Source organism: Achromobacter sp. ES-001, from assembly GCF_019448355.1.
GTDB lineage: Bacteria > Pseudomonadota > Gammaproteobacteria > Burkholderiales > Burkholderiaceae_B > Achromobacter > Achromobacter spanius_B.
On record NZ_CP079940.1, the window covers coordinates 4,348,735 to 4,404,654 of the forward strand.

Genomic DNA, 55,920 nt, shown 5'->3' on the forward strand with positions numbered 1-55,920 from the left:
CTGGATGTCTTCCAGCACCTGCGCTGGGGTGCGGGGCACCAGCGCGCCGGTTCCCGCGCCCGTCACGTACGAACCTGCCGCCACGGTTGCCATACCCGTGCCGCCGCGCGCCACGGGCAAGGTGCCGGCTGATGCCTTCGAGACGTCCAGCGCCGTCACGTTCAGCGCCACGTTGCCCGACCCGTCAAAGCTGACGCCGGCCGCCGTTGCGCCACCCGTGACCGAGAACGTGCGGGCCGAGGCAAGCTTGGTTGCGGTGGCCGCGTTGCCGATGGCGACTTCGCCGGCGGCGGACACGCGGCCCTTGGCGTCCACCGTGAACGTCGGCACCGCATTCGCGTTGCCGTAGCTGCCGGCCGTGACGCCGCTGGGGCTGAGCGTCAGACCCAGGGAAAGGTTGGCGGACCCGTCGAACGAACCGGCACCCGTGGCGTCGCCGGTGGCGGCGATGGTGCGCGCCGTCGCCAGCTTTGTCGCCGCACCCGCCGTCAACGACGTGGCCGTGCCGGACAGACGCGCCACCGGCACCGTGCCGGTCTTCAGGTTCGCGGCGTTCAGGTTCTGTTGCGCGTAGCTCAACGCATCGAAACTCGTGGCCGCCAGCGGTCTGCCGGTGACCTCGGCCAGGCCGTCCAACTGCTTGTACAGCCAGGCCAGCCGTTCGTCGGTGGTCTGCTGCACCTTGTTGAATTGCTCGACCGAAGGCGGCACGGATCCGATGAACGACCAACCGGTCTTGTACTGCTGGTCGGTGATGTCTTCCGTCAGGCCGTTTTGCGCCCAGGTCGATTTGAAAAGGTCAAAAAAAGTGGGGTCTGCCATCAGTAAATCCCTCGCGCCAGCACGCCGACGCCAAAGCCAAAGAAACCTTGCTCGCGAAAGCCGAAGGGCTTGTCGGTCGAGCCGGTGATGAGTTGCACGCCGATGCCGGCGGCTTGGGGCACCCACTTGTAGGGGTTAGCCATCAGTGGGTCGTTGGGGCCGGGAATGCGGCTGACCCAGATACGGATCTTTGCGTTGCCGGCGTTTTGCACCACGACCCGGGTCACATCGAAGATCGGCTTGAGCGAACGGGCGATCTCCGGCGTGGTGCCATGCCCGTTGTTCAAGGCGATCTTCCAATACAGCAGCTTGCGATACTCCGCGTCCAGCAGCGCGGTAGAGCCGGCCACGGGCCGTTCATTGGCGCGGCGCAAGCGCGCCTGGCCGAAACCGCCTACGCTAGGCTGCCCTTCAAACCCGAAAAATTGCAGGTAGATCGCTTCATCAATCACGCGCGGCAAGCCGACGATCTCGCCAATGCCGTCCAACTGCCTGCCCACCGCGGTGTCCAGCCAGCGGTCTTCGTACAGCGCCCGCAGCGCGCCTTGCAGCCCGTCCGCGGGTTTGAGCAGCGCCTTGACCAGCGCCTCCAACCGCCGCTTGGTTTGAAACTGGCCCAGCCAATGGCCCCAGGCAACCTGCCCGTGGTTCTGATGCAGATCCATCACGTCACCTCAATGCGCGACAGGTCGAACGCGGCCACCTGGAAGTCCTGGATCGCCACGTTGGCGGCGCGAAAGTCCGAGGGCGCGGGCGTGAAGGCCGGGTTGGTCGAGAACGCCAGCGCCAGGTCCACGGACGCCAGCCCAGGCGTGCGAAAGATGACGCCGTAAAGCCGTTGCAAGACGACGTCCTCGCCGATGGTGAAGCCCTCGCCCACCGCCGCCAGGCTCTGGGCGATGCGCTGAAAGCCGTCGGGCGGAAATGCTTGCTCGGACGGCGGCAGCAGTGTCGTGGCGCAACGCACCCAAAGGTAGACGCGTTCAGGCCGGTCGAAACGGATCAGATGGTTGGCGCCCTCTTCATCCTTGACCACCACCTGACGCTGGCCGTGGGTGTCGATGCCCGCCGCCACCACGCGAAAGATGGCATCGGCCACCTCGTCATCCAGCCCGCCGTCGGCCACCACGTGCACGCTGTGCGGCGGGCGGCCCTGTGCGTCCGGCACGTCGGTGCTGTTCATGAAGACTTTCACGACGCGCACGCCGGCCACGCGGTCGCGCACGTTGGGCGCAATACTGGGCAGCGTTGCCGCGCCCAGACGAAACAGGCCGGTGGTGTAGCGGGCCCGCAGCTGGGCGGCGTTTTCCGCCAGGCGTCCCGCCACACCCGCTTGCAGATTGTTGACGGCGTCCCACCCGTCCACCTGCGTCACGATGCCATTCAGGTCGCCTACGTCGGCCCCTTCGTCGGACGCGTCCACCGTTGTCATCAGGCCGGGCGATCCCAGACGAACCAATGACAACGCGGGGGACCACGCGAACGACGCGGCCTGCCGCCCGTCCGTATGCAGCCGCACGGAGACGCCGTCGCTGGACACCGCCAGCCCGCTGCCATTCAGCGCGGCCACCAAGCCCGCCAGCACCTGCGGCAAATTCGTCGTGACGCCGCTGGTGTAGGCATAGTCCACGCCGTCGATCGACACGGTGTAGGCGGTTTGGGCAGCGACGGCGGGTTGCAGCGTCACATCCGCTGCCGCGCCCGACAGGATTTGCACGGCACTGTCCAGCGCCCATAAGTTCTGGCTGACGCGATGCCGCGCTTGCGCACCGGCCGGCACCGTTGTGCCCGCCGTGCCATACAGCACCACATAGGCACGCGAGGGCTCGTCGCGATAGCGCGACACGCCGGTGAACGACACGGCGCGGTCCAGCGAGACGCCCGTCGCCGAGCCCGGATACATCGCGTAGTAGACGCCTTCAGCCTGCTCCCACAACGTGGCTTCGCGTTCCGCGAAGGTGTCGATCAGCAGGCCGGTAATACTGTCCGGGCGGGTTTCCACCGCCCCATTGAACCCGGCCGATTGCATGCGAGCACGCAAGTCGGCCACGATTTCCTGGCGGATTTCGGGCAGGCGTGGTCGGACGAACCCGTCCGGTGTGACACCGTAGGCCATAGTTACCTCGACAAAAATAAGGGGGTTAAGACGCTTGCAGCAAGACCACGCGTTCCAGTCGTCCGAAGGTGGTGTCGGCCTGGTAGGTCACGCGTAGCACGCGCAATTGGCGTTCCAGTTGCAGCTGCATCGCGCTGACCTGCGTCACGCCCGGCACCTCGCGGATGCGCGCACGGAAGATGGCTTCAATGCCGGACCGATCGGGCGACTTCACCAGGACGTCTTCGAAGTACGGAACGCCAAAGGTCGTGTCCAGAAACCACTCGCCCATGAAGGCGAGCAAGGTGGTGTTGATCTGCTGCGCGATACGGTCGGCGCCATCCACGAAAGACGCGCGGCCTAGCAGGTCCAGGTCCAGATCGCGGTCGGGGGATAAAGCAAGGTCCAGTGCCATCAGAGCGGCCCCTGGGTCGTGCCACCCGCGTAGGCGTGACGGTGCGCGTCGCCGATGTTCGTGCCGTTATGGGTGATCGCGCCGCCTTCATAGGCCACGCCGCCCCGAATGCGCATCGACGCGCCGCCCTGGCCGCCCTCGCCCGCCATGCCCTGGGTATAGGTCAGCGGCCCGTTGATCGTGACCGGCGTGTTGAAGGTGGCCTGTTCCGCCTGCACCGTCCAGGTCTTGACATGAAACGTCAGGTCGCCGGCCGGCGACAGCTTCAACGTGCCCGGCCCGTACTGGATGCTGACGTTCTGTGTGTCCGCCGCCATCGTGCCCGGCCGCAGCAGCGGCGAGGCGAAGGCGTCAGACAAATCGAACTGGCGCGGATCGTCCGGCGGACCGTTATCACCCCCCAGCCAGTTTTCCAATGCACGGGCGGAAAAAGACAGCTTGATCGCATCGCCCGGCGCAAGCGGCACCGAGATCAACGCCTGCGCGCCGTGCACATCGCCCACCGGCCAACACACCGGCACGCGCACCACCTGGGGCGGCAACAGCACGTCGCCATTGGCCAGCCGCTTGGCCAGCGTGGGGCGCGCCGTGACGAACGTGCCGTCATACGCGACCACTTCGCCGGGCAGCGTCGTATAGATATCCGCCAATTCCGTGGCGATAAGACGGCGGATAAGGGTTACCGCATTGCTCATGTCTGTTCCTTTTTGGATGGCGCGGCCTGGGTGTCCACCAGGGTCAACTCCGTTTGCCAGTCACCGGCTTCGCTATCGCCGGTATGACGCACGGTTTCAACGCGTTGAAACGCCTGGACGGACCGGCTTTCCAGCTTGACCAGGTCGCCGGGGCTGATGGTGGGCAGCAACAGCGACTTGACCTTCCAGCCGTCGCGCTGTTGCTGGGCGCTGGCGGGCTTGGCCGCCACGGCGCCGGCCGCAGGCGCGCGTGCCCCCGCCTGTGCCGACGCCTTTCCTTTCGACTTCGCCTTTTCAGTGGCCGCTTCACGCGTGCGTTCGGGTTGGCCCAACAGGCCTCTGTCCACGGCCAGCACAACGGCTTGGCGCCGCGTGGTGCCCAGCCGCTGCACCACCTGCAATTGCTGGTTCTGAACCGACCATTCCAGGCCGGTCCCTTGCGTCACCTTGTGCAGCGCGGTGCGCGCCGCGCCGTAGAAAGAAAACCCGTGCTCCCAACGACGGTCGGGCACATCGTCGGCCATGACCAGCGGCAAGCCCATCTGCCGCGCAATGTCGCGGATGATGTCGCGAGCGCGCGCCCCCGGGCCCAGGCCGATCGACACCGCCGTATCACGCACTTCGATATAGCCGTCCTTGACCGTCAGTTCGGTCACGACATCCGGCGGCCCATAGCGCGTATAGGCAAAGACGATGCTGCCCGATGCCATCAACAGGGGGCCGCCCTCTTCGGCATAGCCCGCGTACAGCACGCATTGCAAGCCGGGCTCTTCCAATGAACGCCGGGTTTGCTCGGCCAGGTTGTACACGCTGATCTTGGCGTCGTTGGGCTCTTCGGCCGCCGTCTTGGCGATATCGAACGTGATGCGCAACGGGGGCATGATTTCCAGGCCTCGCGCGCCACTTTTGCCAACCAGCAGACGGTAGACGCGATCAAACCTTGCCATCAACCACCTCCGCCGCGTTGACGTACAGCAACGCCACTTCGCCCGACGGCAGCGCCGACCGGCTGATGGTGTCGCGACGGTCCGGCGCCAAGGCCACCAGCTCGCCCGGGGGCACGGGCAGATGGCGGTAGTCCGCCAGCAAGCGCGTGTCCGGCACCACGGCGATGCCGGCAACGACCAGCTCGTTGTAGGCGTTCTCGATGGACAGCACCCATTGCTGGGCCTCGCTGTTCCAGGACAGCCGCAAGAACACCGTCATGCCGTCCAGCTCCAATTCGATAAGGCTGTCGTTGGCGTCCGGTACGAGTATCTGGATCATGGGTTCAAACCCTTTGCCGAGTTGTAAGTGTCGCGTTGCTTCGGGCTGGCGGGCACGCCGCTTTGCTTGCCCGCGTTGGCCTTGGTCGACCCGGCCTTGCCCGTCGCGCTGCCCGAGGTTTTTTCCGGAGGAATGTCAGCCTGCCGCAACGTCACCTTGCGGATGCGCTTGAACGTGGCGGACAGTTCGTAACGGTCGCCCGCGGTGTTGGTGCGGCCGATGGAGCAGCTTTCCATCACGAAGTCCACGTAGACGTCCATCCCCGTCGTGATGGTGATGGGCAGACGATCCGCATGGATCTTGCGCAGCGCGTCCTTGGCGCCGATCAGCTTTGACCGGCCGGTGCCCAAGGCCGCGCTGCGAAAGCCGCCCAGCAAGCTGATGTCGGCGGCAGTCACCCACCCTGTCAGCGTCAGTTGCTCGGGATCCTGGCCCACGTGGTCGGTGACCGGCGGGCCGTCTTCCACGGCGAATGACGTTGTTCGGCTGTTGAGCTGGGTGGTTTCGTTGACCAGCGCATCCAGGGGCAAGGTGCCGATGCTGCTGCCGCCATTCCATCCAAAGATCATGGAAACAAAGTTCATTAGGGCTCCTATCCGGGGCTTTCGACGCCAGGCGTCAGGTCGTACCAGTGCGGCAGGCTTTGAAGACCGCGTTGCTGCCCCTGGCTCACGGCATCGGCAACCGCTTTTTTCACCACTAGAGGATCGCCGGACGCCACGTTGACGACGAAGTTGTTGCTGCTTTGGAAGCTGAATGGGGCGCCGACGCGCATCGGCACAGGACCGATCACGGACGCAGGCGGCACGACCAGCCCCGCTGCGCTGCTTGCCGTCGTCAACCAATTCGGCGCCGCGTCCGGCGACCAGCCGTCCATCACCGACGCCTGGTCGCCGGCGTCGGGGCCTGACTGGCCAGGCAGCAAGCTCTTGAGCCAGTCCTTTGCCGCGCGCGCCTTGTCGATCACCCAGGTCTGGATGGCGCGGCCGATCTCCTTGACGGTGGCGACCATGCGGCCGCCCATGTCCGAGAAAAACGTCCACAAGCCGTTGAAGGCGCCCGCCCAATGCGCGATAGCCCCGTCCCAGTCACCGGTAAACGCCGCGATCACGCCACTGACCAGACCGCTCCAGAATTTCCAGATGGCGCCGATGTACTCGATGACCGGTCCCAGAAACGAGTCCATGGCCATCGCCATCAGCGCATCCCAGGATGCCGAGATGTACGCCTTGATGGCGTCCCAGTTTTCCCAGATTTGCCACAGCGCGACGGCCAGCATGCCGATCAGCGAAATGATCCGGCCGATCGGTGTCATGGCAAACGCGTTCCACAACATGGGGACCACGACCCTTGCCAGGTTCAGCAGGAATCCGCCGACGGGCGACAGGATCTGCCACAGGCCGTAGACCATCACGGCAATCGATCCGAAGCGCTGGATCCACGGCCCCAGCGCCTCGCCCGCACCGCCCAGCAGGTCCTTCACAAACGTCAGCACGGACGACACGGCATCAAGCTCGTCCTGCCATTCCTCCACGCCGCCGATCCAGCCGCCCAAGACGGACTCGCCCCCGGCCATCCAGTTGGCGATGTCTTCGCCGATCAGATAGATCGTGGTCAACACCGCCGCCATGCGCAGCATGGGCGCTATCGACCGGGTCCACACAGAAAGCATCTGCATGGCGCCCGCCGGGCCACTGCGCATCGCCATCGCGGCATCCAACCCCAGGGCGGCGCGCGTGGCAGCGGTCAGCGATTGAAACAGGCCGCCCGCCACCGCCCTGGCCCGCCGCAGCCCGTTGCCCAACGAGACCAGCCCGATGCTGGCCCCGGTCAAGGCAAGCAGCTTGACGACCGCGTCGATGTGGTCGGCCAGAAACAGGATCGACGTGGCTACGCCGTTCAACACGCCGTGGCCCGCCGGCAGCGCCTGGCCCAGGTAGCGCTGCATGGCGTCGTTAAACACCGTCATTGCTGCCGTGATGGACGCGGGCGCAGCCTCGGCTTCGGTGCGCATGGCCGGCAATTGCGATTGCAATGCCGGCAACGCTCGGTCCGTCGTGACCTGGCCGCCCTGCACTTGATCACGCAATTGGCCACGGCTTAGATTCAGCCCCGTGGCCAACGCGTCCTGCATGCGCTGGGGCAAGGTGTTGAATTGCCCCAGGTCCAACCGGCCTTGCTCGACCATATTCGTCAGTGCCGTGACGATGCCGTCGCGGTTCTGGGCCGGCGTTTGCGACAGGCGCATGCTCAAGGCCACGGCTTCCGTGATGCCGGTGGCTTCCTGCCGCGTGCGTCCATGGTCTTGCAAGGTCTGCGCCGAGCGTGCGTACGTGTCGACGTTGTCGGCATACGGCGTGCCACTGGTGCGTGACACGCGGGCAAGGTCACGGTCGGCTTGCCCTGCATTCCCCTCAGACCCCGCTGCCTGTAGCAAACGCGCCTGGATCTGCACCCACGCGTCGATGTCGCCAAGGACGCGCTTGAACGGCGACGCGCCCAGCGTCAGCTGGATGACACCGCGCAGGCCGCCCAACGCCCCCGCGTGCTGGCGGGCTGCCGGAGTGCTTTGAGGCCGGGGGCCGACCGAGGCGCTTGCGGTTTGGCCATTAGCAGTTTGACCATTTGCGGTTTGACCATTTGCGGTCCGCTGGCTTGCCATCTGGCCAACCGTCATCCGCCCAACCGTCATCTGCGCAACGGCCATCTGCGCAATCGTCATTAACGCGCCGGGCATCCGCGCGCTTGCCGATGGCCCTGCCTTCGCTTGCGGCGTGTTCGCCACGCCGGGCAGCACATCCGCCAGCGCCTGGCGCATCGCGGCGCCCGCCCTGACGCTGGCGCCCGCCATGGCCTGCAACGTCGACTCGAACGCCTGCCGATAGGCCAGCAACCCGGATTGATCCACCTGGTAGCGCAGCAGCGTCACCACCTCTCGTACAACGATCATCGTTACCTCGCCTTGTTATCTGCCGCGCCCTGCGCAGCCTGCTGGGCATCCATCAGCGCGTTGAGCTTCAGGATGTCCAGCAGATCGACGTCGCCGCGCTTGACGGCGTCCAGGCTGACATGGCGGGCCAGGATGGGCCGCCAGATGATCAGCTCTCGTTCGAAGCCTGCGTCGAACCGCCCGACAGGCTCGCCCACGTCGCGCGGGCCGGACCAAAGCGGCCGGCCCAACGCGCCAAAGGGCCGGCGAAGTTGTGCTCAAGGATGTGGAACAGCAACTCCAGGATCTCGGCATAGTCCGCAAACGCCAGCCCCCGGTGCGCCGACGTCAGCTTCTGCGGCTCGCGGCCGGCCAGTTCGAAGCTGACCAGCTCCGGGTCGACCAAGCGCTCGGCCCAGCCGGCCAGCGCATCGCCGCCCAGCTTGGCCGACAGTTCCCGGAACGCATTGAGCATCGCGTTTTCGTCGCGGCCTTCGCCGGCGCCGTCCGCGCTGAACACCGAAGTCAGCATCGAGCCGGCGGCCGGCAGCACTTCTTTTTGCAGGTCGCCCAACAGCTTGAGCTGGCGAAACGGATCAAACCGAGAAATACGAAAGACGGTCGATCCGATGCTCACTTCCTTGATGGCGCTCATCAGGTATTGCCCCCGATCACGTGAATGGCCGGGCCGGTCTCGATCGTCCATTCACGGCTGCCCACCTTGGCGCCGTAACCCGCGTCGGGCATCTTGACGATCCACGCGGAATCCGAGGCATGCAGCGACGTGCCGCGCAGGTCGGTCACGGAAATCGGTACCGCGCCGTTGCCCTCGGTGGCGCGGTCGGCCTGGTGCAGCGCGGTCAAGGCGGCGTTGCTGGCGCTGGTCTGCATCAGCGTCAACGTGATGCGCAGGCGCGAGTCTCGCGACATCGATCGCGCCACCTCGCCGTCGACGCCGACGACCGAGGCGATGCCTTCGCCGATCTCCGTCACGGTGACAAAGGTGTCTTCGGCCAGGCCCGAAATGGGCAGCGCGCCCATCACGATCTTGACCTGGTTGGGTGCGTAGGTTTTGACTGACATGGATATGCCCCGATTACAGTTGTTGGTAGGTGAGGTTGCCCTTGATCTCGGCAACATGGATGGCGCCGGCCAGGCGGGCGCTGAAGCTCAGGTCGCGCAGAATGCGGTTGGCCTTGTCGTTGGTCGACACGCTGGCCGCGCGCGGCACGTTGATGACAAAGCCGGGAATCTTGCGGCCCGCGTCATCGATTTCGTCGGGCGCGACCAAGCCACGGCTCTGCCCCAGCAGCAGCGCCTGGCGGATGCCGTTGACCAGGACCTGGATGCCGGCGTCGGTGTAGGGCACCTTGCCGTTGGCGTTGATCAGCTGCGATGCCACGTTGATCTTGACCTGCTCGGCCAGCCAGTCGCGGCCACGGATCACGTCGATCCATTCGCCGGCGGCGACCTTGCCGTTTTGCGTCACGGCAAAGTTGCGCATCTGCTCGAACGTGTTGGCGTTTTTCGCATGCGCGGCCAGCGCCTGGCCTTCGGTCAGGTTGTCGTAGGTCACGCCTGAAAGCCGCGTGTTGGCCCAGGTTTCACCCCCCGGATAAAAGGTAAAGCGGTTGGCGGCGACGGCGGCGTCCAGCGCTTCGCTATCGGCCTGGCCGTGGTACCACACATGCGTGCGGAAGTACTGCTTCTGCTGGCAGCGCGACGCAATGTCGTTGGACACGGCGGCGTCGATGATGCCCGCCTGCGCGCTGGATACGCCGAACAGGCGCTCGTTCGATTCCACCCATTCGGCGGCGTCCAACACATCCGCTTCCACACGACTGGCCAGCGACACGCCGTACCAGTCGCCGTTCTCGCGCAGGCAAGCGTTCAGTGCGGCCGACGGCGTTTCGGTGCTGACCGGCGCGGCCAATTCCAGGTTGCCCGTCACGGCGATGGCGACGGCCTGGCCGGTCACATCGGCGGTCACCGCAACGTCCGCGCCGGTTGCGGTGGCCGTCACCGGTGCGTCGGTCTCGGCAATGGCGGCGGCGAGGGCCGTCGCGAGCGTCTGCGGCGTGCTGTCAGCGGCGCCCGGCACGCTGGCAGCCACCTTTTGCACGGCGCCATTCGCGTCACGCCAGGACAGCGACACGGCGTAGTCCGACGCGGCGGCGTGCGTCACGGCAATGCGCGATGCATCCACCTGGCGGCGGCCGACAAAGACGCGAGCCACCGTCGGAATCTGTTTGAAGGCGTCGCGCACCGCGATGTACAGCGGGTCGTTCGGGGCGATGCCCATGTCCAGCAGCTCGCCTGCCTCGGTCACCGCCATGACGCGGTTGACGGCCAGCGCGTGTGCGCCAAGGATCAGGATGTCAGAGAAATTCTGCTCCTTGATCGCCGTGGTGTTCAGCGAGATCGCCACATTGACGATCCGGTCGATTTTTGCCATTTGCGGCTCCAAAAAAAAACCGCCCAAGGGCGGCGGGGGACAGCGTTAAGAAGACCTTGAACGTTAATTCGTCGCTTCGGTCTTCGCGGAAAATGAGGTTGTAAAGGAAGGCAGCAGCCCGCCCGTGGTCGTGATGTTGCCGGTCACCGTTTCGATGAGGCCGACAACATCCGTATAGGTCTGCGCGTAGCGAATGCCCAGGTCAAGCGCGCCCCGCGGCTCGCTCGTCGTGCCCGGGGTGGCGTCGTTGCCGTCGCGCGGCACGCGCTGCACGGGGCCGGCGTGAAACACCGCCAGGCCCAGCGCTTCCGCGCGATCCTCGTGAAGGGGATGGCGCAGTGCCAGCCCCAACTTGTCCAGGGCGCGATAGGCGGCAGCGCCCACGCTGCGCAGCTCGACGGTGGCATCGCGATGGTCACGCACCAGCTGATTGCCGTCGGCGTCGACCGGACCGGTTTCAGCGGGGCCGGCCTGCACCCAGCGTACGGCCAGCGCGATACAGGGCGGCGGCGGAACAGACGTTGCATCGTCGGAAAGAAACACCGGCACGCCGCCCGCGGCGGCCGTCACCAGCGTAAGGATTGCGTCTTCAGGCGTCATGTCGGTCACTGTTGGCTCCGGAAAAAAACAAAGCCCGCGAACCGGAGCGGTTGGCGGGCTGCATTTCGTGTGGGCGCAATGCCCCGCGGCTATTGTCTCAAATCCGGTCCCAAATGGGCATGGTTTTTATGAAGTGCATGTCCCAATTGCTGCCAGGAATACGTGGCGGATTTGGTGTTGCCGCCGCAGCGCTGCACATGCCCCGCGTCTAACAGATGGTCCAACACACGACGCGCGCCGCGACGCATTGCCTCTTGCGAGGCGGGCGTCAACGGCATGCCTCGGCTGACGTGCCGCAAGATCTCGGCCATTCTGAATTCGCGGCCGGGATACGCGGCCAGCAGGTCGATGACTTCGTGTGCGTATTTCATCGGAACGCCCTCCAGACTTCTTGCTTGAAGCTGCCCAGCGCCACTTTGTAGTACGGCAACGTGACGCCGATGACGCGACACGCCTTGTCCTGACGGCCATGCGCGGGCAGGTCCCCGTAGTCGGCGCGGCGCGTGTATTCCGCCTGGACCACGCGCTGCTCCAGAAGCGGCAACGCTTCATACAGGGCATGCACGAGGCGCGCGCGTTCATGATTCACGGGAATGCGCAGTGGCTCGTCGTCATCGTCGTGACCGGGCAGCGGCGGAAATTCGCACACGTCGGGCGTCTCGTGCAACATGCGCCGCGGGCCGGGCCAATCGCCTTCCCATTGCGACCTGGCCCAGTTATGAATTTCGTCTTCCACCCAACGCGGCATGCCGGCTTGTACTGACGGTGTATTTTTCATTTTCATTGTTTTGCGATCCTTACTTTGCGATCCTGGCTTTGCGATCCGTGCTTTGCGGTCCTTAGCTGGCGCGCCGTTCGCGCGCGTTGGCCCATCATTCATGCGCCGCATCGTCATGTGCCCTCCGGTTGGGCCGTGTGCCTGGCGTGCATCAACATGTCGGCGATGGCTTTGGTGGGATGCCCGCCGGACGCGATGCGCGCCTCCCAGCGTTCGATCCATTCGCGATGTGAGCGGCTGCGGGCTGCCAGCATTTTTCCCGCACCCATTTTTCTCAGCGCGGCCTCGGCTTCGGCGCGCGTGGCCAGCGTCTGTCCTGGCGCGGGCAACGCCGCGCGCGGTGCCGGGATGTCGGGCCATGCACCTTTTGCCAACTCTTCGGACAGCGTTCTTTCCCAACGGACTTTGATTGCGCCAAAGTTGCTGTTCAACAGGTCAACCGTGCTGACGCCCACCGCCGCCCAATACACCGCCGGATGCGACCAGTCCCCCACCTCGCCACGACGCCGCGCCGACACGCCGCGCACCGCTTCGTGATAGGCAAGTTCGGGGATCAACCACGGGCAGCAAAGCTTCAGGAATTCCGGCAGCGTCGGCGGCCATTCCCGTGTCAGGCAGGCGGTAAGCCCGCGCCGCACTTGCGCTTCGGTCAGGCCGGCCAGCTTCTGGTTCCAGGAGTCTTTCAATTCGCGCGGCGTCAGGCCTTCCCATTGCTGCGCGAACTTGGCGCCATACAGCAAGTGCATTTCGTTGACGACCAGCGCGCCCAGGCCGACCGTCGATTCAACGACTGGCATCGATCACCCCCATGTCGATTTCGCCCCGGACATGGCCCTCGGCCAGCACGCTGCGCAATTCCGACGACCATTGCGCGCGTTGCCGCGATGGGTGGGCTGCCGTGACGCGGGCCGCCGCCCGGGGTGGAAACAGGCCCAGGTAGCCGCTGGCGATACTGTGGGCAATGACGTCGCGCGCCGCGACGCCCTCGGCCCGATAGCCGGCAAGCTGTTGCAGCTGGCGCCGCGCCGCCTCTTGGGTGATCGGCTTCTTGCGCGCTTTGCGGTCCGCCACCCAGCAAGCCCAATCGGCGCGATCCAGCCAATCAGGCAACGCACACTCGGCCGCATCGAAGGCGGGCTTGCCGGAGCGCACGGGGGCCGCTTTCGGGATTGTCGATTCGGGTTGTGGTCGTTCTGGAGGTGGGTTTGGCTGTGGTTCTGGTTGTGGTTCTGGTTGTGGTTCCTGGTTGGTTGCACGGATGTTCAACGGCTGTTGATCCGCTGCTTGCCTTGCCGGCATGCCTGCCTGCCGAGCGCGTTTGGCCGCGCTGGCTTTACCGGCTGCCGATTTGGCTTCCTTGTTGCCGTGATAACGCGCGATCTCCGCGTCACAGCGAGCATGTCGCCAGCCCTGCTCGGATTCCACGAAGAACTCGTGCAGCACCTGGACCACGGCGTTCTGCTCGTCGTCGGACCGCGCGATCAACAAGCGGCAAAGCTTGTCGATGTCTTGCGATAGCGGCGCTTCGGTGTCGTAGTAGAGCTCGATCAAGTCCCGGTAGACGCTGCGCTCGATGCGCGTCAGATGCCGCGTTGCGCTATTGAAGTCGCCGATGTGGTGGGGGTAATAGTTCATTGCGCCGTGATCCTTTCGGCCAGCTCCGGCCAGATTTGAGTGCAATCGGAAGGGCGCAAGTCGCGCCGGGTGACGGCGCCGTCGGTGGCGAGTTCGATCAAGGCGCAGTGCTTGACCGGCACGGGCCTGCGGCCGGTGCGCCACTGATAGACCAGCGCGGGCGACACGCCCACGAGCCGGGCGAACATGGCAGCGGTCAGCGCCCCTTCCTGCTTGAAATAATCAGGTAGATTCATCACCAAAACTATAGCGACGCTACAGCTTATTAGCAAGCCATGCTATAGTTTTATTTGCATAGCATTGCTATATGAAAATGTGGACTATCGAAGAGGAAGCCGCCGCCCTGCGCGCACGCTTTGAAGGCGTGAACCGCGCGGCATTTGCTCGCGACCACCACGTGAAGGGCGGCCAGGCGATGATTTATCAACACATCACCGGCCGCCGTCCTATTGGGATCGAAGCGGCAATGGCCTACGCCGAAGGGTTTGGCTGCACTCTGGCGGCAATCAGCCCTCGTCTGGCAGCTGAAGCTAAAAAGGCCGCGTCGCTGTCGACCGCCGTCCCGCTTGCCGCCCCCACGGCCGACGCCCAATGGCCGTTTCCATCCGTGCCGGCATCGCTGATCCATGGGCTGGCGGATGACCAGGTCAAACGGCTGGAAGGCGCGCTGCTATTGGCGTTGGGCCAGATGGGCGTCAAGACCAAGGGTTCTGCGGGCCTGGGCAAGAACACAAGCCCTAAACGCGGTGCGCTCGTCAGCATCGACAGCGTGGCGGACGAGTTTCCCATGGCGCCGATCTCGGCGGCCCCCTGGGACCCAGAAGGCGTCACCACGCATCAGGCCGAACGCATGCAGGCGCTGCGCATCAGCACGGCGGCCAATGTCGGCCACGTCGCCAATGCCGGCTACTCCGCCAACGATCAGGAATTCATGCCCGTCCCCGAACTGGACGTGCGCCTGGCCGCCGGCCGGCTTGGCATCGAGAACTACCACGAGACGGAGATCGGCGAGATCCTGTTGCGCCGGTCATTCCTGGAGTCGTTCAAGCTGCCCATCAGCCGCATGAAGATCGTGTATGCGCAAGGCGACAGCATGGAACCCGCCATCCGAAACGGCGGGCCAATGCTGTTCTACGAAGACCCCGTCATCGACCCCCGCGAAATCGACCCGCGCACCGTCTACGCGATCAACCACGGCGGCAAGATGATCGTCAAATGCATCGCGCGCGGACGCGAGGGTGGCTGGCTGGCAAAATCGCTGAACCCTGCCTACGCGCCCTTTGCGCTTGAGAAAGAAGACGGCTGCGAAGTCCGCATCGTCGGACGCATCCTGTGGTCGCCGTACGACCTGCGAAATGGGGTGGACGAGCGCTTGCTGTAAGGCTGGTCCGCGAGTTAGCCACCCGTTTTACGCACCACCCACCGCCTTCACGACCTTGCCCGTGCCGCCGCATGTCTGGCACGGTCGGTCGTTCAGTTGACCACTGCCCGAGCAATCAGGGCAATCCACTTCTCCAGTCCCAGGCGTGCCCGGCGCGGCGTCATCGCCGGGGTTGATATCTTGTTGCGCGGATGGGGTGGTTTGCGGCGGTTGTTGCTGCTGTTGCTGCTGTTGCCGCTGTAGGGGCGGTCGCTGTTGCTGTGCTTGATGCTGGCTTGCCACCTGTTGCTGTCGTCCTGACGCCTGCTGCGGTGGCGCTGACCGTTGTGGCTGTGGCGCGGGGTTCGCCCGCTGTGGCTGATGCTTCTGAAGTGTCGGCTCGTCCATCATGTTCCCCCGTTTCGGTTGCCCGCACGCTGACGTCTTGCGCGCGGGATAAACGAACGGCACGCAGCAATCGCCATGCCGCACGGCGCACATCACGGATGCGCGCATCGGGCGCGAAGGTGCGCCATTGAATAGTCGGCCATGTGCCTATCCGCTTAACAGTCGCGACGTGCGCGCGCGGGTGCGATCCCCGCGCGGGTGCGATCCCTACACGTCGCTTGCAATATTGACCGACGGCGCCGCTCCGCAGGCCCGCTCCGCAGGCCCGCTTCTGAGGGCTGCTTGTAGGCGTCGCCCGACACCGCCTTTCCCTCTCGCCTGCACGGCACGCGGTTTGCGGTCCGACCCGCGCAGCGGCACCGTCCGTCCGCCGCGCGCCGAGACGGTTTGAGATCAGGAGGCCCCTCCATGAAAGTGCATCACCTGAACTGCATTTCAACTTGCCCCGCTGGGGGCCGGCTGATGGACGGCCGGTCATCGTGGCTGGCCACGCGCGGCCGGCTGTGCTGCCACTGCGTCTTGCTGGAACTGGATTCGGGCGGGTTGGCGCTCCTGGACACTGGCCCGGGCTTGCAGGACGTGGCGCATCCGCGCCCCCGGTTAAGCGCGTTCTTTCTGGCCCTGGTGAAGCCCGAATGGAAAGCCGCCATGACGGCCCGACGGCAGATCGAGGCGCTGGGATTTTCCGCAGCGGACGTGCGTCACATCATTCTGACGCATCTGGACTTCGATCACGCAGGCGGACTCGACGATTTCCCGCAGGCGACCGTGCACATGATGAGAGCCGAAGCCGACGTGGCGCAGCGGCAAGGCACGTGGATGGACCGCCAGCGTTTTCGGCCGCAACAATGGTCGTCCCGCGAACGTTGGCAGGTGTACGACGAAGCCGCCGGCGAGTCCTGGTACGGCTTCAAGCGGGCGCGTCCCTTGGCAGGCTTGCCCGCCGAGATTGCAATGATTCCGCTGCGAGGCCACACCGTGGGTCACGCGGGCATCGCCGTCAACCGAGGCGCCAGCTGGATGCTGCTGGCAGGCGACGCATACTTTCACGCAAACGAGATGGCGCTGGACCGGCCGAGTTGCCCGATCGGCCTGCGCATGTATCAGCACATGCTGGACCACGATCGCGCGGCGCGCCTGGGTAACCAGCATCGGCTGCGCGAACTGATCCGCACGAAAGGCGGCGAAGTGGACGTGTTTTCGGGGCACGACACCGAGGAATTCCAACGTCTGGCCGGACGGCCCGCGTAGCCGGCGATGTATTCGACTGTCCAACGGAATGCGGTGAAAGCCGTGCAAGGCTTGCTGGGTATGGCGCGCTCGGGCCGCGCCTCAGGCCGCAGTTCCCAAACCTTCGCCCGCGCCACGACCTGAGACGCTCCACGGCCTACAGCGCGGTTACGGCGGCACAGCTTCCAAGCCCATGCGTCAACGCCGCCCACGCGGCAGACAAAGCGCCAGCCCCGCCGCCACCACCGCCGCAAGCAGAACAGTGCGTTGGTGCATCGCCAGTTGCGTGTACACGCTGTGCCGACGCGGATGCAGCGGCGTCGAGGGATGCTCGCCGCCCCCTTCGTACAGCGAGTCCGACCCGCCGCCCGCCGGCATGTCTCCACGCTGGTGCCGGAACAGCCAGCTCGTCATACGGTCGGCCAGCGTCGGCATATTCTGACCCAAGGCCGAAATCGCGCGCGACGCGCTGCCCACGTGAAGATCCCGGGTCGGATACTGCGCCGCGTGCAAAATCGCTTCGGCAACGGTGTCGGCCGCATATACCGGCGGCGGCAGGTTAGGCTGTACATCCATGTAATTGCGCGCGTGCGCGGCAAACCCGGTTGCGACAGAAGCCGGCTTGATCAACGTGACAGATACCGGCGCCTGGCTTTCGCGCAGCTCCATCCGCAGCGCATCGGTAAAACCCTTGACCGCGTGCTTGGCGGCGCAATAGGCGCCTTGCAGCGGCACCGCGCGATCCGACACTTCGCTGCCCACATTGATCAAGGCCCCGCCCGATTGCTTTAAGTGCCGCACCGCCGCCATCGAGCCATACACCACGCCCCAATAGACGGTATCGAACAGCTTGCGCTGATCCTCGACCGGCACCTGTTCCAACGTACCAAAGATGGAAACGCCGGCGTTGTTGACCCAGGTGTCCACCCGCCCGTAGTGCTGCACGGCCTGTTCCAGGATACGGTCATGATCCTCGGCAACCCCCACATCGGCCACCACGGTAATAGCCGCCCCACCCGCCTGGACGATATCGTCCGCCACGCGGGTCAACGCCTCTTCCTGCCTGCCCGCCAAAACCACTTTCGCGCCCTGCTTCGCAGCCATCCTGGCCGTGGCCGCGCCAATACCACTGCCCGCGCCAGTGATGACGATCACCTGGTCACGCAGTGCTTTCAATTTCAATCTGGGTTGATACATGTGAGCCTCCCGGTCAGCGGCGCGCAACATGCGCGGCTGTGGGAGGGCAGCAAGGGACATGCCTGACGGGGGCTATGGCAGAAGGGTCGCGGCTTCAGGAGGAGCTGGGCGGGGCCATGCTTGCCCGCGCGCGCGACGGGCCGCCGAGACGGCGCGGTCGTTCAGTGTTTGCCCGGAAAATCGGCAGGCCACCGCATCTTGCGGGGCGGGTCTTCCGCGGATTTGTTCTGGCCGGTTTCCTGCGGAGTTTCCTGGGTGGGATCCTGGGTGGGATCCACCGGCTTTTCGCGACGGACAATATCCGTCTCCATTTCCTTTTGTTTTCCCTTGTCGGGCTGCTGGATATCGCTCATCGGCTCCTCACATGCAACGACACAATCGATGGAATCTTTCCACAAGCGCGGGATTTTTTAAAGACGCTGTTGGACTAAGCCGTCCGGCAAGACTCCGGGAAAATCAAAAACAAAAAAGGCGCTTAGGATGACCTAAGCGCCTTTCTTGACAAATTCTTTGGGGTGGCTGATGGGGCTCGAACCCACGACAACCGGAATCACAATCCGGGACTCTACCAACTGAGCTACAGCCACCTCTGGTGCTTCTTTGCCGTGCTTCAAAAGAAGCTCAACAACGAAGAGGCCGAACTATAGCATATTTTTTCTGCGTGTCAAAAGCCCCCTTTTGCCTTTCCATTGCCAATACCACGCACCTTGCTATTCTTCCGCATGGCTCACTTCCCAAGGCTGGTTTTCACGTCATTGCTATGGATCGCATACACGCAATTTTGATCGATTACTGGCCTCATCTGGTCTTTGCCATCAGCATCGTGGCGGGGACGGGCGCGGCGGTGCATGCCGCGATGACTAAGCAGGATGTGCGGGCGGCGATTGGGTGGGTGGGGGTGGCGCTGTTTTCCCCCTTGTTTGGCGCCCTCTTCTATTTTGTGGCCGGCATTAATCGCATCCGCAAGACGCGGGTGTCGCAGTTGCGCGACGAGACCATGGTGGTGGATGCCGAGCAGGTGGATACCCTGCCGGTGGATGTGGCGGCGGTATCCGGTCCGCAGTTTGCGTCGCTGAAAATACTGGGGGATCGCGTCAGCCGGTTTCGGCTGTTGGGTGGCAATGCGGTGCAGCCGCTGGACGGCGGGGACGAAGCCTATCCGGCCATGATGCAGGCCATACGCGAAGCGCGTAGCGCCATCGCGATGCAAAGCTATATCTTCGATAACGACGAGATCGGCCGCGAGATGGCCGAGGCGCTGATAGAAGCGCAAGGGCGCGGCGTGCAGGTGCGTGTGTTGATCGACGCCATCGGCTCCAAGTATTCGCGTCCGCCCATCGTGCGCATGTTGGCGCGCGGCGGCGTGCCCGTGGCGCGCTTCATGACGAATCCGCTGGGCGTGCTGCGCATGCCTTACGCCAATCTGCGCAGCCACCGCAAGGTGTTGGTCATCGATGGACGCGTGGGCTTTTCGGGCGGCATGAACGTGCGGGCGGCGTTTGTGACGGCGCTGGCGGGCAAGGCCGTCAATCACGACACGCATTTCCGCATGGAGGGGCCGATCGTGACGCAGCTGATGTCGGTGTTCGCGCACGATTGGAATTTCACCACGCACGAATCGCTGCCCGCGCGCCCGTGGTTCGACCCGCACGCGTTGCCGCCGACTGGCAACGTGCCGATGCGCTGCGTGCCGTCGGGCCCGGACCGTGCGCTGGGCAGCTCACACAATATGCTGCTGGGCGCGCTGGCGGTGGCGCAGCATCACGTGCGCATCCAGTCGCCCTATTTCCTGCCTGACCAGACGTTGATCGGCGCGCTGGCTACGGCGGCGCGGCGCGGCATCCGGGTAGACATCGTCATCCCCGACAAGAACAACCTGCGGCTGGTGGACTACGCCATGTCGGCGCAGTTGGACCAGGTGGTGCGCACGGGCTGCCATGTGTGGCGGGCGGTGGGCACGTTCGACCACTCCAAGCTGATGACGGTGGACGACGCCTGGGCCTACGTCGGTTCGTCGAACCTGGACCCGCGCAGCCTGCGCTTGAACTTCGAGCTGGACACCGAAATCTATGACCCCGGCGTGGCGCGCTGGATCGGCAAGCGCATCGATGCGCTGATCGATCATGCCAAACCGGAAACGCTGGACACCCTGGCCCAGGCGCCGTTTGCCAAACGGCTGCGCAACAAGGTCATCTGGCTGGCTACCCCGTATTTGTGACGCGTCGACAACACGCTTCGACAACACGCCTAGACAACACGCGCCAACCACACGCGCCAACCCCAACACCGCCGAACCTTTCTGCACGATGCGTTATGAACTGACCGACCTGCGCCTGTTCCTTGCCATCGCCGAGGCGCAAAGCCTTTCCGGCGGCGCCAATACGGTGCACCTTACCGCTTCGTCCGCCAGCTACCGCCTGAAGAATCTGGAAGCGGCGATGGGCGTGCCGCTGTTCAAGCGCGAAGCACGCGGGATGGAGTTGACGACGGAAGGCGCGTTTGTGCTCAAGCACGTGCGGTCGCTGCTGGCCGGCGTAGAACGCATGCATGGCGAAGTCAGCGGCTTTGCCAGTGGCCTGAAAGGCAGCGTCAAGCTGTTTGCCAACAGCAGTTCGCTGAACGGCTTCATCGTGCCCAGCCTTAGCCGGTTTCTGTCGGCCAATCCAAACGTGAACATCCTGCTGGAAGAGCGGTCCAGCACCACGATCGAGGCCGCTATCGCGGGACAGGAAGCGGATATCGGCATCTTTGCCGGTCATGCCGAATCGGCCGGCGTGCAGGCGGTGCGCTATGCCATCGACGAACTGATCATCGCGGCGCCGCCGAACCACCCGGTGGCGCAGCATTCGCCGGTACGCTTTCCGGCGGTGCTGGACCTGGATTTTGTCTGCATGAGCCGTGCCAGCAGCAACTACATCTTCCTGCGCGACATGGCCAAGCTGGCGGGCAAGACGCCCAAGGTGCGCATCCACGTGCACACCTTCGACGCCGTGCTGTCCATGGTGCAGGCCGGCGTGGGCGTATCGCTGGTGCCGCGCAGCGTTGCGGCCACCGCGCTGCGTGAACAGCGCATTGCGGCAGTGGCCATCAGCGAACCCTGGGCGCGCCGTGAATTGACGCTGGTGACGCAAGCCAACGTGCCGCTGTCACCCTTCGTGGAGCAGGTTGCCGAATATCTGCTGGACGATCCGATCGTTGCAGCGACGCGCGGCGGGTTGGACTGATCCCCCCCCCTGCTCAACCCACCTCAACCCAGCTCAGGCCGGCCCAGCGCAGTTCACCCCTGATCAACCCTTGCCGCGCCGCTTGCTGGCCAGAAACTCGTTCATGAACTTCTGCGGTTCGCCGGTATTGAACGCGGCGCCGAATTCCGCCACGCTGTCCTCGATGGCGTCGTCAACCGACATCGTTTCCCAGCGGCGCAACAGCTTCTTCTGCTGACGCAGAGCCTCCGGCCCCAGCGCGGCAAAGCTCTGCGCCAGCTTGTAGACGGTTTCGTCCAGTTGCGCCTGCGGCACGGCGGCATTGACCAGCCCCCAGTCCTGTGCGCGACGCGCGTCGATCAGTTCACCCGTCAACAGCATCCACGCGCTGTGGGCCGCCCCGATCAAGCGCGGCATCAGCGCCGCGTGGATCACCGAGGGGATGCCGACCTTGACCTCGGGCATGCCGAACTGCGCTTCGTCGGCGCAGATGCGCAAGTCGCAAGCCAGCGCGAACTCCAACCCGCCGCCCAGGCACCAGCCGGGTATGCGCGCGATGACGGGCACGGGAAAGTGGCGGACGGCGTTGCACAGGTCGCGCAGATTAGCGATGAAGCGCTGGGCGCTGGACGCATCCAGCGCGGCCATTTCCGCGATATCGGCGCCCGCCACGAAGGCGCGGTCGCCCGCGCCGCGCAGCACCAGCACGCGCACCGCCTTGTTGTGGCTCAACTGGGACAATGCGTGCCGCAGGCCATTGATGACGGGCGTACTCAAGATGTTCAGCACGCCGGCGTCCTGCATGGTCAGCGTGGCGATGCCGGCCGCGTCAATGCGGACGTCGGCGTGGGGAAGAGACAGATTCATGGTGTTCACAAGCGCTCCGGTCACTGCATTTTCTGAAATTTGATGTCTTCGACCACCGTTTTCCAATGCCCGTACGACTGCGCGATCAGCGCGCCGAATGCGTCGCGCGACATCGGGCTGGGCACGGCGCCCTGTCTTTCGATGGCGTCTACCGTTGCCGGGTCCGCCAGGGCCTGGCGTACGGCCGCATTCAATTTATCCAGCACCGGCGCGGGCGTGCCGGCGGGTGCGGCCAGGCCGAACCATGACGGGTTGTTCATGGCGGGCAACCCCGCTTCGGCATAGGTCGGCACGTCGGGCAACACCTTCAGCCGTTCGCGGGCCGCCACGGCCAAGGGGCGGATGCGCTGCGCCTGGATCAGCGGATACGACGACGGAATATTGTCGAACACGACCTGCACCTGCCCGGCCACCAGATCGTTCAACGCGGGCCCCAGACCCTTGTACGGCACATGCAGCATGCGCGTGCCCGTCGTCTTCATGAACAGTTCGCCATTCATGTGGCTTAAGCCGCCATTGCCGGATGAGCCGAACGCGTACTTGTTGGGATCGGCCTTGAGCAAGGCCAGGAACGCCGTCAGATTTTGCGCCGGCAACGCCGGGTTCACGACCAGCACGTTGGGTACGTCCGCCAGGTTGCTGATGGGCGCAAAGTCCTGGACCGGGTCGTAGAGGCTCTTGGCGTAGACGTTCGGGTTGACGGCATGCGAGCTTTCCACGGCCATCACCAGCGTGTAGCCGTCGGCCGGCTGCTTGGCGGCGTAGGCGGACCCGATGCTGCCCCCGGCGCCCGGTTTGTTTTCGATGATGACGGACTGGCCCAGCTGCGCGCCCAGCTTGTTGCCCACGACGCGCGCGATGATGTCGGTGGTGCCGCCCACGGCATACGGCACCACCAGGCGGATGGGCTTGTCGGGATACTCGGCGGCGGCCAGGCCGGGTACGGCAAGGCCCGCAAAAAACATGGCAAGCGGTATTTTTTTGATGATTGTCATTGTTGTCTCCTCGGGATGAATCAGGTCTTCAAAGCGTGGGCGGACGGCCTGGCGCGGCGTCGATGTGGCCGACCGGCATGGCGTGGGGCCGCGCGCCCAGCACCGCGTCGGTGTGTTCGCCCAGCAAAGGCGGCGCGGCGCCCAACGCGTTGGCCGGTGAGCCGGCCAGCAAGGGGTTGCGCACCAGCCGCATGTCGCCCAGCACCGGATGCACGGTGGCCTGGACCAGTTGGCGGTGGCGCACCTGCGGATGCACAAAGACCTCGTCCAGCGTGTGGATCGGCCCCCATGGCACGCCCGCGGCGTCGAACGCGTCGGTCCAATGCTTGCGCGGCGCGCCGGCCAGCACTTGCGCCACTTGCGCGCGCAAGCTGTCCAGGTGCAAGAGGCGCGCCCTGTTGGTGGCGTAGCGCGTATCCAGTGCCCAGTCGGGATGACCGACCACACCGCAGAAACGCGTAAATTGGGCGTCGTTGCCAATCGCCAGAATCAAATGGCCATCGGCGCAGGCGAACACTTCGTAGGGCGCGCAATTGGGATGCGCGTTGCCACTGCGCTGGGGCGCCACGCCGGACACCAGGTAGTTGGCGCCCTGGTTGGCGTTCATGGCCACGGCCACATCCAGCAAGCAGATGTCCAGCGGCATGCCCTGCCCCGTAAGGTCGCGCTGGCGCAAGGCGGCCAACACGGCGGTCGTGGCATACATGCCCGTCATCAGGTCCACCACGGCGACGCCGGTGCGCAAGGGGCCGGCGCCGGGCGTACCGTCAGGCTGACCGGTGTAGCTCATCAAGCCGCCCATGCCCTGGAACACGTAGTCATAGCCGGGCTTGTCCGCCATGGGGCCGGACTGGCCGTAGCCGGTAATGGACAGGTAGATCAGGCGCGGGTTGATGCGCGCCAGCGACGCGTAGTCCAAGCCGTATTTGCGCAGGCCGCCGGACTTGTAGTTCTCGACCAGGATGTCGGCGTCGGCGACAAGTTCGCGCACGCCGGCCGCGCCCGCCTCCGAGGCAAAGTCGATGGCGACCGACTGCTTGCCACGGTTGCACGCCATGAAATAGGCCGACATGGCCGCCTTGCCGTCGTCGGCGCGCAAGTCGGGCGGCCCCCAGCCGCGCGTGTCATCGCCGCGCGTCGGGTGTTCGATCTTGATGACCTGGGCGCCCAAGTCGGCCAGGTTCTGCGTGCACCAGGGGCCGGCAAGAATGCGCGACAGGTCCACGACCTTGATGCCGCAGAGGGCGTTGTGAAGCATAGTGTCTCCGTGATTCAACTGCTTTCGGAGAATTATGTTCGCGCCCTCGTCCCACGAGGAGTTGAATGTTTCGAACGCTGCGTTCGACAGCGTTCAACGCGCGGCCGGACGCTTAGCCGTCGGACACCGGCGAGGGCGCGGCGCGCACGGCGAACACGGCGTTTGCTTTGAGCATGACGCGGCCGTCGACCCGCAACAGGCAATGGGCGTAGATCAGCCGCTTGCCCTGCTTGTCGATCTGCACATGGGCTTCAAGCCAGTCGCCGGGCTGCACGGCGCTAAGGTATTCCACCGACATCTGCACGGTCACGATCGACACTTGCGCCTGTTCGGCAATGGTGAAGCCCAGCGCGCTATCCGCCAAGGTGGCGAGCAAGCCGCCGTGCGCCATGCCGTGCATGTTGGTGTGCGCGTGGTTGACGCGCAGCGCCAGCACGTTGTCCGTGTCGCGCCGGTACAGCGCGCCCAGGTCGGCCAGATGGGTCATGAACGGGCTGCTGGGGCGCCACGGCGCAAAACCTTCGGGGATGGATTCAGTCATGGCGGGAAAATCGATGGCAATCCGACATTGGATGGCTGAAAGTACCGCAAAGCCGGCCCCGGCGAACATGGCCGGCGGCAAGAGGTGTACGCGCAGCGAACGAAGCGGGGCGTATCGCGCGCCGGGCGCCGCCCCACCACCGACGGGCTTCGTTCCGGTGGAAATCTAAGAGTAAGATTTACGCCACAACATTCCTATACCTGGCAGGAGCAGTAAACGATGGCGAAAGTCGGCATGGTGGGTATCGGCCTTATGGGCCATGGCATTGCAAGCAATCTGGTCAAGCACGGGCATGCGTTGACGGTGCTTGAGCATCCGGGTAATCAGCCCCTGGACGCATTGAAAGCCGCGGGCGCGGCCGGCGTGACCAGCGGCGCGGCGTTGGCGGCGCAGTCGGATGTGATCATCCTGTGCGTAACGGGCAGCCCGCAGGTCGAAGCCGTGTTGCTGGCCGAAGGCGGCGTGCTGGAAGGCCTGCGCGCAGGCACCGTCATCATCGATTGCTCGACGGCGATTCCGTCGTCCACCATCAAGGTCGCGCAAGCCGTGACGGATTCGGGTGGCCGCTTTCTGGATGCGCCGATGACGCGCACGCCCAAGGAAGCCGCCGAAGGAAGGCTGAACCTGCTGGTGGGCGGCGACGCCGCGCTGTTTGAAGAATGCAAGCCGATCCTGGCCTGCTTTGCCGAAAACATCACGCATGCCGGCCCCATCGGCGCCGGGCACCGCATGAAGCTGCTGCACAACTACGTGTCGCTGGGGGTCGTCGCGCTGCTGTCGGAAGCAGCGGCGTGCGCGCTGCGTTCGGATATCGACCCGGCGGTGTTCGCGGAAGTCCTGAGCAAGGGCGGTGGCGGCGGCGTGGCGTTGGAACGCATCAAGCCGTACCTGCTGGAACAGGACCCGTCGTCGCTGCGCTTTTTCATGTCGAACGCGCAGAAGGACCTGTCCTACTACAACACCATGGCAGCCGAGGCCGGCGCCGTGCGCGAGATCGGCGCCGCCGTGCAGCACACGTTCGACCAGGCCGTCACGCAAGGCGGTGGCGAACGCTACGTGCCCGAACTGGTGACGTTGCTGAAAGACCGCTAGGTCAGCGTCCCACGGTTGCCGGGGCGGGCGCAAGGCCGCGTCCGGGCAACCGCAGCGAGATGGCCGCGGCCATCAACAGCAGCACGCCCGCCGAACCGAAGGCAACCCAGTGGGTGTGGAACGTGTCGAACGCCCAGCCCCCCAGCCACGAACTGATCATGCCGCCGACCTGGTGGCCCAGATACGTCAGGCCGTACAGCACGCCGACCAGCCGGATGCCGTAGACGTCCGCCAGAATGGCCGACGACAAGGCGATGCTGCCCGCCCACACAATGCCGCCGATGGTGGCCGCCGCATACAGTTCCCAATGTGCGCCCACCATGACCAGGGCGAAGAAACCCAGGCCGCGCACCAGGTAGATGGCGGCCAGGATGTTGCGCCGTTCAACCTGGTCGGACATGCGGCCCAGCACCAGCGTGCTGAAGATGGCAACCAGGCCGATCAGGCCGATGCCCAGCGAACTGGTGGTGGCGTCAAAGCCGTGGTCCATCAGCATGGGCATGCCGTGCGTACCCAGCAGGTTCATGCTGTAGCCACAGGCGAACAGGCCCAGCGCCACCTGCCAGAAGGGCAAGGTGCGCAACGCGTCGCGCACATTCGGCGCGGGGGCTTTGCCTGGCGTGGAGGAAGCGGCCGATACCTTTCGATCCGGAATCTGGTGCGGCAGCAGGTCGGTGTGTTCGGGCGCGTTGTCGCGCATGATGAACAGCGCGACGGGCACGGTCAGCAAGGCGAACAGCACGGCGAAGGCCAGCAGGGTTTCCTGCCAGCCCACGGCCGCGATCGCAAAGGTCAGCGTCGGCGTCATCAAGGCGATGCCCGCCATGGACCCGGTGGACAAAAAGAACAGTGCCATGCCGCGCTGGCGCGTGAACCAGCGGCTGATGACCGGCGTCAACGCAACGGGGCTGGTAAACGCCAGGCCCACGGACAAGGCCACGCCGAAGGACAGCAGGAACTCAATGGGGCCACGCGCGAACACCGTCCACAGCGAAGACGCCACGACGATGGCCGTGCCGGTCAGCAGCACGAAGCGCGTGCCGCGCACGCTGACCAGGTAACCCGCCAGCGGCATGGCCAGCCCGTAGCACAGCATGCCCACCGCCACGATGGCCGACAGCAGGCTGCGCGAAAATCCCAGCCCGTCCGCCATCGGCAGGAAAAAAGGCCCGATGCCCATGCGCAGGCCCACCGTCAACAGGGTAAGAACCGCGGCGGCGCCGACGATGTTCCAGCCGAAATACCAGCCGCCCGACTCTTGCTTGTTCACAACCGTCTCCTCGATGTCTTCTTGTAGCCGCAGGCGCGCCAGGGCTTACAGACACCGCAGGGAACGCGCGGACAAAATCCGCTATCGACACGGGTGAGAAGGACGCGGCACGAATCGGCGTGTTCTTGCCGGTGGCCAGGGGCCGGCCGGACGCAACATATTACTCCTGGCTATAAGCGGGGATCACGTTGCGGGGCCGAAAAATTCGTTCGGTAAGCGGGCATTCGCCCATTGCGTCGCCAAGGCAGGCAACGCCAGACGGTGTTACGCCTTCTTTTCCAGGAACGCCTGCAACGCGGGCACGGTGTTCAACACGTGTTGGCGCATGGCCGCTTCGCAACGGGCGGGGTCGCGCGTTTGCAGGGCGTCGATCAGTTCTTGATGCGATTCCCGCACACGCAGTACGCGGCCGGGCTGCGCCGCCCACAAGCGCATATAAGGTTCCACCACCGAATGCAGTTCCGAGATCTGACGCAGCAGTCGCGGTTTCTGGCAGAAGCTGCACAGGTATTCATGAAACTCCCGGTGCGCGGTCGTCCAGTCCAGATCGTCGCTTGCGTCCTGGTCCAGCTGCTCAAGCATATTGGTCAGGCGGCGGACGTGCTCGGCGCTCATGTGCAGCACGGCATTGCGCGCGGCCAGGCCTTCCAGCACGGACCGCATCTCGAACACTTCCAGCATTTCCTGCTGGTTCAGCCCACGCACGACGGCGCCCCGATTGGCCCGGATCTCGACCAGGCCTTCCGAGGCCAGCCGCCGCAGGGCGCCGCGCACGGGCATCCGGCTGGTGCCGATTTCGGTGGCGACCACATCCGGCACCAGGCGCTGGCCGGGCGCATAGTTGCCCAGGCGGATTTCGCGTTGCAGATGCAGATAAGCCTCGTCTTCGGCACTGATCGCTGTCTTCTGGAATTGCAGCATTGTCGTCCCCGGGCTTGGAAAGCCGCCATGATAGATAAACGCAAAAATAACACAAACTGGATCCAGTGATCCATGGATGCAAATACTAATGGTCGACCGGGGCACGGTCCCGTCTAATTGCTTGCGGACGGCGTCGCAAGGCCTGTCACGCGCCGGAACGGGCAACAGACCCGCCCGGCAAGCCCAAGCTTTCCATTACGCGATCAAGGGGAATCCAATGAAATTTCGTCTCATCCGGACGCTGGCCGGCCTGGCCGTAGCCGCTTTCGCCGCCCAGGCCGGCGCACAAACCGCCGCGCCCGCCACCGACTGGCCGCAGCACCCGGTGCGCATTGTTGTGCCGTTCCAGGCCGGCTCTGCCACGGATCTGATCTCGCGCCAGCTGGGCGCCGCGCTGGCCACCGAACTGGGCCAGCCCTTTGTCGTGGAAGCCCGCCCCGGCGCCGCGGCCGCCATCGGCAGCGCCTCGGTGGCGCGTTCCGCGCCGGATGGCTACACGTTGTTGATGGGCGGCCCGGCCGCTGTCGTCACCAACCGCTTCCTGCAGAAGCGTCTGGCTTATGACCCGGACGCCTTCGCGCTGGTGTCCCTGGTGGCCTACACCCCCAACATCCTGCTGGCCAATCCGCAGCAGCCCTTCAAGACGCTGCCCGAAATGGTGGCCTATGCGCGCGCCAATCCGGGCAAGCTGACCTACGCGTCGTTCGGCACCGGCACCACGTCGCACATGGCGGGCGAAATGCTCAAGTCCATTGCCGGCATCGACATCCTGCACGTGCCGTACAAGGGCGCGGGCGAAGCCATCCCCGCCCTGCTGTCCGGCCAGGTATCGATGTATTTCGACACCATCATGACGGGCCTGCCGCAGGTCAAGAGCGGTTCGCTGCTGGCGCTGGGCATGTCGAACTCGAAGCGTTCCTCGCTGGCGCCCGACATCCCCACCATCGCCGAACAAGGCTACGCGGGCTACGACATCGCCCCCTGGTATGGCCTGGTCGCGCCCGAAGGCACGCCCGAGCCGATTCTTGAAAAGCTGAACCGCGCCGTCAACAAGGTGCTGGCGGATCCGGCATTGCGCGGTAAGCTCGCCGAAGCGGGCGCCGAACCGCGTGGCGGCAGCCGCGCCGAATTCGCCGCCTTCATCAAGGCCGAAATTCCGCGCACCAAGCAGTTGATCGACCAAGCCGGCATCACCCCGCAGTAACCCTTACTCCACGAGTTTCCAGCATCCATGTCCCCCTCCTTCGATTGGTCTTTTCCGTACGCTTCCCGAAAAATGCCGGTCCTGGCCGCCAACGCGGTCGCGACCAGCCAGCCGCTGGCTGCGCAGGCGGGGCTACGCATGTTGCTGGCCGGTGGCAATGCCGTTGACAGCGCCATTGCCACCGCGATTGCGCTGACGGTGGTCGAACCCGTCATGAACGGCATCGGCGGCGATATGTTCGCGCTGGTCTGGCACGACGGCCAACTGCATGGCCTGAATTCCAGCGGTTGCGCGCCCGCCGCGTGGACGCCGGACTTCTTCAACGGCCGCGACGCCATGCCCGGCACCGGCTGGGGCACCGTCACCGTGCCCGGCCAGGTGGCCGGCTGGAAGGCGCTGTCCGACCGCTTCGGCAAGCTGCCCTTCGCCAAACTGTTCGAGCCCGCCATCGGCTATGCCGAAGAAGGCTTCCCCGTGTCGCCGACCATCGCGCGCCAATGGGCCACGCAAGCGCCCAAGCTGGCGCACGAGCCCGGCTTTGCCGAGGCCTTTCTACCCGAAGGCCGCGCACCGCAAGCAGGCGAATGGTGGCGCTTTCCGGCACAGGGCAAGACGCTGCGCGCCATTGCGGAAAGCGGCGGCGACAGCTTCTATCTGGGCGAACTCGCTCGCAAGATCACCGACTTTGCCAGCCAGACGGGCGGCGCCCTCAGCGCCGCGGACCTGGCCGAGCATCGTCCGGAATGGGTCGCTCCCATTTCGCAATCCTTCCGCGACGTCGAACTGCATGAAATTCCGCCGAACGGCCAAGGCATTTCCGCGCTGATGGCGCTGGGCATGCTGGAACAGTTCGACCTGGAAGGCATGGGTGTGGACAGCGCCGACTACTACCACGTCAGCATCGAAGCGATGAAGCTGGCGTTCGCCGACCTGCATCACCATGTGGCCGACCCGCGCCACATGCGCACGGACGCCAGGGCGCTGCTGGACCGCGCCTACCTGGCCGACCGCGCACGGCTGATTTCGATGGATCGTGCCAGCGTACCCACCGCCGGCACGCCCGCCACCGGCGGCACCGTTTACCTGACCACGGCCGATGCGAACGGCACGATGGTGTCGTTCATCCAGTCCAACTATCACGGCTTCGGTTCCGGCGTGGTCGTGCCGGGAACTGGCATCAGCCTGCACAATCGGGGCTTGAACTTCGTGCTGACGCCCGGCCACGCCAACCAGGTGGCGCCGCGCAAAAAGCCCATGCACACGATCATTCCCGCGTTCGTCACGCGTGGCGGTCAACCGTTGATGTCGTTTGGCGTGATGGGCGGATCGATGCAGGCGCAGGGCCACCTGCAAATGGTCACGCGTCTGGCCGCGTTCAAACAGAACCCGCAGGCAATGAGCGATGCCCCGCGCTTCCGTGTTGAAAAGGGCCCGGTGGTGAATGTGGAATCGCATCTGCCGCAAGACGTGGTGCAGACGCTGCGCGACCGTGGTCACAATGTGGCCGTGGCGCCCGTGGACAGCCTGGAATTCGGCTCGGCGCAGTTGATTTGCCGCTTGCCCCAAGGCGGTTATATCGCGGCGTCGGACTCGCGCCGCGACGGGCAAGCCGTCGGCTTCTGACCGCGGGGCGGCTTCAGGGCTGAAGCCGTCGCCGAAGGCAATTCATGCTTCGGCCCGGCTTGCCTGCCCCGGCTTCGGCCTGAGCTCAGGCCGAGCTCCAGGTTGGCTTGTCCGGCCGGGGCAGCGCGGGGAAGCCGCCTTCGCCCAGTTGGCTTTGAACGGCGTCGGCGCCGTACCGGATCAGATCCGCGTCGCGTTCGATGCCCAGCTTGCGCATGGCGCTGCGCTTTTGCGAGCTGACCGTCTGCACGCTGCGATGCGACATCTGCGAAATTTCAGTCACGGTGGCGCCTGCACAGAACAGGCGCACGATCTCGGCTTCGCGCTTGGTCAGCCGCGCCCGCCCCAGCACAAACGCCTGGTTGACGATCATCTCTTTGATGGTCGGCGAGTAGTAGGTCTTGCCCTGGTACATGGCGTGCACGGCGTTGATGATGTGGCTGGTGGAATCTGATTTGCTCAATACGCAGAGATTTTCGTAAGCCAGCAACGCACGGATCAGCGTGGGGTTGTCGATCATGGTCAGCACCGCCACGCGCAGCGCGGGGTATCGACGCCGCAACAGCGCGATCAGGCCCAGGCCGTCGCCGTACTTGCCGCCTGGCATGGTGTAGTCCGACACGACCACGTCGCAATGCTGGGTTTCAAGCCGCGCGACCAGATCGGTGGAGTTTTCGGCGCACCCGATGACATCGATGGCCGGGTCCAGCCCCAATTCATAGCTGACCCCCAGCGCCACGGCGGGGTGGTCGTCGGCGACGATCACGCGAATGTATCGTGATGACATTGCTGCATTTCCCTCTTCCACATCGGGAGCCCCCGGGCAACATATAGCCTTGCACGCGGGAATAGCGCCCGACGCAAGCAAGTTCTTTTTTTCATCGGCAGATTTGCATGGGTGTACGCCGTGTGAAGCCACTATATCGATAGACCGATATAGTGCTGCCGTACAGCCAATAAGAGAATAGGAATACTACGAAAGTATCCGATGCGCAACGTTCCGGCGCATGAGTCGGACGTATCCCCATCACGCCGGGCCAGGTTTCGCGATTATCGTCGTCTGATGCGCGGTGAAACAGGCCCAGTCAGCAAGCCCATGAACAAAAACAACAACGAAGACCCTGCGCGACCCGCAAGCCCAAATGGCGCGTCGCCCCCTACAAACGGCGGCCGTCCGCCCATTGCCTCGAGTACGGCGCAACGGCGCCATGAACGCCGTGTGCGCACCATCACGGACTTGACCGGTGCCGATCCGGCCCGCGTCCGCGCCTTGGCGCACGCGTTCGTCAAGGCCAACGACATCGATATGCTGCGCCTTTGCGAACTGCACGCACGCGATGACAGACCCGCATTGCGCCAGCTTGCCCATCGGATCAAGGGCGCGGCACAAATGACGGGCGACGCGCAACTGAGTCGGCTGTGTTCCGTGCTCAGCGAAGCCTGCGCGGCACCCATCAGCCATGCCTTATCGCTGGACGCCATTGTTGAGCAGCTCGGTGATGCCCTGTTGGAATTTGGCGCGTCTTGCCAACGCATGGCCAAAGAAGACAAGTCGCCCTGACGCCGCCAAGGGCGCGATGCGGCGACGCAAGTTCTCGAAATTCGTAATCGTCACATCAGGAATTCAGAATCCTCGTAAAGATTGAGTGCGTCGCCATTCGTATAGTGGTTCGATGCTGCCCATTCCCCATTTGGCGATCGTTGCCGCTTTGTCCGCGGCATGGCTTTGCGGGCGACCCGCCCTTGCGCAAATCCCCGACGCCGGTCGTTCCCTCCGCGATCTGGAATCGACCATCCCCGCGCCGCCGCCCGCCGCTCCCGCGCCCGCGCTGAAACTGCCAGGCGGCCCGGCCGGCGCAATGCCCGCGCCCGACTCAGACACCGAATCCGGCAAAGTCACTACCCTGTTGGTGCAAGCCTTCCAGCTGGAAGGCAACCACGTCTACGACAACGCAACGTTGCAGGCGCTGCTGGTTGATGTGATCGGAACCCATCAGGGCCTGGAAGGGCTGCGCGCCGCCGCCGCCCGCCTCTCCCAGCACTACCACGCGCACGGCTACCTGCTTGCGCGGGCCTACCTGCCCCCGCAGCAGATCGACGGCGGCGTCGTGCGCATCCGCGTCATGGAAGGCCTGTACGGTCAGGTCATTCTGAACAACGCGTCGCGCACGCGCGATGGCGCGTTAAGCCCCATCCTTGACGCCCTGCCCCCCGGCACGGCGGTGCAACGCGCGGATCTGGACAGCGCGTTGCTGCGCCTGAACGACCTGCCCGGTGTCGTTGCCATCGGCACCTTGCGCGCGGGCGCCGTCACGGGCGAGACCGACCTGATCGTCAACGCGCAGCCCGGCCCCTGGATCGCGGGCAGCATCGACGCCGACAACTATGGCGGCGCCTACACCGGCGAATATCGCTTGAGCGCGGCCGCCAGCATCAACAGCCCCTTGGGCCTGGGCGACCAGTTCGACGTGCGCCTGTTGTCCAGCGACCGTCGGCAGCGCTATTACCATCTTGATTTCCAGGTGCCCGTCGGCCCCTGGTCCACCCGCATCGGCGCGGGCGCTTCCAACATGCGCTACGAGTTGGGCCGCGAGTTCGCCGCGCTAGAGGCGCACGGCCAGGCGCAGAACACCAACGCGTACCTGCGGCAAACCCTGCTGCGCGGCCGCGACGCCAACGTCCAGGCCACGCTCCAGTACGAACACAAGCGCCTGCGCGACAACTACGACTACTTCAATCTGTCGCGCGCGCAACGCATCGGCCTATGGACCGCCGCCGTCAACGCCAGCCTGAACGACACGCTGTGGGGCGGCGCCAGCAACGGCCTTAGTCTGGCGGTGTCGCGCGGCAACCTGCGCTTTGGCGACGACGCCCAGCGGCGCGAGGATCGCTTCGTCAAGCACGCTGGCGGCGGCTTCGGCGTGTTCAACCTTGGAATGAGCCGGCTGCAACGCATATCCGGCCCTGTTCAGTTCTTTGCGCGCATGCGCTCGCAATGGTCCAGCAAAAACCTGGACAGCTCCGAGAAATTCAGCCTGGGCGGCCCGTATGGCGTGCGCGCCTACGCACCGGGCGCCGCCAGCGGCGACCAGGGCTGGCAGGCCACGGGCGAACTGCGTTACTTGCCCTTGCCCGGCTTGCAGTTCTCGGCCTTCGTGGACTCCGGCTCCGTCCAGGTCAACAAACGTGCATGGACGGCGGAACCCAACCGCCAATCGTTAAGTGCGTTCGGCGTGGGCGTGGCGCATGGCGGTGCCCAGCACCTGGTCAATGTCAGCGCCGCGTGGCCCTGGCGCCAAGGCAGCGGCGCCGCAAAAACCGACCGCCAACCCCAATTCTGGGTGCAGGCCACCCGCTACTTCTGAGTCTTACCCACCCGCTACGCGGCGCGCCACAAGCGCGCCGCGTCGCACTTTCCCAGAGGAAAACATGAACAAGACTTTTGCATTGGTGTGGAGCGAATCACGCAGCGGCTGGGTCGCTGCCGGTGAAGCCCCGCGCCGGCGCGGCAAACCGCCGGGCGCGTTGCGGCGGGTCGCGGTCGCAGTGGCGCTGATGGGCGTTGTTGGCATCGTCCATGCTCAGGATTTTCCGAAGGACGGGGTGGTCAAGCTTGGCGCTGTCGACTTCACCGTGGATGCCGACAAGAAGACCATGCGGATCAATCAAAAGACGGACAAGCTGATCATCGATTGGCATCGGTTTGACGTGGGCGCCGGCAAGCACGTGGTTTTCAACCAGCCCGGCCGAGAATCCGTCGTGCTGAACAAGGTCCTAAGCGACTTCTTCAGCGACATCCGGGGGGAGATCAGCGCCAACGGCAGCGTATTCTTGATCAATCCCAACGGGATCGTGTTCGGTCAATCGTCGCGGGTAAACGTAGGAAGCCTGCTTGCCTCGAGCAAGCCTGTCAGCCACGACGATTTTCTTAGTGGAGGCCCAATGCAATTGACAGGTGCAGGCAACGCCGGCATCACCCACTTGGGCTCGATCACCGCCCATGGTGGCGGCAGTGTCATCCTGGTCGCCGACAATATCAAAAGCTACGGCAGCATCCAGGCGGACCGGGGCAGCGTCGCGCTGGCATCCGGCAAAACGATAACCGTGTCTTTGGCCGGGAATTCGTTGATAGACCTGCAAGTGGAAGGGGCCACCTTGAACCCCTTGATAGAAACTACCGGCTTGCTGCGCGCGCATGGCGGGCAGGTACTGCTCAAGGGGCCGGCCAAAGACGCCATGTCGGCCCTCGTGGTCAATAATCGTGGCGTGATCGAAGCCAACTCGCTGGACGGAAAATCCGGCACCATCGTTCTGGACGGCGGCAACTTCGGCCATGTCCAGGTCGGTGGACGCCTGACCGCTACGGGCGGCGACACCATGGCGGGCGGCACGATATCCGTCATCGCAAAATCCCCCTCCATCCACCCGTACGCCGACATCGACACACGCGGCGCGCCCGGACAAACCGGCCTGCTGTCGATAGCAGCGCACAACGTGAACGTTGCCGGGGACGACTCAGAAGCGGGCGCCACGTTGTCCGCCAGCGTGCTGAACAAGAACCTGGCCACCACCAACGTTGCGCTGATCAGCCCATACGGCAACGTCGCGATCAACGCGCCCGTGCAGTGGAAAGGCGCCACGTCGCTGACCTTGCAAGCCGCCAGGGACGTAGAGTTCAACGCCCCGATAATCGCCCACGGAGACGGCGCGGGCCTGGCCGCCAAGACGCTGGGCGGCGATCTGCGCATCAATGCCCGCATGACGCTCGCGGGCGACAACGCGGCGCTGGCCTTGATTGCAAGATCAGACTTCGACCTGAACAACGGCGTGACCATCGAACTGAGCGGCAAGGGCACCACCTACGAAACCCGCCAGGGACGCTATGACGTCATCAACGATATCAGCCAGTGGGAATCCATGAACAAGGATCTGGCCGGGCGCTATGCGCTGGGCAAGAGCCTTGAGGCGGGCGGCAAAGTCGCCACCATCGGCGATGACCACAACGTATTCACCGGCGAATTCGAGGGCATGGGTCACACGCTAAGCAAGTTCGAGGTCGACGCCGACAACCACGCGGGCCTGTTCGCCCAGTCCTCGGGCAACATCCGCAACCTGAATCTGTCGGATATATCCGTCACCACGGCCAAAGGCGCGCGATCGATCGACAAGGCCGCCGGCGCGCTGGTGGGCACCAATTCCGGCGCCATCACCAACGTGCATGCGACGGGATCGCGCATGACCGACCTGGGCGCGGGTATCGGCGCGGTCGGCGGTTTGATCGGCCGCAGCAATGGCGGAACGATCGACCGATCAAGCGTCACGGCTTCGACACTGCGTGCCACGGGCGGACGCGTCGGCGGCATGATCGGCGACAACAACGGGGGCTTCATCAGCGACTCGGTGGCCAACGTCGCCGTGCAGGTATCGGGCAACGTCCACGCCGGTGGCTTTGCCGGCTATAACGACGCGGCCGGTGCGCTCTACAACGTGCAAGCACGTGGCTCGGTCACCCATAGCGGCGAATCCGGCAATGGTCACTTTGGTGGCCTGGTCGGCGCCAACCAGGCGATCATCGCCAAGTCCGCCGCCTACGGCCGCGTCCAAGTGCAAAGCGGCTCGGCTTTTTCCGTGGGCGGGCTGGCCGGATACAACGGCGGCATGATCGAGAACGCCACCGCATACGGCCACACCAGCGGGGGCCATCACAGCGCCGTTGGCGGGCTCGTGGGGTACAACAACGGGAAGCTGACCCATACCGAAGCCAGGGGCAATGTCTCTGGGCGGGATCGGGGCGACGTGGGTGGATTGGTCGGCGTGAACCGCGGCAGTATTGAACATGCCGTCGCGAACGGCACCGTACGCGGAGAATACAAGAGCCGGATAGGCGGCTTGGCAGGCCGCAATCTGGTTACCGCCGAGATCATGGGCGGCACCGCGCACGGTGACATCAGCGGCGGCCTGCACGTCACGATGGGCGGCCTGGTCGGTGTGAACGAAGGGCTGGTCCATCAGTCGCATGCGCGCAATAGCGTGAATTACTGGTGGGGCCAGTGGTTGCTGCAAACGCGCGGCGCCTTGGTGGGCCGCAACACCGGTACGGTCTGGTAGGCCGCGATGGTGCGATGACGAAGGTGGCGCCATCCGACAGGACTGCGCCACCTTTTCTTGCGACCGCGATGCGTCGGCTTCGCGCACTGATGCGATACCTAGGGAAATTCGAACGTGAATTCCGCAGCGGCATTGGCTACGCCTCCTTGCACGTCGTCGCGGTCACGCGCCGTGCGGATGTAGCGGGCGGCCAACGACAGTTGCGCGCTACCGTCCATCAGCGTCATCGCATAGTCAGGGCCATAGGCGCCGCCGACGGGCCCAAACCGCACGCGTCGGTCTTGCGCATCCACCACGATGATGCCGATGCCCCGGGCCGGCTTCTCGCCCTTGGCGTTCGCGCCGTGCAGCGCCAGGACCGTATCGGTACCCGGAACGAGGCCGCTTCTTGCCCGGAACTTGACCTGTGGCCGCGCCAGCGCGCTGCATTTATTCAGCCGGATGTTGAAGGGTTTCGGCGCGGCGGTCGCGCCCTCAACGGGGAAGTCCGCGACAAAGGCGGGCGGCATGTCGACCCTGATGTCCTGATGCGCGCCGGCGTCGCACTGGTGCTTGATATCGATGCCGGGTACCGTCCCCCCCGCTCCGATCTCCAGAATCTGGCTGCCCTGATACACGGCCTTCATGGCGCACAGCTTCAGCCCGGGAGGAATCGTCTGGGGTGGCGGTTGCCACGTAGGCGGGACGATGCCGACCTGGCCGGGCTTGGTAGCACCGACGCGGTTCGTGAATATCTCCAGGACCAACGCGGTATTGGGCGCTACCCCCGTTACCTTCAAGTCGCGAGGCAGATCTTCCGGCCTAGCCATCAACACCAACTGCTGGACAAACGGCATGTATTGCATCCCCCCCAGCCCGGCGACGCCAACGTTGAGGTCCGCCGCGTCTATAACCAACGAGACGCGATCCAACGCGATGACGGTGTCGCGATAGATGATCCTCATGCCTATGCCGGCCACGTTGGTGGCGACAATGCCCTCGGCCAGGTACGTCGGATTGCGCCACATCCCGGTGGTGAACAGTTTGTGCGGCTCGGTCATGCCAGGCAGCCTTGCCACCAAAAACGTGATTGCCAGCGGCGCCACTCTTTCGTACAGCACCTGGTGAATTTGCGACTGCGTCGTCAACGGCTCAACTTGCCGCCACCCTTGGCCGAAGATCACGTCGTTCTTGCAGTCCGCTGCCGCGATCACCGCGTCGGCGCCCCACGCCCATCGCGGCTGTGCGCTTGTCGCCAGCACCGCCGCTATCGCCATTGCGGCACCCCATCCTGTCCAACGCCGCGGGCGGCGCCATCGTTCATGCTGCATCTCGATCTCCTTGCCCTGCCCTGCCGCCCGGCGATAGCCCCCCGGTTGGCATGGGTGTTGGTTTTGCCTTACCGAAGGCCCAGCGCCAGCCGGCCTTCAATGATGTCGCCGTCGTCGTTAGCCGCCTGGTAACGCAGTGCGTCCTTGCCTGCCCGGGGCGTCGCCCCCTTTGGCAACGGGAAGCGCGTGCGGGACAGCGGGGCAACGGTCAGCCCCATCAGTGTGATGAACGTGCCGGGCTTATCCTGGGTGTCCAGCTCCAGCCGCGCCAGCGACACCGCATACGGCGCCGCGTTGTGTGCCTCGATTTCGTGATCCGCCGCGTGATACGTCCACAACACCTGTCCGATAGCGTCGTAGGCGGATCCCGACAGGCCGTCGGGCCGATACAGCACTTTCATGCGTAGCCGATACGACAGCTGAAGCAGGTTGTTTTGCGTGCGATCCCGCGCGGGGACTTCCAGGAAATTGATCCAGAAAACGGATTCGCGATCTGACGGCAGGCGTTCTCCCGTGTGCCGCAGCAACAGGCTCGCTCGCTGCCCCGGGTCCAGTCGGTACACCGGCGGCGTCAATAGGAATGGCACGGTTTGCAAGCTGGGGTCCGAGGTGAAGTCGCCGGTGTCCAGCCAGCTTTGCACCAGGATGGGATGCTGGCCGGTATTGGCGGTGCGCAAGGTCAGTGACTGTTGCGTGGCCGGGTAGATGAAGCGCGTGCCGGTCACGACCAGATCGGCCTGCGCACCCCCGGGGCACGAGACGCACCAGGCAGCCGTCAGGGCAAGCACCAGCGCGAATCGCCAGCGGCCCCATGCGCGCTGCCGACTCATCGGAGCGTCAGCGGCCCGACGCCGCCTTGAGGTGGGGTGGAGGGCGGATCGGATTGCGCCACCTGCACGCAATCCCTTTCCAGGATGTCGTAAGCGCTGTCGCCCCGCAACGCGCGGTCAGGCAATGCGTACTCAACAAAACAACGTTCGCCGTCGCCCTCTCCCCATTCGACGCGTACCGTGCCACGGTCTTTTTCCGCGCGCATGACGATGCGGCTTCCCTGCCCCACCGCGCCCACCGCCACGCCCGTGTCCGGGTCGATGACTTCGGCGCCGAAAGGCAACGGCGACCCGTCTTCCAGCTTGCCCACAATAAGCACCTGGCGAGCGCGCAACGTCGGGTAGACCAGCTTGATGATCGCCCCGGCTCGTGGCGCGATGTTCAGCGAGCTTGCCTTGAGTTCGATGTCGGCGGGCAGGTCCGCCGGGTCCACGTCCACGGCGTTCAAGCGGTACGGGCTCAGGCTGCCCACCACGGCATAGCCAGCCGCGTCCACGCGGTTCAAGCCGTATCCCACCCGCATACCCTGCGCGTCCTTGGCCTGCACCAGCGCCACCGTTTCGCCCAGGGTCTGTGCCAACGTCAGGCCGCCACTGTGCAAGACCATGGCGCCCATCGCGTTCAACGACGCCTGGCGATATCCGCGCCCTTGCCCCACGCTGGCCGACACCGCGGCTTGCGGAAAGTTGTAGCCCAGGCCCGCGTCCGCCGAATTGGCGTTGGTGCGGCCGTTGTGCGACGCCGATAAGGAATACGAGCCCGCGCCGGCATCATCCAGCGCGCCGCTGACACTGGAGGATACGCGCGCGCCCTCGCGGCTGTCGGCGGTGTAGACGGCGCTGACGCGCGTTGCGCGCGATGACGTCGCCCGGCCAAGCGGAATGGCCACGTTAAGCGTCATCTGCGTGCTTTTGACGCTGCCGCCGCCCCAATAGTCCGAGCTGGCGCCGTGAACGCGTTGCAGCGCAATGGAATACGACACATCCTTCCAGTCGTTGTTGTAGCCCACGGAGAAGTTCATGTCGTTGCCGGCCTGCTTCCAATAGTTGGCCGTGGACGCCGACGCATACAGGCTGCCCAGGCTGCCGCCCAGGCTTTGGCTGACGTTCAGGTCGAAGCGGCTGCGCATGCGGCCATCGTTCTGGTAGCGCGTGTTTTGCGGCAGGCTGCCCAGCGCCACCGCGTCGCGCAAGCCCAGGTAGCCGCTGGTCGAATAGCGGTAGGCCAATAATGAAAAGTTGGTGCCGCTGTTGGGCAGGTCGCGGCTGTAGGTCAGCCGGTAGCTGGCCCCGGCGCGCGACTCCTGCGAGGGCAACTTCGCACGCGCGCCCGTCACATCAAACGCAAAGGCGCCTATCGCCGTGCTCATGGCGGCGCCCAGCAGCGCCGAGCCATAGTGGTCGGTAAACGCCATCCCGCCGTAGCCGGTCACCGAGTCGCCCACTCCGCGCTTCAGCGTGCCCTGCAACACGTACCGGGAGCTGCTGCGCAAGCCGGGGTCGGCCGCGCGGCCCGCCGTTACGCTGTATTGCGTCACACCCGGGCGCAACAGCTGCACGATGGTGGCAAACGGCACCACAAAGCTGCGCAAGCTGCCATCGGCTTCCGTCACGCGCACGTCCAGATCGCCACCGTAGCTGGCGGCGCGCACGTCTTCGATGGCAAAGGGGCCGGGGGCCACGGTGGTCTCATAAATAAGGAAGCCACGTTGGTACACGGACACTTTCGCGTTGCTGTTGGCCGTGCCGCGTACGATGGGCGCGTAATAGCGCATCGTCTCGGGCAGCATGCGGTCGTCGCTGCCCAGCTGCACGCCCCGGAACGACACCGCGTCGAACAGTTCACCGCTGGTTGAGCTTTCGCCCACCAGCAACTGCGACTTCCAGGTCGGGATATCGGTTTGCAAAAAATAGGAATTGGCTTGATAGCGCGCGCCGCTGGTCTGCGACCAGGACGCCGAGCCGCTGTGCCGCAACCGCACCGCGCCCAGATTCAGCCCGGCGTTGATACCGGCGTAGCCCCGCGTCGTGCGGCGGCCATTGCTTTCGGTACTGAAGACGTTGGTGTTGTAGTTCAGTCGAGCGGCCGTGATGCCGCTGTCCCACTGCGACGGGTCCACGTAGCGGTTGGACGCCGCCAGCCGTTGGAGATACTCGGGATACGTCACGTACAGGGCCAGCTGCGCCATATCGACCCGGATCTTTGCGCCGGGCACATACCGACCCAGGTCGTCGCAGGCAAGCACCTCGGGCATCGGCTCGACGCCATCCGCGCGCGACACCTTGCCCAGGTCCAGCCCGCCACGCTCCAGCATCAATGCGTCGTAACAGGGCGCGGCGCTGTCTTGTCCCGGCACATTGCGAAATTCGATGTCGTCGACGCCGCGCCATTGCCCGTTGAAATACAAGTCCAGGCGATGCATGCCGGGATCGGCAAAGTTCACCCGCTGAAAGCGGCGCGTGTCGATCGTGGCGCCGCCCACTTCCTGCATCAGCATGTAGGGGTCGAAAATCGCGACCTCGTCTTGCGCCGCCGCGCTGCTGGCCGTGACCGCGCAGGCGGCCGCAAGCAAGCAGCGGCCGGTGCGCCGCCAGGGACGCACGCGTCGCCGCGCCCCGACAGGCGTGAATACAGGATGGCGAACCGGAGGTCGCGCAAGTCGAACGTTGATCAAACCGGAGAAACTCCCGCGACAAGGGCCAGGTAACGCGCTCAGTCCAGCAAGCGTTTGTTGATTTCGCGCCGCCCGCCAAAGTCGTTGATGGCTTCGTACTGGACGGTGGATTTCGCGCTTTGCAGGCCAGCCGCATTCGAGGAAAGCGCAAAGTTCGTCTGCCCGAACGGCGCAACCATGCCGTTATCCACGGCTATCGTCTTGCCACCCGACACCAGCCCGACACGCGCGAACGACACATGAAACGGCGTGGGGTTGGTGACTTCAAGCTGGCGCTTTCCGCCCGCGCCGCCCACCAGCTTCCAGGTCAGCTTGTCGGGCGCCGTCGCGGCCTCGTCGGGCAGCGTGGCGGGCCGAAAGAAAATCTTGATGCGGGTATGAAACGAAAATTGCAGCACGTTGACGGTGGCTGGATCACGCGGTGGCGTTTCCACGACGTTCAGATAAAACAGGGTCTCGCGGTCGGACGGCAGCGGTTCCTTGGTGTAGCTGATGCGGATATTGGCCGCGCTGTTGGGTTCGATTCGCATGATCGGCGGCGTCAACACGAACGGCAGGCGCAAATCGGTGGGCAGCACGCCTTCCTTGCCGTCGTCGATCCAGTTTTGCGCCAGCACGGGGCTTGCCCCGTTGTTGCGGACAATCATGATGGCATCGCGCGCGTCGGACTTGATGACCAGGCGCGTGCCTTGCAAGACCAATGCGGCCTGGGCGGGAAACGCCCAGGCGCACAGGACCAAAGCGAGCGATAGCACGCGCGTGAACGCATGGCGGGCAAGCGCCCCGATGATCGTTTTCATTGCGGTCGCCGAACTTAGTTATAGCGCAGCGTGTAGGTCACGAAGGAATCGCCACCACCCATGCCGACCGAAGTGGCGGAGGGATCCTGCGGGACGTATTTGGCCGAGTAGTACAGGATGGCCTGATTGTTCTTGACCTCGGCAACTTGCGGGTTGGCGTCGGTGATGCCCAGCCGGATCGGCGTGGTGTTGGCGGGGGCTTCGCTGCGGTTGTTGCGGATCTGGATCTGCACGCCGGCAGCCGGGTCTGCGCCCACCAGCTTCAGGTTGCCCGTCACCTTGTCGACGTTCGGGTGGTTGGCATGAAATTGCAGCCGCACCTTGGTGTCATCCGTGCAATCGACAGAGCCGTGCACCTTGATCTGAAAGTCGCGTTCGGGCGCGGACCCATTCACGACGTCCGCGGGATTGACCGTGCCGAACGAAGGCACGTCGGTGACGCCATTGGCGCCGCCCGCGCTGCCTTCAACGTCGCACGTCACGTCGCTGATCGTGCCAAAAAAGTTGACGGTACCGCCGGCGGCGAAACTGGCGCCCGGAGCGAATGCGGCGAGCAGCAAGCCAGAGGCGGCAAGGGATGTCACGATACTGCGCTTCATGCGTATTCCTTTTGTGAAGATGAATATGGCGGCTGAAAAGGCGACGCGGTGAACCATGGGGTTTGCGGATACGCCGCGGGCGCGATATGCCGCCGAAGCCTTGATGACCGCCAGAACCCGGCACACCGTGTCCTGGCAACAGGGCTCGCCAACCCCGGCAAGACAATGCCGCGGGGATGGGTTGGTGCGAGTCCATGAACGATACGATTTAGGCGCGCGGATTTAACTAGGAAGATGCTTAATTGGCGCTCTGATAAATCAGAAAAACAGCCCTTTGGCTGAATGTCGAACGCCATTTGTATTGCTGCATTGCAAAGCAGCTTCCATCCCTTTGCCAGAGCGGTCCCGCGCTTGAATTGATGCACTGCCACAGGCGCGTCCACGGCTTGTTCAAGCGCGACATATTCGGGTCGCAATCAGGCTGGCCATCAACCTCGCTACACTGGCCAAGCGCAGACTGCCCCGCGCCGCTTTGATTCGACCCCGTCCGCGCTGCCGGCCGGGGCCATGCAATGCAAACCCGGAGGTAATGTGAACACCGACATGGTCAATCTCTCGATCACCGAGGTCTATGAGTTATCGCTTGATGTGTTGAGCCGCAACGGCTTTTCGACGGCGCACGCCAAGGCCATCGCGCAAACGATCACGGCGGGTCAGCGCGATGACTGCCAGTCTCATGGCATGTACCGCCTGCTCGCTTGCGTGCGTACCTTGCAGTCCGGGCTGGTTGACCCTGAAGCCCTGCCCATCGTCACGCACCCCACCGCAGCCGTGGTGCAGGTCGATGCGCAGCGCGCGTATTCCTTGTTGGCATTTCAAGAAGGCTTGCCGCATCTGGTGGACAAGGCCAAGCGCAACGGCGTGGCCGTGCTGGCCATCAACAATTGCTTCCACTTTTCCGCGCTGTGGCCCGAAGTCGAAGCCATTGCGCAGCATGGCCTTGCGGGCTTGGCGATGACGCCCAGCCATAGCTGGGTGGCGCCGGCGGGTGGGACGCGTCCGGTGTTCGGCACCAACCCCTTGGCGTTCGCCTGGCCGCGCCCTGGCCCCTACCCATATGTGTTTGACTTTGCCACCAGCATGGTCGCGCGCGGCGAAATCGAATTGCACCGTCGCACCGGGCGCGCCATTCCAGAAGGCTGGGCGATTGATGCGCAAGGACGGCCCACCACCGACGCCGCTGCGGGACTGGCGGGCGCGATGCTGCCGTTCGGTACCTACAAGGGGTCGGCACTATCCACGATGATCGAGCTGCTGGCCGGACCGCTCATCGGCGACTGGACCAGCATGCAGTCGCAAGCGCACGATGCCGGCAAGGGCGGCACGCCCCTGCACGGGGAATTGGTGATTGCGCTGGACCCGAACATCCTGGGCCGTGGCCTGGCGCCGGCCAACGCCGACGCCGCCGAGGCCATGCTGGACGCCATCAGCGGCCAGGGCGCACGCCTGCCTTCCGAACGCCGCTTCAAGGCGCGCGCCAAGAGCGAACAGGAAGGCGTATGGGTCGGCCGCGCGCTGTATGACGAGATCAGGTCGTTGGGGTCATTGAAGACGCAGGTCTGACACGCGCGTCGGCCAGCCGGCACCTTGGCGCGCTGGCGGCCGCTGGCAGCAGGTGGCGACGCGGCTGGGAATCACTGTCCTGGTCAGCTCAGCTCCGGCAAGCCCGGCAGCAGCTTGTCCAACGTGATCGGGTAGTCTCGCACCCGGACACCGGTGGCGTTGTAGATCGCGTTGGCAATCGCCGCGCCCACGCCGCACAGGCCCAGCTCGCCCACGCCCTTGGCTTTCATGGGCGAGGAAATCGGGTCGGTTTCATCCAGGAAGATGACCTCCTGGCTTGGGATGTCGGCGTGCACCGGCACCTCGTAGCTGGCCAGGTCGTGGTTCACGAAGAAGCCGACCCGGTCGTCCACCGCCAGCTCTTCCATCAAGGCCGCGCCCACGCCCATCGTCATGGCGCCGATCACCTGGCTGCGCGCCGTCTTGGGGTTCAGGATGCGCCCGGCGGCGCACACGGCCAGCATGCGCCGGATGCGCGTCTCGCCGGTGGCCGCGTCCACCGCCACTTCGACAAAATGCGCGCCGAAGGTGGACTGCTGGAACTTCTTGTCCAGGTCACCGAATTCCATCGTGTCTTCCGCGACCAGGTCGCCGCCCGCCGCCGCATCGCGCAGCGTTGCCGTTCGGCCGTTTGCATCGGTGACCGAGCCGTCCGCGAACACCGCGCCGTCCCTGGCGAAGCCCAGGCGTTGCAGAATCTGGGTGCGCAGCTTGTCGCACGCCGCATACACGCCCGCCGTCGAGCTATTGGCGCCCCACTGCCCGCCCGAGCCGGCCGACACCGGGAAGTCAGAATCGCCCAACCGCACGACGACCTTGGCCAGCGGCACGCCCAACATTTCGGCGGCCGTCTGCGCGATGATCGTGTAGCTGCCGGTGCCGATGTCCGTCATATCCGTTTCAACAATGACCTGGCCCGCGGCGTCCAAGCGCACGCGCGCCGCCGAGGTGGTCACCAGGTTATTGCGAAACGCCGACGCCACGCCCATGCCCACCAGCCAGCGCCCTTCGCGGCGAGTACCGGGCTTGGCGCTGCGATTGGCCCAGCCAAAATGGTCCGCGCCCAGGCGCAGGCATTCGATGAAGCGGCGCTGCGAGAACGGCCGCTCCGGCTTGGCCGGGTCCACCTGCGTGTCGTTGCGCACCCGAAATTCCACCGGGTCCAGCCCGGCCGCTTCCGCCATTTCGTCCACGGCAATTTCCAGCACCATCATGCCCGGCGCCTCGCCGGGCGCGCGCATGGCGTTGCCTTCGGGCAGGTCCAGCTGCATCAGGTTCAGCGCGGTCAGCCGGTTGGCGCCGGCATACAACAACCGCGTTTGCTGCACGGCCAGCTCGGGCTGGCCGCCGGGCAAGTCGCCCGACCAGCTTTCGTGGCCGATGGCGGTGATCTTGCCGTCTGGCGTCGTGCCGATGCGCACACGCTGAATCGTTGCGGGCCGATGCGTGGTGTTGTTCGCTATCAACGGGCGTTGCAGCGCCACCTTGACCGGTCGGCCCGCCGCCCGCGCGCCCAGCGCCGCCATCAAGGCATCCGCGCGCACAAACAGCTTGCCGCCAAAACCGCCGCCCACATAGGGCGAGATCAAGCGGACCTTTTCGCGTGGCACACCCAGGGTGCGCGCCAGGTCGCCACGCCCCCAGTCCACCATCTGGTTCGACGTCCACACCGTCAGCGCATCGCCTTCCCATTTGGCAACGGACGCATGCGGCTCCATCATCGCGTGCGACTGGTCGGGCGTGGTGTAGGTGTGGTCGATCTTCACCGGCGCCTGCGCATAGGCGCTTTCGAATTCACCCACGCGGTCCTCTTGCGGATCGTTCTTGCCGGCCTTGTCCGTAGACGACTTCTCGGCGGCCAGATCGAACGCGCCCTGCGTGCGTTCGTACTGCACGCGGATGAGCCGGCTGGCGGCGCGCGCCTGTTCCAGGTTTTCGGCCACCACCAGGGCGATGGCCTGGTGATAGTGCTCGATGGCGGGGCCGCCCAGCAGCGTGGCGGTGTTCATCTTGCCCTTGCCCAGCTTGCCGGCGTTTTGCGCGGTCACCACCGCCAGCACGCCGGGCGCGCGGCGCGCGGCCTCGATGTCCATCGACGTGAGGCGGCCTTTTGCGATGGCAGAACCCAGTACATAGCCCACGGCGGCATCCGGCGCCACGTCATGCCGCTCGTACGCGTAGGGCGCCCTGCCGGTGGTTTTCAACGGGCCGTCGATGCGGTCGACGCCATGGCCCACGACCTTCAGCTGATCGATGGGATTTTGGGTAGCGGGAGTATCGAATTTCATCGCGTCAGGCCCTCGCTTGCGCCAGCACTGCACTCAGGGTTCTTGCGGCCAGTGTCAGCTTGAATGCGTTGTCGTCGGTGGGCCGGGCGTCGGCCAGCAGGCGGTCGGTGACCGCCCGCGCGCCTTGCGGCAACGCGGCGTCGGCGGCGTCCAGGCGCCACGGTTGCGGCGCCACCCCGCCCAACGCCGCGCGCCCGCTGCCGTCGGGCTGCACCACGGCGGCCACGGACACCAGCGCAAACGCGTAAGAGGCGCGGTCGCGCACCTTGCGATACACGTGCGTGCCACCTGCCGGCTTGGGCAGGGCCACCGCCGTGATCAGCTCGCCGGCTTCCAGCGTGGTTTCAATGTGCGGCGTATCGCCGGGCAGGCGGTAGAAGTCCGCGATCGGAATCACGCGCGTGGCGCCGTCCGGACGCACCGTTTCCACCTGCGCGTCCAGCACGCGCATGGCCACCGCCATGTCGCTGGGGTGCGTGGCGATACAGGCGTCACTGGTGCCTATCACGGCTAATTGACGCGTCACGCCGCCGATGGCCGAACAGCCCGTGCCCGGCGCGCGCTTGTTGCACGGCATGTTGGTGTCGTAGAAATACGGACAGCGCGTACGTTGCAGCAGGTTGCCCGCCGTGGTCGCGCGGTTGCGTATCTGCCCCGACGCGCCGGCCAGAATCGCGCGCGACAGCACGGCGTAATCGCGCCGCACACGCTCGTCGGCGGCCAGATCGGTGTTGCGCACCAGGCTGCCGATGCGCAGCCCGCCTTCGGGCGTCGGCGTGATCTGGTCCAACGCCAGCCCGTTCACGTCGATCAGGTGCGTGGGCGTTTCCACTTCCAGCTTCATCAGGTCCAGCAGATTGGTGCCGCCCGCAATGAAGCGGGCGCCGCGTGCCTGGGCGGCGCTGGCGGCGGCGTCGGCGGGGGTGCGCGCGCGTTCGTAGGTAAACGGCCTCATGCTTTGCTCCCCGCCACCTCGGTGATGGCTTCAATAATGTTTGAATACGCGCCGCAGCGGCAGATGTTGCCGCTCATGCGTTCGCGGATTTCGTCCACGCTAAGCAGCGGGCGCTCGGTCAGGCTCTCGCTGACGTGGCTGGGCACGCCTTGCGACAATTCTTCCAGCATCGCCACCGCCGAACAGATCTGGCCCGGCGTGCAGTAGCCGCACTGATAACCGTCGTGCTTGACGAAGGCGGCCTGTAGCGGATGCAGCGCCGTGGGCGAGCCCAGCCCTTCAATGGTGGTGATCTCGGCGCCGTCGTGCATCACGGCAAGTGTCAGACAGGAATTGACGCGGCGGCCGTCCAGCACCACCGTACAGGCGCCGCACTGGCCGTGGTCGCAACCCTTCTTGGTGCCGGTCAGATGCAAGTGCTCGCGCAGCGCGTCCAACAGGCTGGTGCGCATATCCAGCGACACTTCGCGTGACGCGCCATTCACCCGCAGCGTCACGGTGGCGGACATCGGCTGCACGCCGGTCTGCGCGGCCTGCTGGGCCAACGACACCGACGATGAGGCAGCCATGGCGGTTGCGGAAACGGCGCCCGCCTTCAGCAGGTTGCGCCGGGTGATCTTGATTGCTGATGAGTTTTCCAAGTCTGCCCCTTTCGTTTAGTCGGCGACGCGGATGGCGGCGCGCTGCGGGTCGGGTTGCGGGTCGGGTTGCGGGTCGGGTTGCGGTCCGGATTGCGGTCCGGCATGCAGCAACTCGCATTCCCACTCCCGCCGGGAATGCGCGGCGGCCTGTGTCGTATGTTCAATACGTTGCTGCGTCAGCTCCGCCAGGATCGACACTGCGATCTCGGGTGGGGTGCGGCTGCCGATGGGCAGGCCCACCGGGCCACGCAGGCGCGCAATCTGCTCTTCTGTAAAACCGAAATGTTCACGCAGACGCGCGCGTCGCGCTTCGTTGGTGCGGCGCGAGCCCAGCGCGCCCACAAAGAACGCCGGCGACGGCAGCGCTTCCAGCAAGGCCATGTCGTCCAGCTTCGGGTCATGCGCCAGCACGATGATCGCCGTGCGCACGTCGGGTGCCAGGGCCATCACCGTGTCGTCCGGCATTGTCGTGACGAGTCGTGTACCCGGCACGTCCCACGATGCGGCGTATTCTTCGCGCGGGTCGCACACGGTGACGTCGAATCCCAGGGCTACCGCCATCGGCGCCACGTAGCGCGCGATGTCGCCGGCGCCGACCAGCAGCAAGCGCCATTGCGGGCCGTGCAGCGTGGTCAACACTTTGCCGTTCCAGTCGAACCGGTCGCCCGGCTGCGCCGGCGTCAGCTGCGCGGTGCCATCGGCCAGGCTCAACGTTCTTTTGACGAGTTCGCCTTGGCGCAGTCGGTCGGCAAGGCTATGCAGCTGCACCGCATCCGGCTTGGGTTCGATCAGCAATTCCAGGATGCCGCCGCAGGGCAGGCCAAAGTTCAACGCTTCGTCGCGGGTGGCGCCGTAGGTCAGCGCATAGGGGCCGGCGCGCCAGAGATCGCCGCGCCGCATCTTGTCGATGAGGTCATCTTCGATACAGCCACCGGATACCGACCCGGCAATGCGCCCATCTTCACGCACCGCCAGCCACGATCCGCGTGGCCGTGGCGAGGCGCCCCAGGTTGCGGCTACCGTCGCCAGGACAAACGCGTGGCCCTGGCGCCGCCAGTCCTGGATAGCGGCCAACACTTGTAGATCAAGACTTTCCATGTTGGTGCCTTTGGAAATATCGGACTCACTCTACCAGTGGCCCGCCCGGCAAGAAAAGAGGCAAAATCCGCATACACCGTTGAGTGAAATTCACGAATCACCGGGGGAATGTCAGGAGTGGCGCGGTTGTCCAAGACGCCACGTCTCCCCCCCCCAGTTGCCCACTGTCAACCGTGATCGCCCAGCAAGCGCCATGCCTAAGCCGCCACCGTCTTCGTCAGCCTCTGCTTTGTCAGCCTCTTCCTGGTCAGCCCCTTCCTTGTCAGCCCCTTCCTTGTCAGCGCCTTCCGCGTCCCCCTCTTCCGCGTTGCGCGCTTTGCCCTCGGCCGCGTGCGTCGGCATCTTGCTGGCGGCGGGCCATGGGCGGCGCTACGCCGCGGACGCCCCAGGTCAGGACAAGTTGATGGCGCGGCTGGAAGATGGCACGCCGGTGGCGGTGGCGTCCGCCCGCGCGCTGGGCAGCGCCACATCACGCACCATTGCGGTGCTTCGACCCGACCAAGCGGCGCTAGGCGCGCTGCTGCAAGCGGAAGGATGCGAGCTGATCATGGTGGGCGCGAACGCGGACGGCATGGGCGATAGCCTGGCGACCGCCGCCCGCCACTTGCTCGGCCTGGGCATGGGCCGGGGCGAAGATTTTCCACCCGAAGGGCGAGACGTTCACGCTAAGACGCAGGGCTTGCCCGCCGCATCGTCGTGCCTGGTCGCCTTGGCGGACATGCCCTGGTTGCGCGCCGACACCTGCATGCAAGTGGCCGCCGCAGCCCCGCACCATCGCATCGTGACGCCCACGTGGCAAGGCAAGCGCGGCCACCCCGTCGCCTTCGCGCGCGATCTCTGGCCTGAGCTTGCCGCGCTATCGGGCGACGTGGGCGCGCGCCGCTTGCTGCTGCGCCATCCCGTGCACGAGTTGGCAGTGGACGATCCCGGCGTGCACGCCGATGTCGACACGCCGCAAGATCTGCGCGCCGGTCATTGACCCTGCCGGATCGTGGCGATGTCTTTCATCGCGCGCCTTCCCGCCCCTTACCCCCCTTCTCGCCCCTTCTCGCCCCTTCTCGCCCCTTCTCGCCACTTCTCGCCCCTTCCCGCGCCCACTGCGTGCCCACGTTTGCCCAACGTTTGCCCGCGCTTGCCCGCGCGACAGGCCCACGTTTGCACCGCTGCCGGTGTGAACCTCGCGCCCGGGCGCGCCACCTGCTCAAGGGGCGTCGGTAATGCCGGCCTCGCTAACGATCTTGCTCCAGCGCGCCTCTTCCTGCTTCACGTAGTCCCCCAGCGCGGCGGGCGTGCCGACGTTGGCCACCAACCCCTCCAATTTCAGCGCCGCCTGAAAATCCGCCTTGCCCGACACGTTCTTGATGGCGGCGTTCAGCCGGTCAATGACGGCGGCGGGCGTGCCTTGCGGGACGAACACGCCGTACCAGCTGTCCACGTAGTAGCCCGGCACCCCTGCTTCGGCCACGGCGGGCACGCCGGGGTACGACGGTGAACGGTCTTGGGTCGTGACGGCCAGCGCGCGCAACTGCCCGGTCTTGACGTGGCCGCTGACGCTGGCCGACGTAGAGAAGATCATGTCGATCTGCCCGCCCATCAAGTCATTGATGCCGGGGCCCGCCCCCTTGTACGGCACATGCAGGACGTCGACCTTGCCCAGGCTTTTGAAGAGCTCGCCGGCCAGATGCGCCGACGTGCCATTGCCGTAGGAACCGAACGTCAGCTTGCCGGGATGGGCGCGCGCGTACGCCAGGATCTCCTGCACGCTCTTGAATTTGGACTTGGGTGACACCACCAGCACATTGGGCGACTTGCCGATCAGCGCAACGGGCGCAAACGCCTTGTCGGTGTCGTAGGGCAGCTTCTTGTGAATGGCCGGGTTGACCGCGTGCGCGAACGTCGCCATCAGCAGCGTGTAGCCGTCGGGCGGACTCTTGGCCACGTTCTCGGTGCCGATGATGGTGCTGCCGCCCGGCCGGTTCTCGACGATGACGGATTGGCCAAGTTCGTCGGTCAGGCCCTTGGCCAGCTGGCGCGCAATGATATCCGTGCCGCCGCCGGGCGTGAACGGCACCACGATACGCAGCGGCCGGTCGGGAAATACGGCGTGCGCTTGCGGCGCGGCCACGGCGCATATCGTCAACATCGCGGCGGCGACTGCCTTGATGGGCCGCAACACAAATGGGTAGGTCTTCATCGTTGTCTCCTGATTTTTTTGCGCCGGTCTTGTGCGGATCCTGTGCGGCGCGTCGGCAAAAAAGTTGCGTGGGGGGGAAGGGACGGCGGGGCTGCCCGCCTAGTCCTTCATCACCACGACGCCATCGGCCGCGCAGACGCCCTGCCCTGTCGGCTTGACGAACAGCGGGTTGATCTCGGCTTCCAGCAACTGGTCTTGCAAGGTGCTTGCCATGCGCGCAAACGCCAACACCGCCTGCACCAGCGCGGGCACGTCGCAGGTCGGTCGGCCGCGATAGCCGTCCAGCAAGGGCCATGTTCTTAAGCGGCGCAGGGCCGCCTCGACGTCTTGCGCCGTCAAGGCCGCGCCGTCGTCCGGCAATAGCAGCAAGGTGGTGTCGCGCACCAGCTCGGCCACCACGCCGCCCATGCCCAGCAATATCGCCGTGCCCAGCGGGTCGTGATGCAGGCCGACGATGACCTCGGCCGCGCCGGTGACCATCTCTTGCACCAGGTAGGCCTGGGGCGGCTTGCCGGTGTGCTGGCGCACGTCGATGCGCATCTGTCGCAGGCGCTGCGCGATGTCTTCCGGCGCGACATTGACGGCTACGCCGCCCACGTCGCTCTTGTGGGTGATGTCGCGCGACAGCAGCTTGAGCACCACGCGCGGGCCCAATGCGCGGGCGGCGCGGGTGGCTTCGGCTTCGGCGTCGGCGTCGGCTTCGGCTTCGGCATTGACGATGATTTCCCGCACGCCCGGGATTCCAAACTGCGCGAACAGCGCCTTGGCCTGTGCTTCGTCCAGCGCCTTGTGCGGTTCGACGGTTGCGGGCGAAGCCGCGTGCGCCGGCGTGCCGTCGCGCACCGGGCGCACCGCGCGCTCTCCGCTCAGCTTGCCACCCTGCACCCGCCGCATGGCAGACAACGCCGCGCCGACGCTTTCGGGCGCGGCAAAGGCCGGCACGCCGTAGCGGCTCAGGACTTCCGCGGCGCGCGGGGCGTGCGGACTGATATATGCCAGTACCGGTTTGCCGTCAGGCGTCAGCGAATCGCGCAGCGCACCGGCCATCAGTTCGGGCTGCGCCACGGCGGAAGATCCCGCGATGACGACCAGCGCATCGTACTGATCGCTTTCCAGCACGATGCGGATGGCGTTGCGCAGCAGGTCCGGCTGCAAGCCGGCCAGCGTCACGTCGATCGGGTTGCGATCCAGCGCGGCGTGGTCGCCGGTTTGCAGCGCGCGCAAGGCGGCGCCCGTGGCGGCATCGGGCGCGGGCAGCTCAAAGCCTGCCACGCCCAGACTGTCGGCCACCAGCGTGCCCGCCCCGCCGGTTGACGTCAGCACCGCCACGCGATTGCCGCCCAGCTTGCGATCGCCGGCCAGCGCGGCGGGTATATCCAGCAGGTCGGCAAACGTTTGCGCGCGAATGATGCCCGTCTCGTCGAACAGCGCGTCGTACATGGCGTCGGCGCCGGCCAAGGCGCCCGTATGCGAGGCCGCTGCCTGCGCGCCGGATGCCGAACGGCCGACCTTGAACGCCACGATGGGCTTGCCGGCCGCCGCCGCCTTGCGCGCCGCCGCGCGGAACGTCCTGGGGTTGCGGATGCTTTCCACATACAGGGCGATGATGCGCGTGGCCGGGTCGTCCACCAACGCATCCACAAAATCCGCCAGGTCCAGATCGACCTCGTTGCTGGTGGAGATCAGCTTGGAAAACCCGATGCCGCGCGCCGCCGCGCGTGACAGCAACGCGCCCAGAATACCGCCGCTTTGCGACACCAGCCCGACCGCGCCACTGGTCAGCTCATCGACTTCCAGCGCGCCGCTGGCGGATAGGGTGATGCGGTCGGTCAGGTTGACCAGGCCGATGGTGTTTGGACCCAGGATGCGCATGCTGCCCGCCGCCTCGCGCAGCTCGCGCTGACGGCGTGCGCCCACGTCCCCGGTTTCCGAGTAGCCGCTGGCCAGCACGATGGCCGCGCCCGTGCCCATGGCCGCCAGTTCGGCAATCGCCTGCTGCGTGCGCTGCGCGCTCAGCAACACGATGGCCACGTCCGGCGCTTCCGGCAAGGAGCGGATATCGGGGTAGCAACGCAGCCCGCCAATCTCGGACGCTTTGGGATTGACGGGATAAATGCGCCCTTCAAAGCCATGCTTTTGCAGATAGGCCACCGGCCGGCCCGACGTCTTGGCCGAGTCCGCCGACGCCCCCACGACCGCAACGCTGCGCGGTCGCAGCAATTTCTGTATGCCGCTCATTGCGCGTCTCCGTCGCGACCGCCCGAAGCGGCCTTGGCCTGGGCCATCTTGGCCTGGGCCATCTTGGCGAGGAATGCCGCAACGGATTCGCGGTGTTCGCTGCTGGTGTAGCAGATGCCCTGCGCCTGGCTGCCCATGGCGAAGACCTGGTCGGCGGTCAGCTCGGAACTCTGGTCAAGTATCGATTTGCTAAGCGCCAAGGCCGTGGCCGAGCCCTTGGCCAGTTCGGCGGCCCAGGCCTGCGCCGCGCGCACTTCGTCGCCAGCCGGGGCGAGCCGGTCGGCGATGCCCAGGGCCAGGGCTTCTTCCGCCAAGACCTTGCGGCCGGAATAGATCAGGTCCTTGGCGCGTGCCAGCCCCACGCGATGAGGCAGGAAAAACATGCCGCCACCATCCGGAATCAATCCCCGCGCGATGTAGCTCCAGGTGAACGACGCACTGTCCGACGCCACGATGAAATCGCAGCTAAGCGCCGTGTCTGCCCCCAGGCCGGCGGCCGCGCCGTTAACGGCGGCGATGGTGGGCTTGGGCATGCGAAACAGCAGGCTGACCGCATGGTGCACACGCTGCTGCCGTGACCAGCCGTTGAAGGCGACTTCGCCCGAGGGCGCGTCCATGCGGCGCTGCATGCCAGAGATGTCGCCGCCCGCGCAGAAGCCCTTGCCTTCCCCTGTCAGCACCAGCGCCTTGGTGCCCCGGTCAGCGGCCACGGCCTCCAGCGCATGGATGAGTTCGGCACGCATGGCGTCGCTGATGGCGTTGCGCTTCTCGGGCCGGTTCAGCGTTAGCGTCGCCACGCCGCCGTCCGCGTGCAGTTTGATGAATTCGTAGTCCGCCATCTTGTTGCTCCGTCTTGGTCGATAGGCCAGCGCGATCCGATGCTTTTTTTTTCGCTGGCGATATCGACACGGTAGGCGCTACAGTGGGCAAAAACACCGGCCCAATTCCACCTGATGGAATTGGGCCGGCGGGCTTCAACGAGGATGGCTTCAAGGATGATGGCGACTGTGACACCCGATGATGCGCCCCCCGCGCAGCAACGTTTCGATGGCGTCAGCCAGAACCGGTCGCTGGCCCGTGGCCTGGAAATCCTGCGCGCGTTCAAGCCCGGCACCGACCTGCTTGGCAATGGCGAGCTTGCCGAGCGCACCGGCCTTTCCGCCGCCACGGTCAGTCGGCTGACTCAGACGCTGGTGACCAGCGGCTTTCTGGAATACGAGCGCGGCGCGCGTGCCTACCGGCTGGCCGCGCCGGTGTTAAGCCTGGGCCACGCCATGCGCGCTGCGTCGCCGGTATTGAACGCCGCCACGCCGTTCATGCGCGACGTATCCAACAAACTGCACGTCAATATCGGCCTTGCCAGTGCGGACCGCACTGAAATGGTTTATCTGGAATCCATCCGCTATAACCGCCGGGCCTCGCTTCGCACTATCGTGGCGGGCCAACGGGTACCGATCGAACTCACGTCTTTAGGTCGCGCGTATCTGGCCACGCAGCCGACGGCGGCGCGCCAGGCGCTGCTCAAGAAAATAATGTCGGGATATCGCAGCGCATCGTGGAAACCGATCGGCGCGGAAATTGATCGAGCCATCGCAAAAGTGGTGGCTGCGGATTATTGCGTGGCGTCATGGCAGCCCGGCGTTGTTGCGATGTCTACCCCGCTACGTGTGCCCGGTGGCCAGACGCTGGCGTTGAACCTGAGCTTGATGACGGACGACACGGCCGCGTCCGTGGAAAGGTTGCACGCGGCGGACTTGCTGGC

Annotated in this window: 53 protein-coding genes and 1 tRNA gene (2 of these 54 cut by a window edge); 13 read left to right on the forward strand and 41 right to left on the reverse strand. The window is 65.3% G+C overall.

Annotation, left to right across the window (positions count from 1 at the left end):
- The 19 genes from KYT87_RS19540 to KYT87_RS19630 all read right to left on the reverse strand — a co-directional run.
- Window positions 1–822: the 5' end (the start) of a hypothetical protein gene (locus tag KYT87_RS19540; protein WP_219990624.1), read on the reverse strand. 1,254 nt of this gene lie to the left of the window's left edge; only the first 822 of its 2,076 coding nucleotides appear in the window; the start codon lies at window positions 820–822; its stop codon lies off the left edge, out of view.
- Entirely contained in the window at window positions 822–1,487 is a 666-nt protein-coding gene (locus tag KYT87_RS19545) for a DUF2612 domain-containing protein (protein WP_219990625.1), read from the reverse strand. The genes KYT87_RS19540 and KYT87_RS19545 overlap by 1 nt, the downstream gene beginning before the upstream one ends.
- Window positions 1,487–2,938: a hypothetical protein gene (locus KYT87_RS19550; protein WP_219990626.1), complete on the reverse strand. Its 1,452-nt coding sequence runs from the start codon at window positions 2,936–2,938 to the stop codon at window positions 1,487–1,489. The genes KYT87_RS19545 and KYT87_RS19550 overlap by 1 nt, the downstream gene beginning before the upstream one ends.
- A 25-nt stretch (window positions 2,939–2,963) precedes the next feature.
- Window positions 2,964–3,332 carry a hypothetical protein gene (locus KYT87_RS19555; RefSeq protein WP_219990627.1) on the reverse strand — a complete coding sequence of 123 codons (369 nt, stop codon included), beginning with the start codon at window positions 3,330–3,332 and terminating at the stop codon, window positions 2,964–2,966.
- The gene (locus KYT87_RS19560) at window positions 3,332–4,027 is read right to left on the reverse strand and encodes a Gp138 family membrane-puncturing spike protein (protein ID WP_219990628.1); all 696 of its coding nucleotides are present in this window, start codon (window positions 4,025–4,027) and stop codon (window positions 3,332–3,334) included. The genes KYT87_RS19555 and KYT87_RS19560 overlap by 1 nt, the downstream gene beginning before the upstream one ends.
- Window positions 4,024–4,974: a hypothetical protein gene (locus tag KYT87_RS19565; RefSeq protein WP_219990629.1), complete on the reverse strand. Its 951-nt coding sequence runs from the start codon at window positions 4,972–4,974 to the stop codon at window positions 4,024–4,026. Before KYT87_RS19565 ends, KYT87_RS19560 begins: the two co-directional genes overlap by 4 nt.
- Complete coding sequence (locus tag KYT87_RS19570; protein ID WP_219990630.1) at window positions 4,961–5,293, reverse strand: hypothetical protein; 333 nt, start codon at window positions 5,291–5,293, stop codon at window positions 4,961–4,963. Before KYT87_RS19570 ends, KYT87_RS19565 begins: the two co-directional genes overlap by 14 nt.
- On the reverse strand, window positions 5,290–5,877 hold the full coding sequence (locus KYT87_RS19575) for a phage baseplate protein (protein ID WP_219990631.1): 588 nt from the start codon (window positions 5,875–5,877) through the stop codon (window positions 5,290–5,292). The genes KYT87_RS19570 and KYT87_RS19575 overlap by 4 nt, the downstream gene beginning before the upstream one ends.
- Window positions 5,878–5,885: 8 nt before the next feature.
- The gene (locus tag KYT87_RS19580; protein WP_219990632.1) at window positions 5,886–8,243 is read right to left on the reverse strand and encodes a tape measure protein; all 2,358 of its coding nucleotides are present in this window, start codon (window positions 8,241–8,243) and stop codon (window positions 5,886–5,888) included.
- Window positions 8,244–8,245: 2 nt separating this feature from the next.
- Window positions 8,246–8,440: a hypothetical protein gene (locus KYT87_RS19585; protein WP_219992803.1), complete on the reverse strand. Its 195-nt coding sequence runs from the start codon at window positions 8,438–8,440 to the stop codon at window positions 8,246–8,248.
- Complete coding sequence (locus tag KYT87_RS19590; protein ID WP_219990633.1) at window positions 8,392–8,877, reverse strand: phage tail assembly chaperone; 486 nt, start codon at window positions 8,875–8,877, stop codon at window positions 8,392–8,394. Before KYT87_RS19590 ends, KYT87_RS19585 begins: the two co-directional genes overlap by 49 nt.
- On the reverse strand, window positions 8,877–9,305 hold the full coding sequence (locus tag KYT87_RS19595; protein ID WP_046805984.1) for a phage protein: 429 nt from the start codon (window positions 9,303–9,305) through the stop codon (window positions 8,877–8,879). Before KYT87_RS19595 ends, KYT87_RS19590 begins: the two co-directional genes overlap by 1 nt.
- Before the next feature lie 13 nt (window positions 9,306–9,318).
- Window positions 9,319–10,677, reverse strand: coding sequence for a DUF3383 family protein (locus KYT87_RS19600; RefSeq protein ID WP_219990634.1), 1,359 nt, complete (start codon window positions 10,675–10,677; stop codon window positions 9,319–9,321).
- Window positions 10,678–10,740: 63 nt separating this feature from the next.
- Window positions 10,741–11,277 (reverse strand): hypothetical protein, encoded by a 537-nt coding sequence (locus KYT87_RS19605; protein ID WP_219992732.1) that lies wholly within the window; start codon window positions 11,275–11,277, stop codon window positions 10,741–10,743.
- An 89-nt stretch (window positions 11,278–11,366) separates the two neighbouring features.
- Window positions 11,367–11,648, reverse strand: coding sequence for a hypothetical protein (locus KYT87_RS19610; protein WP_046805986.1), 282 nt, complete (start codon window positions 11,646–11,648; stop codon window positions 11,367–11,369).
- On the reverse strand, window positions 11,645–12,061 hold the full coding sequence (locus KYT87_RS19615; protein WP_255593319.1) for a hypothetical protein: 417 nt from the start codon (window positions 12,059–12,061) through the stop codon (window positions 11,645–11,647). The genes KYT87_RS19610 and KYT87_RS19615 overlap by 4 nt, the downstream gene beginning before the upstream one ends.
- Before the next feature lie 107 nt (window positions 12,062–12,168).
- On the reverse strand, window positions 12,169–12,852 hold the full coding sequence (locus KYT87_RS19620) for a hypothetical protein (protein ID WP_219990635.1): 684 nt from the start codon (window positions 12,850–12,852) through the stop codon (window positions 12,169–12,171).
- Complete coding sequence (locus KYT87_RS19625; protein WP_219990636.1) at window positions 12,839–13,690, reverse strand: YdaU family protein; 852 nt, start codon at window positions 13,688–13,690, stop codon at window positions 12,839–12,841. The genes KYT87_RS19620 and KYT87_RS19625 overlap by 14 nt, the downstream gene beginning before the upstream one ends.
- Window positions 13,687–13,926: a YdaS family helix-turn-helix protein gene (locus KYT87_RS19630; RefSeq protein ID WP_104144033.1), complete on the reverse strand. Its 240-nt coding sequence runs from the start codon at window positions 13,924–13,926 to the stop codon at window positions 13,687–13,689. The genes KYT87_RS19625 and KYT87_RS19630 overlap by 4 nt, the downstream gene beginning before the upstream one ends.
- Window positions 13,927–13,997: 71 nt before the next feature.
- Here KYT87_RS19630 and KYT87_RS19635 point away from each other — a divergent pair, with 71 nt between their 5' ends.
- The gene (locus KYT87_RS19635; protein WP_219990637.1) at window positions 13,998–15,071 is read left to right on the forward strand and encodes a S24 family peptidase; all 1,074 of its coding nucleotides are present in this window, start codon (window positions 13,998–14,000) and stop codon (window positions 15,069–15,071) included.
- 795 nt (window positions 15,072–15,866) lie between these two features.
- The gene (locus tag KYT87_RS19640) at window positions 15,867–16,709 is read left to right on the forward strand and encodes an MBL fold metallo-hydrolase (protein ID WP_219990638.1); all 843 of its coding nucleotides are present in this window, start codon (window positions 15,867–15,869) and stop codon (window positions 16,707–16,709) included.
- A gap of 177 nt (window positions 16,710–16,886) precedes the next feature.
- Here KYT87_RS19640 and KYT87_RS19645 read toward each other — a convergent pair whose 3' ends face one another.
- The 3 genes from KYT87_RS19645 to KYT87_RS19655 all read right to left on the reverse strand — a co-directional run bounded on the left by KYT87_RS19645 (window position 16,887) and on the right by KYT87_RS19655 (window position 18,472).
- A complete protein-coding gene (locus KYT87_RS19645) occupies window positions 16,887–17,885 on the reverse strand; it encodes an SDR family oxidoreductase (RefSeq protein ID WP_219990639.1) in 999 nt (332 codons plus the stop codon).
- Window positions 17,886–18,046: 161 nt separating this feature from the next.
- Window positions 18,047–18,238: a hypothetical protein gene (locus KYT87_RS19650; protein WP_219990640.1), complete on the reverse strand. Its 192-nt coding sequence runs from the start codon at window positions 18,236–18,238 to the stop codon at window positions 18,047–18,049.
- 158 nt (window positions 18,239–18,396) lie between these two features.
- Window positions 18,397–18,472: transfer RNA gene (locus KYT87_RS19655), tRNA-His, on the reverse strand.
- Window positions 18,473–18,645: 173 nt separating this feature from the next.
- Between KYT87_RS19655 and KYT87_RS19660 the strand changes: the two genes are divergently transcribed.
- Together KYT87_RS19660 and KYT87_RS19665 are read left to right on the forward strand one after the other, a co-directional pair.
- Window positions 18,646–20,103, forward strand: coding sequence for a phospholipase D-like domain-containing protein (locus KYT87_RS19660; RefSeq protein WP_219990641.1), 1,458 nt, complete (start codon window positions 18,646–18,648; stop codon window positions 20,101–20,103).
- A gap of 88 nt (window positions 20,104–20,191) precedes the next feature.
- Window positions 20,192–21,109 carry a LysR family transcriptional regulator gene (locus tag KYT87_RS19665; RefSeq protein WP_120156441.1) on the forward strand — a complete coding sequence of 306 codons (918 nt, stop codon included), beginning with the start codon at window positions 20,192–20,194 and terminating at the stop codon, window positions 21,107–21,109.
- Between the two features lie 63 nt (window positions 21,110–21,172).
- On the opposite strand, the gene KYT87_RS19670 is transcribed toward KYT87_RS19665, so the two are convergent.
- The 4 genes from KYT87_RS19670 to KYT87_RS19685 form a co-directional block, all read right to left on the reverse strand.
- On the reverse strand, window positions 21,173–21,955 hold the full coding sequence (locus tag KYT87_RS19670; RefSeq protein ID WP_104144211.1) for an enoyl-CoA hydratase: 783 nt from the start codon (window positions 21,953–21,955) through the stop codon (window positions 21,173–21,175).
- A 20-nt stretch (window positions 21,956–21,975) separates the two neighbouring features.
- The gene (locus KYT87_RS19675) at window positions 21,976–22,950 is read right to left on the reverse strand and encodes a Bug family tripartite tricarboxylate transporter substrate binding protein (RefSeq protein ID WP_370512766.1); all 975 of its coding nucleotides are present in this window, start codon (window positions 22,948–22,950) and stop codon (window positions 21,976–21,978) included.
- A 28-nt stretch (window positions 22,951–22,978) separates the two neighbouring features.
- On the reverse strand, window positions 22,979–24,208 hold the full coding sequence (locus tag KYT87_RS19680) for a CaiB/BaiF CoA-transferase family protein (protein WP_219990642.1): 1,230 nt from the start codon (window positions 24,206–24,208) through the stop codon (window positions 22,979–22,981).
- 112 nt (window positions 24,209–24,320) lie between these two features.
- Window positions 24,321–24,749: a PaaI family thioesterase gene (locus tag KYT87_RS19685; RefSeq protein WP_046806026.1), complete on the reverse strand. Its 429-nt coding sequence runs from the start codon at window positions 24,747–24,749 to the stop codon at window positions 24,321–24,323.
- A gap of 219 nt (window positions 24,750–24,968) precedes the next feature.
- On the opposite strand from KYT87_RS19685, the gene KYT87_RS19690 reads away from it, so the two are divergent.
- Window positions 24,969–25,841 carry an NAD(P)-dependent oxidoreductase gene (locus tag KYT87_RS19690; protein WP_219990643.1) on the forward strand — a complete coding sequence of 291 codons (873 nt, stop codon included), beginning with the start codon at window positions 24,969–24,971 and terminating at the stop codon, window positions 25,839–25,841.
- A 1-nt stretch (window position 25,842) separates the two neighbouring features.
- Here the strand turns inward: KYT87_RS19690 and KYT87_RS19695 are convergent, their stop codons facing one another.
- Complete coding sequence (locus KYT87_RS19695) at window positions 25,843–27,111, reverse strand: MFS transporter (RefSeq protein ID WP_046806000.1); 1,269 nt, start codon at window positions 27,109–27,111, stop codon at window positions 25,843–25,845.
- Between the two features lie 264 nt (window positions 27,112–27,375).
- Window positions 27,376–28,032, reverse strand: coding sequence for a GntR family transcriptional regulator (locus tag KYT87_RS19700; RefSeq protein ID WP_046806001.1), 657 nt, complete (start codon window positions 28,030–28,032; stop codon window positions 27,376–27,378).
- Window positions 28,033–28,249: 217 nt separating this feature from the next.
- On the opposite strand from KYT87_RS19700, the gene KYT87_RS19705 reads away from it, so the two are divergent.
- Window positions 28,250–29,236, forward strand: coding sequence for a tripartite tricarboxylate transporter substrate binding protein (locus KYT87_RS19705; protein ID WP_104144042.1), 987 nt, complete (start codon window positions 28,250–28,252; stop codon window positions 29,234–29,236).
- 27 nt (window positions 29,237–29,263) lie between these two features.
- Window positions 29,264–30,859: a gamma-glutamyltransferase gene (ggt, locus tag KYT87_RS19710; RefSeq protein WP_219990644.1), complete on the forward strand. Its 1,596-nt coding sequence runs from the start codon at window positions 29,264–29,266 to the stop codon at window positions 30,857–30,859.
- An 85-nt stretch (window positions 30,860–30,944) separates the two neighbouring features.
- Here ggt and KYT87_RS19715 read toward each other — a convergent pair whose 3' ends face one another.
- Window positions 30,945–31,646, reverse strand: a complete 702-nt coding sequence (locus KYT87_RS19715) for a response regulator (RefSeq protein WP_046806004.1) — start codon at window positions 31,644–31,646, stop codon at window positions 30,945–30,947.
- A 432-nt stretch (window positions 31,647–32,078) separates the two neighbouring features.
- Here KYT87_RS19715 and KYT87_RS19720 point away from each other — a divergent pair, with 432 nt between their 5' ends.
- The 3 genes from KYT87_RS19720 (at window position 32,079) to KYT87_RS19730 (ending at window position 36,967) form a co-directional block, all read left to right on the forward strand.
- Window positions 32,079–32,420 carry an Hpt domain-containing protein gene (locus KYT87_RS19720; RefSeq protein WP_219990645.1) on the forward strand — a complete coding sequence of 114 codons (342 nt, stop codon included), beginning with the start codon at window positions 32,079–32,081 and terminating at the stop codon, window positions 32,418–32,420.
- A 298-nt stretch (window positions 32,421–32,718) separates the two neighbouring features.
- Window positions 32,719–34,224: a ShlB/FhaC/HecB family hemolysin secretion/activation protein gene (locus KYT87_RS19725; protein ID WP_219990646.1), complete on the forward strand. Its 1,506-nt coding sequence runs from the start codon at window positions 32,719–32,721 to the stop codon at window positions 34,222–34,224.
- Window positions 34,225–34,288: 64 nt separating this feature from the next.
- A complete protein-coding gene (locus tag KYT87_RS19730; RefSeq protein ID WP_219990647.1) occupies window positions 34,289–36,967 on the forward strand; it encodes a filamentous hemagglutinin N-terminal domain-containing protein in 2,679 nt (892 codons plus the stop codon).
- A gap of 98 nt (window positions 36,968–37,065) precedes the next feature.
- Here the strand turns inward: KYT87_RS19730 and KYT87_RS19735 are convergent, their stop codons facing one another.
- The 5 genes from KYT87_RS19735 to KYT87_RS19755 all read right to left on the reverse strand — a co-directional run bounded on the left by KYT87_RS19735 (window position 37,066) and on the right by KYT87_RS19755 (window position 43,181).
- Window positions 37,066–38,223, reverse strand: a complete 1,158-nt coding sequence (locus KYT87_RS19735) for a fimbrial protein (protein ID WP_219990648.1) — start codon at window positions 38,221–38,223, stop codon at window positions 37,066–37,068.
- A 122-nt stretch (window positions 38,224–38,345) separates the two neighbouring features.
- Window positions 38,346–39,107 (reverse strand): molecular chaperone, encoded by a 762-nt coding sequence (locus KYT87_RS19740; protein WP_255593327.1) that lies wholly within the window; start codon window positions 39,105–39,107, stop codon window positions 38,346–38,348.
- Window positions 39,104–41,710: a fimbria/pilus outer membrane usher protein gene (locus KYT87_RS19745; protein ID WP_255593329.1), complete on the reverse strand. Its 2,607-nt coding sequence runs from the start codon at window positions 41,708–41,710 to the stop codon at window positions 39,104–39,106. The genes KYT87_RS19740 and KYT87_RS19745 overlap by 4 nt, the downstream gene beginning before the upstream one ends.
- A 110-nt stretch (window positions 41,711–41,820) precedes the next feature.
- Window positions 41,821–42,582, reverse strand: a complete 762-nt coding sequence (locus KYT87_RS19750) for a molecular chaperone (protein ID WP_219990649.1) — start codon at window positions 42,580–42,582, stop codon at window positions 41,821–41,823.
- A 14-nt stretch (window positions 42,583–42,596) separates the two neighbouring features.
- Window positions 42,597–43,181 carry a fimbrial protein gene (locus tag KYT87_RS19755; protein ID WP_104144050.1) on the reverse strand — a complete coding sequence of 195 codons (585 nt, stop codon included), beginning with the start codon at window positions 43,179–43,181 and terminating at the stop codon, window positions 42,597–42,599.
- A 507-nt stretch (window positions 43,182–43,688) separates the two neighbouring features.
- On the opposite strand from KYT87_RS19755, the gene KYT87_RS19760 reads away from it, so the two are divergent.
- Complete coding sequence (locus KYT87_RS19760) at window positions 43,689–44,744, forward strand: Ldh family oxidoreductase (RefSeq protein ID WP_304505139.1); 1,056 nt, start codon at window positions 43,689–43,691, stop codon at window positions 44,742–44,744.
- An 83-nt stretch (window positions 44,745–44,827) separates the two neighbouring features.
- Here the strand turns inward: KYT87_RS19760 and paoC are convergent, their stop codons facing one another.
- From paoC to KYT87_RS19780, 4 genes are read right to left on the reverse strand one after another with little or no spacing between them, the layout of a single operon-like run.
- Window positions 44,828–47,032, reverse strand: a complete 2,205-nt coding sequence (gene paoC / locus KYT87_RS19765) for an aldehyde oxidoreductase molybdenum-binding subunit PaoC (protein ID WP_219990650.1) — start codon at window positions 47,030–47,032, stop codon at window positions 44,828–44,830.
- A 4-nt stretch (window positions 47,033–47,036) separates the two neighbouring features.
- A complete protein-coding gene (locus KYT87_RS19770) occupies window positions 47,037–47,987 on the reverse strand; it encodes a xanthine dehydrogenase family protein subunit M (protein WP_219990651.1) in 951 nt (316 codons plus the stop codon).
- Window positions 47,984–48,628, reverse strand: coding sequence for an aldehyde dehydrogenase iron-sulfur subunit PaoA (paoA, locus tag KYT87_RS19775; protein WP_219990652.1), 645 nt, complete (start codon window positions 48,626–48,628; stop codon window positions 47,984–47,986). Before paoA ends, KYT87_RS19770 begins: the two co-directional genes overlap by 4 nt.
- 15 nt (window positions 48,629–48,643) lie before the next feature.
- Window positions 48,644–49,726, reverse strand: coding sequence for an XdhC family protein (locus KYT87_RS19780; RefSeq protein WP_219990653.1), 1,083 nt, complete (start codon window positions 49,724–49,726; stop codon window positions 48,644–48,646).
- 307 nt (window positions 49,727–50,033) lie between these two features.
- Here KYT87_RS19780 and KYT87_RS19785 point away from each other — a divergent pair, with 307 nt between their 5' ends.
- Window positions 50,034–50,705 (forward strand): NTP transferase domain-containing protein, encoded by a 672-nt coding sequence (locus KYT87_RS19785; RefSeq protein WP_255594193.1) that lies wholly within the window; start codon window positions 50,034–50,036, stop codon window positions 50,703–50,705.
- A 222-nt stretch (window positions 50,706–50,927) separates the two neighbouring features.
- On the opposite strand, the gene KYT87_RS19790 is transcribed toward KYT87_RS19785, so the two are convergent.
- The 3 genes from KYT87_RS19790 to KYT87_RS19800 form a co-directional block, all read right to left on the reverse strand.
- Complete coding sequence (locus KYT87_RS19790; protein ID WP_219990655.1) at window positions 50,928–51,920, reverse strand: tripartite tricarboxylate transporter substrate binding protein; 993 nt, start codon at window positions 51,918–51,920, stop codon at window positions 50,928–50,930.
- A gap of 99 nt (window positions 51,921–52,019) precedes the next feature.
- Window positions 52,020–54,158, reverse strand: a complete 2,139-nt coding sequence (locus tag KYT87_RS19795) for an acetate--CoA ligase family protein (RefSeq protein ID WP_219990656.1) — start codon at window positions 54,156–54,158, stop codon at window positions 52,020–52,022.
- Complete coding sequence (locus tag KYT87_RS19800) at window positions 54,155–54,997, reverse strand: enoyl-CoA hydratase/isomerase family protein (RefSeq protein WP_219990657.1); 843 nt, start codon at window positions 54,995–54,997, stop codon at window positions 54,155–54,157. Before KYT87_RS19800 ends, KYT87_RS19795 begins: the two co-directional genes overlap by 4 nt.
- A gap of 168 nt (window positions 54,998–55,165) precedes the next feature.
- On the opposite strand from KYT87_RS19800, the gene KYT87_RS19805 reads away from it, so the two are divergent.
- Window positions 55,166–55,920: the 5' portion of an IclR family transcriptional regulator gene (locus KYT87_RS19805; RefSeq protein ID WP_255593333.1), read on the forward strand. It continues 52 nt past the right edge of the window; the window shows 755 of its 807 coding nt (coding positions 1–755); the start codon lies at window positions 55,166–55,168; the stop codon falls past the right edge of the window.

What these genes read in the sequence shown, in the direction of transcription:
- KYT87_RS19770 (WP_219990651.1), bottom strand. Translation starts at nt 47,987, where the DNA reads ATGAGGCCGTTTACCTACGAACGCGCGCGCACCCCCGCCGACGCCGCC.
- KYT87_RS19705 (WP_104144042.1), top strand. Translation starts at nt 28,250, where the DNA reads ATGAAATTTCGTCTCATCCGGACGCTGGCCGGCCTGGCCGTAGCCGCT.
- KYT87_RS19700 (WP_046806001.1), bottom strand. Translation starts at nt 28,032, where the DNA reads ATGCTGCAATTCCAGAAGACAGCGATCAGTGCCGAAGACGAGGCTTAT.
- KYT87_RS19590 (WP_219990633.1), bottom strand. Translation starts at nt 8,877, where the DNA reads ATGAGCGCCATCAAGGAAGTGAGCATCGGATCGACCGTCTTTCGTATT.
- KYT87_RS19620 (WP_219990635.1), bottom strand. Translation starts at nt 12,852, where the DNA reads ATGCCAGTCGTTGAATCGACGGTCGGCCTGGGCGCGCTGGTCGTCAAC.
- KYT87_RS19715 (WP_046806004.1), bottom strand. Translation starts at nt 31,646, where the DNA reads ATGTCATCACGATACATTCGCGTGATCGTCGCCGACGACCACCCCGCC.
- KYT87_RS19550 (WP_219990626.1), bottom strand. Translation starts at nt 2,938, where the DNA reads ATGGCCTACGGTGTCACACCGGACGGGTTCGTCCGACCACGCCTGCCC.
- KYT87_RS19610 (WP_046805986.1), bottom strand. Translation starts at nt 11,648, where the DNA reads ATGAAATACGCACACGAAGTCATCGACCTGCTGGCCGCGTATCCCGGC.
- KYT87_RS19665 (WP_120156441.1), top strand. Translation starts at nt 20,192, where the DNA reads ATGCGTTATGAACTGACCGACCTGCGCCTGTTCCTTGCCATCGCCGAG.
- KYT87_RS19650 (WP_219990640.1), bottom strand. Translation starts at nt 18,238, where the DNA reads ATGAGCGATATCCAGCAGCCCGACAAGGGAAAACAAAAGGAAATGGAG.
- KYT87_RS19675 (WP_370512766.1), bottom strand. Translation starts at nt 22,950, where the DNA reads ATGACAATCATCAAAAAAATACCGCTTGCCATGTTTTTTGCGGGCCTT.
- KYT87_RS19795 (WP_219990656.1), bottom strand. Translation starts at nt 54,158, where the DNA reads ATGAGCGGCATACAGAAATTGCTGCGACCGCGCAGCGTTGCGGTCGTG.
- paoC (WP_219990650.1), bottom strand. Translation starts at nt 47,032, where the DNA reads ATGAAATTCGATACTCCCGCTACCCAAAATCCCATCGATCAGCTGAAG.
- KYT87_RS19545 (WP_219990625.1), bottom strand. Translation starts at nt 1,487, where the DNA reads ATGGATCTGCATCAGAACCACGGGCAGGTTGCCTGGGGCCATTGGCTG.
- KYT87_RS19645 (WP_219990639.1), bottom strand. Translation starts at nt 17,885, where the DNA reads ATGTATCAACCCAGATTGAAATTGAAAGCACTGCGTGACCAGGTGATC.
- KYT87_RS19730 (WP_219990647.1), top strand. Translation starts at nt 34,289, where the DNA reads ATGAACAAGACTTTTGCATTGGTGTGGAGCGAATCACGCAGCGGCTGG.
- KYT87_RS19600 (WP_219990634.1), bottom strand. Translation starts at nt 10,677, where the DNA reads ATGGCAAAAATCGACCGGATCGTCAATGTGGCGATCTCGCTGAACACC.
- KYT87_RS19615 (WP_255593319.1), bottom strand. Translation starts at nt 12,061, where the DNA reads ATGAAAATGAAAAATACACCGTCAGTACAAGCCGGCATGCCGCGTTGG.
- KYT87_RS19755 (WP_104144050.1), bottom strand. Translation starts at nt 43,181, where the DNA reads ATGAAGCGCAGTATCGTGACATCCCTTGCCGCCTCTGGCTTGCTGCTC.
- KYT87_RS19780 (WP_219990653.1), bottom strand. Translation starts at nt 49,726, where the DNA reads ATGGAAAGTCTTGATCTACAAGTGTTGGCCGCTATCCAGGACTGGCGG.
- KYT87_RS19800 (WP_219990657.1), bottom strand. Translation starts at nt 54,997, where the DNA reads ATGGCGGACTACGAATTCATCAAACTGCACGCGGACGGCGGCGTGGCG.
- KYT87_RS19680 (WP_219990642.1), bottom strand. Translation starts at nt 24,208, where the DNA reads ATGCTTCACAACGCCCTCTGCGGCATCAAGGTCGTGGACCTGTCGCGC.
- KYT87_RS19660 (WP_219990641.1), top strand. Translation starts at nt 18,646, where the DNA reads ATGGATCGCATACACGCAATTTTGATCGATTACTGGCCTCATCTGGTC.
- KYT87_RS19580 (WP_219990632.1), bottom strand. Translation starts at nt 8,243, where the DNA reads ATGATCGTTGTACGAGAGGTGGTGACGCTGCTGCGCTACCAGGTGGAT.
- KYT87_RS19690 (WP_219990643.1), top strand. Translation starts at nt 24,969, where the DNA reads ATGGCGAAAGTCGGCATGGTGGGTATCGGCCTTATGGGCCATGGCATT.
- KYT87_RS19735 (WP_219990648.1), bottom strand. Translation starts at nt 38,223, where the DNA reads ATGGCGATAGCGGCGGTGCTGGCGACAAGCGCACAGCCGCGATGGGCG.
- KYT87_RS19740 (WP_255593327.1), bottom strand. Translation starts at nt 39,107, where the DNA reads ATGAGTCGGCAGCGCGCATGGGGCCGCTGGCGATTCGCGCTGGTGCTT.
- KYT87_RS19760 (WP_304505139.1), top strand. Translation starts at nt 43,689, where the DNA reads ATGCAATGCAAACCCGGAGGTAATGTGAACACCGACATGGTCAATCTC.
- KYT87_RS19570 (WP_219990630.1), bottom strand. Translation starts at nt 5,293, where the DNA reads ATGATCCAGATACTCGTACCGGACGCCAACGACAGCCTTATCGAATTG.
- KYT87_RS19595 (WP_046805984.1), bottom strand. Translation starts at nt 9,305, where the DNA reads ATGTCAGTCAAAACCTACGCACCCAACCAGGTCAAGATCGTGATGGGC.
- KYT87_RS19750 (WP_219990649.1), bottom strand. Translation starts at nt 42,582, where the DNA reads ATGAAAACGATCATCGGGGCGCTTGCCCGCCATGCGTTCACGCGCGTG.
- KYT87_RS19575 (WP_219990631.1), bottom strand. Translation starts at nt 5,877, where the DNA reads ATGAACTTTGTTTCCATGATCTTTGGATGGAATGGCGGCAGCAGCATC.
- KYT87_RS19605 (WP_219992732.1), bottom strand. Translation starts at nt 11,277, where the DNA reads ATGACGCCTGAAGACGCAATCCTTACGCTGGTGACGGCCGCCGCGGGC.
- KYT87_RS19625 (WP_219990636.1), bottom strand. Translation starts at nt 13,690, where the DNA reads ATGAACTATTACCCCCACCACATCGGCGACTTCAATAGCGCAACGCGG.
- KYT87_RS19560 (WP_219990628.1), bottom strand. Translation starts at nt 4,027, where the DNA reads ATGAGCAATGCGGTAACCCTTATCCGCCGTCTTATCGCCACGGAATTG.
- KYT87_RS19555 (WP_219990627.1), bottom strand. Translation starts at nt 3,332, where the DNA reads ATGGCACTGGACCTTGCTTTATCCCCCGACCGCGATCTGGACCTGGAC.
- KYT87_RS19640 (WP_219990638.1), top strand. Translation starts at nt 15,867, where the DNA reads ATGAAAGTGCATCACCTGAACTGCATTTCAACTTGCCCCGCTGGGGGC.
- KYT87_RS19635 (WP_219990637.1), top strand. Translation starts at nt 13,998, where the DNA reads ATGAAAATGTGGACTATCGAAGAGGAAGCCGCCGCCCTGCGCGCACGC.
- KYT87_RS19790 (WP_219990655.1), bottom strand. Translation starts at nt 51,920, where the DNA reads ATGAAGACCTACCCATTTGTGTTGCGGCCCATCAAGGCAGTCGCCGCC.
- KYT87_RS19630 (WP_104144033.1), bottom strand. Translation starts at nt 13,926, where the DNA reads ATGAATCTACCTGATTATTTCAAGCAGGAAGGGGCGCTGACCGCTGCC.
- KYT87_RS19565 (WP_219990629.1), bottom strand. Translation starts at nt 4,974, where the DNA reads ATGGCAAGGTTTGATCGCGTCTACCGTCTGCTGGTTGGCAAAAGTGGC.
- ggt (WP_219990644.1), top strand. Translation starts at nt 29,264, where the DNA reads ATGTCCCCCTCCTTCGATTGGTCTTTTCCGTACGCTTCCCGAAAAATG.
- KYT87_RS19670 (WP_104144211.1), bottom strand. Translation starts at nt 21,955, where the DNA reads ATGAATCTGTCTCTTCCCCACGCCGACGTCCGCATTGACGCGGCCGGC.
- KYT87_RS19685 (WP_046806026.1), bottom strand. Translation starts at nt 24,749, where the DNA reads ATGACTGAATCCATCCCCGAAGGTTTTGCGCCGTGGCGCCCCAGCAGC.
- KYT87_RS19725 (WP_219990646.1), top strand. Translation starts at nt 32,719, where the DNA reads ATGCCCGCGCCCGACTCAGACACCGAATCCGGCAAAGTCACTACCCTG.